Raw genomic sequence first — 57,671 nt, 5'->3', positions numbered from 1 at the left:
AGCGAATTCAGCATTTATGGACCTTACCCGTTTGCTATGACCTTGAGTTTGGAATGGATATCGAAGAGGCGGCCAAAACACTGGGTCTCTCGATAGAAGAATTGATTGGTCAGCATACTTCCCATCAATATGTGGTCTATGGTATCGGGTTTTTGCCCGGATTTATGTATTTGGGCGGGCTTCCGTCATCTTTGGAAATTCCCCGTAGAGCTGAACCGAGATTGAAAGTACAGAAGGGTTCAGTAGGATTGGCAGGCAAACAAACAGGAATTTATCCCCAAGAATCACCTGGAGGATGGAACATTATAGGGAATTGTCCTGTTGACTTGTTCGACCCAACTAAAAAAGACCCTTGTTTTGTGAAAGTGGGAGATAAAATACAGTTTGAGAACATATCTAAAGCAGAATACGAACTCCATAAGATTGAAGGTGAAGTGGGTATTTACGAACCCGAAAAAGTTGTATTAAATGCTTAAAGTGTTAAAAACCGGCCTTTATTTGACCATCCAAGACCTTGGTAGGTATGGGTATCGTGATATTGGCGTACCCATTTCTGGTGCGATGGACGTGGCATCTGTCAAAAAAGCCAATTTGTTATTGGATAATGATGAGAATGAAGCTGTGTTGGAAATCACCATGACGGGCCCTACGCTTCAATTTGAAGAGCCTACCTATATCTGTTTGGCCGGAGCCCATATTGCCGCAACGCTTAATAACGAAACGATTGATAATTACAAAATAGTTAAGGTTGAAAAGGGCGATATTTTAACCTACGGAAGATTGGAAGTAGGTTTTAGGGGGTATTTGGCCATAAAAGATGGTATTCAAACCGAGAAATTGCTCAACAGTCGATCTCAGTTTTATCCTGTCACTAAAAAATCAAGGATTACGGTTGGTGCCCAGATACCATATAATAAGACGCTAGCCTACAAACCAAAAATATCTGAAGTTAAAATTGAGGAGCATTTTGGACAAAATACACTAAAAGTGTACAAGGGGCCGGAGTTTTCGTTGTTGTCCGATGGTCAACTCGCAGAAATATTCACAAAAGCTTTTACGGTATCCAAAGAGAACAATAGAATGGCCTATCAACTTTCGGAATTAATAGCAGGACACTCACATTCCATGCTGACCTCGGGAACTTTACCAGGCACCATTCAGCTTACCCCTGCAGGCCGCCTAATCATTTTAATGAAAGATGGTCAAACAACGGGAGGGTATCCTAGAATTTTACAACTTTCCGAAGAATCCATTTCTGTACTGGCTCAGAAAAAGTATGGGGACGAACTTTTGTTTAAATTAGTTTAGAAACAATTTTTATTTTTGGTTTTAAAGACTCTTTATTTTTTGTACTATTGAAGTATGAAAAGAAATAACATAGTCATAGTAGAAGTCATTATTGTCCCAATATCGGGGTGATACAGACTTGCTTTTGACTTAAAAGGCCTGTATCCCATACGATACAGGCCTTTTCATTTGCAATAAATTTAATTGAATATTGGATTTTTAATTAAGTTAAAAAACTGAATTACAAACATTTATGTTTATTATGTTTCCAGTGGATTTAAATAGCAGGTAACTGTTAAAAATCTAAGGCTTTTTAAACATTTATCTTTGAATTACAGTATAAATTCAGAAGAACTCTGTATTTGAATGAAATTTGACAATGGAATTGAACAAGTTTAGTAAAAAGGTAACACAGGACCCAACACTACCAGCAGCACAAGCCATGTTGCACGCGATTGGGTTAACAGATGAAGATCTACAAAAACCGTTAATAGGAATTGCAAGTACGGGATACGAAGGTAACCCATGCAACATGCATTTGAACAAATTAGCGCTCGATGTAAAAAAAGGAGTAGAGTCTTCTAATTTGGTCGGACTTATATTCAATACAATAGGGGTGAGCGATGGTATTTCGAATGGTACCCCAGGAATGCGATACTCGTTGCCCTCAAGGGATATTATTGCGGATTCCATTGAAACTGTTGTCCACGCCATGAGTTATGATGGATTGGTAACGGTAGTTGGCTGCGATAAAAATATGCCCGGAGCCCTAATGGCACAATTAAGGTTGAACCGACCGTCAATTTTAGTATACGGAGGGACCATTGCACCAGGGTGTCATAACAATAAAAAACTTGATATTATTTCGGCCTTTGAGGCTTACGGACAAAAGGTCGCAGGCGCCATTGGAGAAACCGAATATAAAGAGGTGATACATAAAGCTTGTCCCGGGGCAGGGGCGTGCGGAGGAATGTACACAGCCAATACGATGGCGTCTGCCATTGAAGCCATGGGAATGTCCATGCCTTTTAACTCTTCTATCCCTGCTGTAAATGATAAAAAACAAACGGATTGTGAAGCATCGGGTGCAGCTTTGTACAACTTGTTGAGAGAAGATATTAAACCAAGGGATATTGTTACCAAAAAATCCTTGGAAAATGCCTTTAGGTTGGTTACCGTGCTAGGTGGTTCCACAAATGCAGTATTGCATTTTATGGCAATTGCACATGCCGCTGAGGTAGATTTTACTTTGGAAGATGTTACAAGGATTAGTGAAACAACACCGTTGTTGGCAGATTTAAAACCTAGTGGCAAATATTTGATGGAAGACCTACACAATGTGGGCGGTGTTCCTGCCGTATTAAAATATATGCTCAAGGAAGGAATGCTTCATGGTGATTGTATAACTGTCACAGGAAAAACCTTGGCAGAGAATCTGTTAGGTGCCCCAGACTTGGTCGAGGGTCAGGATATCATCAGAAAAAAAGATCAGCCAATAAAGGAAACCGGGCACATCCGAATTTTATATGGTAACCTGGCCTCTGAAGGTGCGGTTGCTAAAATTACGGGTAAAGAAGGATTGGAGTTTACGGGAACCGCTCGCGTTTTTGATAGTGAAACCGCTGTTAACGAAGGAATCCATACAGGTAAAGTGCAAAAAGGTGATGTGGTGGTTATTCGTTACGAAGGACCCAAAGGCGCCCCTGGAATGCCCGAAATGCTAAAACCTACATCCGCCATCATGGGTGCTGGATTGGGTAAAGATGTTGCTTTGATTACCGATGGTAGGTTTTCCGGCGGTTCACATGGTTTTGTGGTGGGGCATGTTTCTCCCGAAGCTCAAGTAGGAGGAGGAATCGCATTGGTCAAGAATGGTGATGAAATAACAATTGATGCGATTAACAATACCATCAATATCAATATTTCGGACGAAGAATATGAGCAACGGAAAAAAGAATGGAAACAACCTGAATTAAAAATTAAATCGGGAAGTTTATATAAATATGCCAAAACGGTATCATCTGCATCAAAAGGCTGTGTTACCGATTTGTTTTAACAATAATTATAGGGGTATCTCCCTAAATACTGGCTTATGGAGACATTAAAAGCACAAAAAAAAGATAGTAAGAAAGAAAAAGCAATCAGGATATCAGGTGCAGAGGCCATTATTCATTGCTTGCTGGCTGAGGGAGTTGATTTGATATATGGATATCCAGGAGGAGCCATTATGCCCGTTTATGATGAGTTATATAAATTTCAAGATAAACTCACACACATATTAACACGTCATGAGCAAGGCGCTACCCATGCCGCCCAAGGTTATGCCAGGGTAACGGGAAAAGTAGGAGTCGCTATGGCAACTTCTGGGCCTGGAGCTACAAATTTGGTTACGGGAATAGCCGATGCCCAGATAGATTCCACTCCAATGGTATGCATTACAGGGCAAGTGCCAAGACACTTGCTGGGTTCAGATGCCTTTCAGGAAACGGACATTGTTGGTATTTCAACTCCAGTGACCAAATGGAATTATCAGGTAACCAGAGCGGAAGAAATTCCTGAAATAATGGCTAAGGCATTTTATATAGCTCGATCTGGTAGACCAGGGCCTGTTTTGGTGGATATTACCAAAAATGCACAATTCGATGAACTTGATTTTGTATATGAAAAATGCACAGGCGTAAGAAGCTATAATGCTGTTCCAAAAGCCGAGCCCAGTAGTATAGAAAAAGCGGCCGAATTGATCAATAGTGCTAAAAAGCCATTTATTGTATTTGGTCAAGGTGTAATTTTAGGAGAGGCAGAGACGGAGTTCAAAGCCTTTGTGGAAAAAACGGGGATTCCAGCAGCTTGGACTATTTTAGGGCTTTCGGCATTGGACACCGAACATCCATTGAATGTGGGTATGGTAGGTATGCATGGAAATTATGCTCCTAATATGCTTACCAACGAATGTGATCTGCTTATAGCCATAGGAATGCGTTTTGATGATAGGGTAACAGGAAATTTAGATTCATATGCAAAGCAGGCCAAAGTCATTCATTTTGAGATAGACCCTGCAGAAGTCAACAAAAATGTTAAAGCGGATGTTGCTGTGCTGGGCAATGCGAAGGAAACCTTGGAAATGGTATTGCCTTTAGTGGACAAAAAAGAGCATACAGCTTGGAAAGGCGAGTTCGATAAAATGTATCAAAAAGAATACGATACATTGATTGATAAAGATATTCACCCAACCAAAGAAGGGTTGACCATGGGAGAAGTGATTGAGAAAATCAATGTTGCCTCTGGACAAAAGGCGGTAATTGTTTCCGATGTGGGACAGCATCAAATGATTGCTTGTCGCTATGCCAAGTTCAAACAATCCAAGAGTAATATAACATCTGGTGGATTGGGTACTATGGGATTTGGGCTACCTGCGGCCATTGGGGCCAAAATGGGTGCAATGGACCGCGAAGTGGTTGCAATAATCGGTGACGGTGGCTATCAAATGACCATTCAAGAGTTAGGTGTCATATTTCAGCATAATGTACCTGTGAAAATCGTGGTGTTGAACAACGAACACTTGGGAATGGTACGTCAATGGCAAGAATTGTTTTTTGAAAGAAGGTACGCTTCCACGGTAATGACCAATCCGGATTTTGTAAAAATAGCAGAGGGATATCATATTAAATCCAGAAGGGTTTCAGAACGTGAAGATTTGAAAGAAGCAGTTGAAGAAATGATGGCGTCCAAAGATCCTTATTTTTTAGAAGTGAAGGTGGAAAAGGAAGATAACGTATTCCCGATGATTCCATCTGGAGCTTCAGTTTCCGACATCAGATTAAAATAAAACAAATACGCATCAATTTTGAAACAAGGGAAAATATTCCACTCAATCTGAAAAGGTGCAAGAGCAATGAATATTATGGAAAAACAATGGTATACCATATCGGTGTATTCCGAAAATCACGTAGGATTGCTTAACAGAATATCAGGGATATTCTTAAAGCGACATATTAACATAGAAAGCTTAAACGTTTCAAAATCAGAAATAAAAGGCGTATCTAAATTCACAATTGTAGTGTATACAACAGAAGAATGGACGCGTAAAATTGTTGGTCAGATTGAAAAGCAGATAGAGGTTATAAAAGCGTTTTATCATACCGATGATGAGACCATTTACCAAGAATCTGCTTTATTTAAAATTGCATCGCATTTATTGTTTGATGAACGTCAGATTCAAAATATAATCAAAGAAAGCAACGCACAGATCGTAACGGTAAGTCGAGATTTTTTTGCTTTGGCAAAAACAGGTCGCAAGCACGAGATTGATGAAATGCACGCGGCATTGGAGCCTTACGGAATTATGCAGTTTGTGCGGTCGGGTCGTATAGCGGTTTCAAAAGCTACGATGCCCATATCCGAAATGTTACAAGAATTATAAAAACACTAAACAGTTAAAAATCAAATATCAAAAATGGCAAATTACTTTAACACACTATCACTTCGCGAACAACTGACCCAGTTGGGAAAATGTAGATTTATGGATTCCAGCGAGTTTGCTGACGGTGTTACCGCTTTAAAAGGAAAAAAGATTGTAATAGTTGGCTGTGGCGCCCAAGGATTAAACCAAGGGTTGAACATGCGCGATTCCGGCTTGGATGTGTCATACACCTTACGTGAGGCCGCAATCAAAGAACAAAGGCAATCCTATAAAAATGCAACAGAGAACAATTTTACCGTAGGCACCTACGAAGAATTGATTCCTGATGCTGATTTAGTGATCAATCTTACTCCAGACAAGCAGCACACCAAAGTGGTTAGTGCAGTAATGCCTTTGATGAAAAAAGGAGCTACACTTTCGTATTCCCATGGTTTTAACATCGTTGAAGAGGGAATGCAGGTGCGAGAAGACATAACCGTGATCATGGTAGCGCCAAAAAGCCCAGGTTCTGAGGTGCGTGAAGAGTACAAAAGAGGATTCGGTGTGCCAACGTTAATTGCCGTTCACCCAGAAAATGACCCGGAAGGAAAAGGTTTGGAGCAAGCCAAAGCCTACGCAGCCGGAACTGGTGGCGACAAGGCAGGAGTTTTGGAATCATCTTTTGTGGCAGAAGTTAAATCGGATTTGATGGGGGAGCAGACCATTCTTTGTGGTTTGTTGCAAACAGGATCTATCCTTTCTTTCAATAAAATGGTGGAAAAAGGTGTGGATGAAGCATATGCCTCAAAATTGATTCAATTCGGATGGGAAACCATCACAGAGGGATTAAAACAAGGAGGTATCACCAATATGATGGACCGTTTGTCCAATCCGGCAAAAATCAAAGCTTTTGATTTGGCAGAAGAGTTAAAAGTGATCATGCGTCCATTGTTCGAAAAACATATGGACGATATTATGAGCGGACACTTTTCCAAGACCATGATGGAAGATTGGGATAATGGAGATAAAAACCTATTGGATTGGAGAGCCGAAACAGGGGAGACCGCATTTGAGAAAACTCCCGCAGGCAGCATGGAAATCTCTGAACAAGAATATTATGACAATGGAGTGTTAATGGTCGCTTTCGTGAAATCTGGAGTAGAATTGGCGTATGAAACCATGACAGAGTCTGGAATTATAGGTGAATCTGCATATTACGAATCATTGCACGAGACCCCATTGATTGCTAATACAATCGCAAGAAAAAAATTATTTGAGATGAACCGTGTTATTTCCGATACTGCCGAGTATGGATGTTACCTGTTCGATCACGCTTGTAAGCCACTTTTAACCGACTTTATGAAGCAAGTGGATACCGATATCATTGGAAAACACTTTGGTGAGGGAAAAGACACCGGTGTGGATAACGTAAAACTGATCGCAGTAAACCAAGCCATCCGAGAGCACGATGTAGAAGTTGTTGGTGCTAGATTGCGTGCTTCGATGACGGCCATGAAGCCAATCGGATAAAACAAAACCATTGGCCCTATGAGTGAAACTGTGGAAATTTATTTTCCGCAAATAGCGGATATTTATTTAGCAGCAAAGACTATCGCCCAGGTGGCAGAAGAAACTCCTTTGCAGCAAAGTATCCGCTATTCCAAAACTTATGGGGCCAATATTCTACTAAAACGGGAAGATCTTCATAGGGTACGGAGCTATAAAATACGTGGAGCCTATAACAAGATAAGCTCCCTCTCCCAAATACAATTGGATAGTGGAGTTGTCTGCGCAAGTGCAGGAAACCATGCGCAAGGTGTTGCCTTTGCATGTAGTCATTTGAAGGTAAAAGGAACCATTTACATGCCCGTAGTGACCCCGAAACAGAAAATAGACCAGACCAAAATGTTTGGTGGGGAGTGGGTAGATGTGGTTTTGGAAGGCGATACTTTTGATGACTCCAAAAAAGCCGCCCAAATATTCTGTGAAGCTGAAGGCAAAACATTCGTACACCCGTTTGATGATGAAAAAACCATAGAAGGTCAGGCAACTGTAGGATTGGAAATTCTTAAACAATCCACGGAGCCCATTGATTTTGTTTTTGTTGCCGTTGGCGGTGGAGGATTGGCCTCCGGATTATGTGGTGCGTTCCAAGCCTTGTCACCAGACACAAAAATCATTGGTATAGAGCCCGAAGGTGCACCCTCCATGCTCAAATCCATTGAAAAAGGTGAATTGGTGGAACTTGAAAAGATAGATAAGTTTATCGATGGGGCCGCCGTTCAAAAGGTAGGTGCATTAACATATCCCATATGTAGAGATTATCTGCATAAGATGATAACCGTTCCCGAAGGAAAAGTGTGCCAAGCCATCCTTAATCTGTACAATCGGGATGCCATTGTGGTAGAACCAGCAGGAGCTTTGACCATAGCTGCGCTTGACTATTTTAAAGAAGAGATAAAAGGGAAAAATGTAGTTTGTGTCATAAGTGGAAGCAATAACGATATTACCCGTACAGCCGAAATCAAAGAACGGGCATTATTATATGCGAAACTAAAGCACTATTTCATTGTTAAGTTTCCACAACGCCCAGGCGCACTTAAGGAATTTGTAGCGGACATTCTAGGTCCTACGGATGACATTACCCATTTTGAATATTCTAAAAAATCGAGTAGGGAAAATGCACCGGCAATCGTTGGTGTTGAGCTTAAATCACCGGAAGATTTGGAGCCATTGGTTCAGCGTATGAAAGACAATAATTTTTACGGGGATTATTTGAACGACAAACCTCATCTTTTTCAGTATTTGGTGTGATGACACCAACAATTTCGAGTATCATTCTTATAAACTGTGTTCTCCAACGTTTTCGTTACTAATGGATTGAAAACTAAGATGTTTTCATTCATTTTTATGTTAGTTTTGTATAGAATGATCGACCGATTTATTCAACACTAACCACTTAAAACAACAATCAATGGCAACAATTAAAGCATCAATTCCTGAGGCATTTCAAATCACGGAAGAAATACATGAGAAAACCTATTTGGTCAATGGGGAATTGCGCCAATGGGAAGGAGCTACAAGTCCTGTAATTTCTACAATATCATCTACAGAGGAATATGCCCCAACTACTTTGGGCAGCGTTCCAGATATGGGAGAACCTGAAGCACTGGATGCTTTGGATGCCGCTTTAGCTGCATACGATAAAGGTCAGGGGCTTTGGCCTACAATGAAAGTTAAGGACCGTATAGAATGTATGGAAACCTTTGTGAAGAAGATGGAGGGGAAGCGAGAGGAAGTAGTAAAACTTTTGATGTGGGAGATAGGTAAATCCAAACCTGACTCTTACAAGGAATTTGATCGTACCGTTGAGTATATTTATGATACTATTGAGGATTATAAACAACTAGATCGTGATGCTGCCAAGTTTCAGAAGCATGATGGTGTCTACGCCCATATTCGCAGGGGTCCATTGGGAGTGGTTTTATGCCTTGGTCCATACAATTACCCATTAAATGAAACCTTTGCTTTATTGATTCCGGCCATTATTATGGGGAACACAACCATTTTTAAGCCTGCAAAGCATGGAGTTTTGTTGATTACACCACTTTTAGAGGCTTTTCAGAGTAGTTTTCCCAAAGGAGTGGTAAATATCCTGTTTGGTCGGGGAAGAGCCGTAGCAGCGCCTATTATGAAAACAGGAAAGGTTGATGTATTGGCTTTGATTGGAAACAGTAAATCTGCCAATGCCTTACAGGAGCAGCATCCAAAAAGTAATAGATTGCGTTTGGTTTTGGGCTTGGAAGCCAAAAACCCGGCCATCGTATTGCCCGATGCCGAATTGGATTTGACCATAAACGAATGTATTTCGGGTACATTGTCCTTTAATGGGCAACGCTGTACCGCACTAAAAGTGGTATATGTTCACGATGATGTTAAGGATGAATTTTTGAAACGCTTTGCAGAGAAAGTGGACGGATTGAAATTTGGCAACCCATGGGATGAAGGGGTTAATCTTACACCGCTTCCGGAATCGGATAAGCCAGCTTACATTCAAGAATTGTTGGATGATGCACTCGCTAAAGGAGCAAAAATTATCAACAAAAAAGGGGGCAAGCATTTTGATAATTACATATGGCCGGCTGTGCTGTATCCTGTTACCAAGGATATGCGGGTTTATCAAGAAGAACAGTTTGGGCCAATAATCCCGGTACTTTCTTTTAAAGAGATTGAAGAACCTTTGGATGACATGGCCGAATCTAACTACGGGCAGCAAGTAAGTTTGTTCGGAAAAGATGTTTACACGCTGTCACCGCTTATCGATACCTTGGCCAACTTGGTATGCCGGGTAAATCTGAACAGTTCTTGCCAAAGAGGTCCAGATGTGTATCCGTTCACTGGCAGGAAAGACTCGGCACAGTCCACTTTGAGCGTGCACGATGCGCTAAGGTCTTTTTCCATAAGAACCTTTGTGGCTTTTAAAGACAATGATTTGAATACCCAAACGGTAGAACAATTGATGGAGGCTAAAGTGAGCAACTTCTTGAGTACGGATTATATTTTGTAGTGAGAAAGACTTTTGCAATGATCTGATCAGTGTCATCACGATGGAGTACGAACGTGTGAAAAAAATATCTGATGAGAGATCATAAAGAAAAAGCCCGAGTACTTTGTTTGCTCGGGCTTCCTTGTTTTTGAAAAACTCTTTAAAATAGGGTCAACGTCAACCTGAACTTCTTTCAGGTTCCCAAATGATGAGATTCTGAAATAAATTCAGAATGATGCATCTGTGTTTTGGAACGATTTCTCGGTTTGATTAAATATTCTTGGCCAACCAATCACCAACTTCGCTGGTTTTGTATGCTTTCCCTCCTTCGGCAAGGTCTTCGGTAACAATACCTTCGGCTAAAGATTTGTTGACCACATCTCTAATAGCTTGAGCTTCCTCTGTAAGGTTTTTATCTTCAAACAACATTGCGGCCGATAGAATCGTGGCCAATGGGTTGGCGATATCTTTACCTGTTGCTTGCGGATAGGAACCGTGAATGGGTTCGTACAGTGAAACATCACTACCTAATGAAGAAGACGGCATTAGTCCCATAGAACCCGAAATAACGGAGGCTTCATCAGTTAAAATGTCGCCAAAAAGGTTGGCGGTTATGATTACGTCGTAGCCCTTGGGCCATTGAATCAATCTCATGGCAACGGCATCCACAAATTCGTAGGACACTTCTACTTCTGGATAATCCTTTTCCATGGCTTGTACGGTCTCTCTCCATAAACGGGAAGATTCCAAAACATTGGCCTTGTCCACACAACATAATTTTTTACCACGCTTCATGGCCATTTCAAAACCTTTTTTTGCCAAACGTTGTATTTCGAAACGTTGGTAGGTCATGGTGTCAAAAGCAGTGTTACTATCATCTTTCCTGCCTCTTTCACCAAAATACACCCCACCTGTCAATTCTCTAAGAATAATTAGGTCCGTACCTTCGATACGTTCTCTCTTTAATGGGGATTTATCTATTAATGATGGAAAAGTAAAGGTTGGACGCACGTTGGCAAACAAACCTAATTTCTGACGCATTTTCAGTAACCCTTGTTCTGGACGTACTTTAGCTGAGGGGTCATTGTCAAAACGTGGATGGCCAATAGCTCCAAAAAGTACAGCATCTGCGGTTGCACACACTTCGTGGGTCTCATCTGGGTATGGCTCGCCTACGGCATCAATGGCGGCGGCTCCAGTGAGGGCAGGTGTCCAGTTTATTTCATGTCCGTACTTTGCAGCTACGGCATCGGATACTTTTACAGCTTGGTCGATTACTTCTGGGCCAATTCCATCTCCGGCCAAGAGTGCTATGTTTAATTTCATTTCTTCAATTATCAGTTTTCAATATATAATTATCAATAGGTCGTTATACGAGATTCAACATTTTCTCCGTGGCTTTTATGGCGGATACCGTTTGGTCTGAATCCAGACCACGTGTAGTGAAATCTTTTTCCTGCGTTTGCCATGTTATCACAGTTTCGCACAATGCATCGGAGTTACTTCCCGGAGGGATTCTAACAGCATAATCCACCAATTTTGGTAATTCCCGCCCCTCTTTTTTATATACTTTTTTCAATGCTGTGATAAACGCATCAAATTGTCCATCTCCTTGCGCATTTTCTTCATATGTTTTGCCTTCAATTTCAATGGAAAGGGTAGTGGAGGGTTTTAATCCTTTCGAGTGGGTAAGCACATAGGACTTCACAAACACTTTTTGCTGATGTAGGTTGCTGTCCAACACATCGGAAATGATATACGGTAAATCGTCTTTGGTAACGCGTTCTTTTTTATCTCCAAGTTCAATGATTCGCTCTGTAACCTTTTTCAGTTCGTTATCGTTCAAGGTCAAGCCAAGTTCTTGAAGATTCTTTTGAATATTGGCTTTCCCAGATGTTTTACCTAGGGCATATTTACGTTTTCTGCCAAATCGCTCGGGCAGTAAATCGTTAAAGTAAAGATTCTTTTTACTGTCTCCATCTGCATGTATTCCAGCTGTTTGGGTAAATACATTGTCACCTACGATAGGTTTATTGTCAGGTATACTGAATCCCGTGAATGCAGAAACCAATTTACTTACTTTATAAAGAGATGATTCCTTTACTCCGATTTTAATTTCAGGTAAAAAATCATTGATTACGGCAACAGCACTTGCAAGAGGTGCGTTACCTGCGCGTTCGCCCATTCCATTTACGGTGAGGTGCAATCCGTGTGCTCCAGCTTTTAGGGCTTCCATAACATTTGCAACACTTAAATCGTAATCGTTATGACCGTGAAAATCAAAATGCGTATTAGGATATCTTTCAATGATTTCCTTTAGGAACACACTTGATTCTGTATGTGTTAGAATCCCTAATGTATCGGGCAACAAAATCCGCTTTACAGGCTGTTTGGTCAAAAAGTCCAAATACTGTAAAACATAGTCCTTGGAATTTCGCATTCCGTTGCTCCAATCTTCTAAATACACATTGGTTTCTATTCCAAGTTTTTGAGCTTCTGAAATAGTGTTTTCTATTTCTGCAAAATGCTGTTCTGGAGTCTTTTTAAGTTGATGTGTTAAATGGTTCAATGAACCTTTGGTGAGTAAATTTTGAACTTTTGCACCTGCCTCTTGCATCCATTTAAGCGACACACCATTGTCCACAAATGTCAATACCTCCACTTTGGACAAATAACCTTCCGAGGCGGCCCAATCTGTAATGTTTTTAACTGCTTGCAGTTCTCCTTCGGAAACACGGGCAGAGGCAACCTCAATCCTGTCTACTTGAAGTTCTTCAATGAGGAGCTTGGCCAAGGTGAGTTTTTCCGATGCAGAAAAAGATACCCCTGATGTTTGTTCACCATCCCTAAGGGTGGTGTCCATAATTTCTATGGTGCGTGTTTTCATGTTTTCTGCCGTAGTGTTCCGACCAATAGCTTATAAAGGCGTGTTTTCGGCGTATTTTTCAATATCCTCTTGGATGTTCAACAAATAGTCGATATCATCAAAACCATTGAGCATATTGTCCTTTTTGTAATCATTGATGTCGAAGCTTTCGCTTTCACCTGTGGCCAAAATGGTAATCTTTTGTTCTGGTAGACTGATTTCCAATTCGGTTTTTGGGTCGGCTTCAATCGCCTTATAAATTTTGTCCAAAAACTCAGCGCTTACTTGAACGGGAAGTACACCTATGTTTAAACAGTTACCTCTAAATATATCCGCAAAGAAACTAGAAACAACACAACGGAAACCATAATCGTAAACGGCCCAAGCAGCGTGCTCTCTTGAAGAACCTGATCCAAAGTTTTTGCCTCCAACCAATATCTTTCCAGAGTATATGGGGTTGTTCAATACAAATTGCTCTTTGGGTGTTCCATCTGGATTGTATCTCCAATCACGGAACAAGTTGTCGCCAAATCCTTTACGCTCGGTAGCTTTAAGGAATCGTGCAGGGATAATCTGGTCGGTATCCACGTTTTCAATGGGTAATGGTACCGCTGAACTTTTTAATATGTTGAATTTATCGTAAGCCATCTTTTTTCAATTATCAGTTTTCAATTATCAATTAACAATGGATTGTCTATTGTTAACTGTACTCATTGTTTGTTGTTAAGCTAAAACCTCCTCGTTCATTAACTCTCTTGGGTCGGTTACTTTTCCGGTTACGGCTGCTGCTGCGGCTACTAAAGGACTAGCAAGTAAAGTACGAGCTCCAGGACCTTGTCTACCTTCAAAGTTTCTGTTGGAGGTGCTCACGGCATATTTTCCAGCAGGAACCTTGTCGTCGTTCATGGCTAAACAAGCGGAACAACCGGGTTCTCTCAATTCAAAACCAGCTTCCGTAAGAATATCCAAAATACCTTCTTTTTTAATGGCATCTTCAACTTTATGGGAGCCTGGAACCAACCAAGCGGTTACGTTGTCGGCTTTTTTTCTTCCTTTGATGATGGAAGTAAAGGCTCTAAAATCTTCAATCCTACCATTGGTACAGCTTCCAAGGAAAACAAAGTCTATAGGTTTACCCACCATAGGTTCACCTTCATTGTAATCCATGTATTCCAACGACTTTTTGTAAGTGGCTTTGGCTCCATCAATAGTGTCTGCAAAAGGGATGTTGTTACTTATACCCATGCCCATTCCTGGATTGGTGCCAAAAGTGATCATAGGCTCTATTTCACTGGCATCAAAAGTTACTTCTTTATCAAAGACCGCATCTTCGTCAGAATACAGGGTTTTCCAGTATTCCATTGCTTTGTCCCAATCTTTTCCTTTTGGAGTGTATTCTCTTCCTTCAACATAGTCAAAAGTTTTCTCATCTGGAGCAATCATACCACCACGGGCACCCATTTCAATACTTAGGTTACAAACCGTCATACGGCCTTCCATGGACATATTTTTGAAGACATCTCCGGCATATTCTGCAAAATAGCCTGTGGCACCGGAAGTAGATAATTTGGAAATGATGAAAAGGGCTACATCCTTCGGGGTAACGGCTTCACTCAATTCTCCATTTACATTGATGCGCAAACTTTTGGGTTTGGGCTGCATAATACATTGCGTGGACAGCACCATTTCTACCTCACTGGTACCAATACCAAAAGCAATGGCACCGAAGGCTCCGTGCGTAGAGGTGTGTGAATCTCCACAAACAATGGTGGCTCCTGGTACGGTTATCCCGTTCTCTGGGCCTATTACGTGTACGATTCCGTTTTTCTTATGTCCAAGCCCCCAATATGGAATATCATGTGCGGTGGCATTTTCCTCCAAAGCCCTTAATTGATTGGCGGACAATGGGTCTTTTACTGGCAAGTGTTGGTTTAAGGTCGGGGTATTGTGGTCGGCGGTTGCAAAAGTACGTTCCGGGTACAATACTTTAATACCTCTGTTTTTCAATCCTAAAAATGCTACGGGGCTCGTTACTTCATGTACCAAATGTCGGTCGATGAAGAGTACATCTGGACCATTCTCGATATGCTTTACCACGTGGGAATCCCAAACTTTATCAAATAGTGTCTTGCTCATTGTGTCTTCAATAATTTGTAAGCCTACAAAGTTAAAATTTGTATGTAAAAATGATTTTCTGTTCGTGTAAAATTACGATGTTCAACCGCAATTTCAAGCTGTAGTAATTAAAGTTAACAAATCTTAGAGATTGATTTTCAATTTATAACAAAGTAGGGGCGATTGTTAATTTCAACTTTGGATTACAAACCTAATCGGTTTCAACTAATATAATTCCAAATGGTTTTATTGGCCATCATCTTGGAATAGGCGTTGAGAATAGGTGCATTTTCTGCTTTTTCGAGTCTTGGGTCTTGTTTAAGTAATTGAACGGCGTGATAACGAGCGGTTTTTAGGATTTGATTGTCCTTGACGATATCCGCAATCTTAAGATTTAGCATGCCACTTTGTTGGGTGCCCATTAAATCCCCTGGACCGCGAAGCTTAAGGTCAACCTCTGCAATTTTGAAACCATCATTGGTTCCCACCATCGTCTGTAAACGGGTTTTAGCATCTTCGGATAGTTTATGGCTCGTCATTAAAATACAGAAACTTTGTTCAGCACCTCGTCCAACACGACCACGAAGTTGGTGCAATTGGGAAAGCCCAAATCGCTCCGCGCTCTCAATGATCATAACGGATGCATTGGGAACATTCACACCTACTTCGATGACCGTGGTGGCAATCATGATCTGGGTTTCACCTTTCACAAAACGTTCCATTTCGTAGTCTTTGTCGGCAGGCTTCATTTTGCCGTGCACTATCGAAATCTGATAGTCGGGTTGCGGAAAATCACGAACAATGCTTTCGTAGCCATCCATCAAATCTTTGTAATCCAGTGCTTCGGATTCTTGGATCAATGGGTAAACTATATAGATCTGTCTCCCTTTTTTAATTTCATCTTTGATGAATCCAAATACTTTTAATCGGTTACTGTCATAACGGTGCACGGTTTTGATTGGTTTTCTGCCAGGTGGCAATTCATCGATCACCGAAATATCCAAATCGCCATATAGGCTCATGGCTAGAGTTCTTGGAATAGGGGTCGCCGTCATTACCAATATGTGGGGCGGTATCTGATTTTTGTGCCACAGTTTGGAACGCTGTGCAACGCCAAATCGGTGCTGCTCGTCCACAATGGCCAAACCAAGGTTTTGGAACTGTACTTTGTCTTCCAAAACAGCATGGGTGCCAACGAGAATGTTCAAATTGCCATTCTCCAATTGATTGTGGAGCAAGGTGCGTTCGGATTTTTTGGTGGACCCCGTCAGTAAGGCAATCTTAATATCCATGTTGGCCAAAAGTTCCTTAAGTCCATTGTAGTGCTGCGTAGCCAATATTTCAGTGGGAGCCATCAGGCAAGTCTGGAAACCGTTGTCGATGGCCAAGAGCATGCACATCAATGCTACAATCGTCTTACCGGAGCCCACATCGCCTTGTAACAATCGATTCATTTGGGCGTTGCTGCCCAAATCGCCCCGAATTTCTTTGATAACTCTTTTTTGGGCATTGGTGAGTTCAAAAGGCAGGTGGTTTTCAAAGAATTCAGTAAATTTTTCGCCCACATTACCGAACGGCATCCCCTTAATTTTTTGCTTTCTTCGTAAATTTTGAGAAATGAGTCGCAATTGGACGAAAAACAACTCTTCAAACTTTAAACGAAACCGTGCTTTGGCCAATAATTCTTGATTTTTTGGAAAATGAATATTGAATAGTGCGGCACTTTTAGTGATCAACTTTAACTCGTCCAAAATTGAAGGCGATAACGATTCTGGAAATTGTCCCTTGCACTCCAAAAACAACTGTTGGATCATTTTACCAATGACTCTGTTGGTGATACCCTTGTTGCTCAATTTTTCAGTTGAGGGGTAGATGGGCTGCATGGCCAATTTTAATCCCTGTTGATGCTTTTGTAGGGTTTCCATTTCGGGGTGGGGCATGGAGAATGTGCTTCCGTACTTGTTTACTTTACCAAAAACCACGTAGGGTTCGTTCAGTTTTAAATTTTCCTTGATCCATTTATGCCCTCTAAACCACACGAGGTCCATTTGTCCTGTTTCGTCCACAAAGGAGGCTACTAAACGTTTTCCTCTTTTTTGTTCTACTATTTTAATGTGAACCAATTTTCCTATGACTTGAACATCGGCACCACTGGGCTGCAGTTGATTTATTTTGTAATAACTGGTTTTGTCCAAATATCGATTGGGAAAGAGGTGCAATAGGTCTTTAAACGTTTCAATGCCCAATTCGGACTTAAGGGCATCGGCTCTGTTTGGACCAACACCTTTAAGATATGCTACGGGAGTTTGTAGAAAATTGGGATTCATCGAACTAAAATATGTAATTTGGAAGGACTTTTGATAAGATGATGATATGAAGCTGAGTCCCATTGTTGTTTTTTTCCTAATTGTAGAAGTGTTGTTCGGTCAAATTCAGGATAAGGTTGACTTTGTACATGCAGATGTTTTGATTGAACCCGAGCCTTTCGAAAACCGCATAAATGGTAGCGTAACCTATCAAATTGATGTAATTGAAGATGTGGGTTCCATATATCTTGACGCAGTGGATCTTGATTTTTCATCTGTTGTACTCGATGGTAAAAAAGTTGATTATAATTATAACGGTCGAAAAATAACCGTTAATGGGAAACTAAAAAAAGATGGAACGTATTTTCTATCCTTGGATTTTGTAGCCCAACCAAAACAAACGGTATATTTTTTAGGCTGGGATGATGGTGTAAGGAACAACGAACAGGTTTGGACCCAGGGCCAGGGAAAATATACTAGCCATTGGTTGCCCAGCTTTGATGATATGATGGAAAAAGTAGAATTTGACCTTGCGATTAAATTGAAGCAAAACTATACCGTAATTTCTAATGGCCACTTGATTAAAAGAGACACTTTGCCAGATTCTAAAGGGTATTTATGGCAGTTTGATATGCAAGAACCTATGAGTAGCTATCTGGTAGGTTTTGCCATTGGAAATTATAACAAAAAAACTATTGAATCGACTTCGGGCGTACCTGTTGAGTTGTACTACAAACCCACGGATTTTTCAAAAGTGGAACCAACGTATCGATACACGAAGCGTATTTTTGACTTTTTGGAGACCGAAATAGGTGTTGCCTATCCTTGGCAGAACTATAAACAAGTTCCCGTACAAGATTTTTTATATGCGGGAATGGAGAACACCACTTGCACCATTTTTTCCAACCAGTATGTAATAGATTCCACGGCATTTGTGGACAAAAATTATGTAAATGTCAATGCCCACGAACTGGCTCACCAGTGGTTTGGTGATTTGGTTACCGAAACTAGCAGTGAAAACCATTGGTTGCACGAAGGTTTTGCAACATTTTATGCGTACCTGGCGGAAAGGGACATCTTTGGTGACGATTATTACTATTGGCATTTATTGGAAACAGCCAACGCCTTACAGCGTTTTTCTGGAGATGACGGGGGAGAAGCACTTCGTAATCCAAACGCAGGCAGCTTAACGTTTTACGAAAAAGGGGCTTGGGCACTAGTTATGCTACGAGATAGGATAGGAGAAGCCAATTTTAAAAAAGGAATAAAAAACTATCTTGAAGAATTCGCCTTTAAAAATGTGACCATAGCTGATTTTATGAAAGTAATGGAAAAGGTTTCGGGTGTGGATCTATCAAATTTTGAAAAAACATGGTTGGAAAACCCAGATTTTCCATATGACGAAGGGATTTTGTTTTTAAAAAAGCAGAACAAATCCATAAAAAAATATTTTGAAATAAAAGATAAGCTAAGGGAAGAGCCGGAGCGTTCCGAAAAAATAGTAACACGCGTTTGGGGTAACATAAAATCCAATAAACTTAAAGAAAACCTCTTGTTGAATCACGGAGGTAAGTTATCCTCGGAATTTTTGACCAATATTTTAAAATCGGAGGGCTTAAAAGTAAGACAAGCTGTTTTGTTGTCCCAAAGTAGCATACCAACAGCGCTTCAGACAGATATCGAAGTGCTTTTAAAAGATAAGAGCTATACCACTGTGGAAGTCGCTTTATACCGATTATGGACGGATTTCCCTGAAAATAGGAACAAATACCTTGATGAAACCAATGAAATTACTGGTTTTCCCAATAAAAACATTCGACTACTTTGGTTGACTTTAGCTTTGGTGACCCAAGAATATAACCCAGACGACAAGGCGCTATATTTTGATGAATTGAGTGAGTATACAGGAGCCGAACACCATTTTGAGACACGTTTGCTGGCATTCCAATACTTAAAAACTATAGGGGGCTTTACTGATGTTACACTAAAAAATTTGGTTGAATCATGTAGTCATCATGTATGGCATTTTAAAAAATCAGCCCGAAAAATATTGGAAGAATTTTTAAGGGCAGAAGGAAACGTAGCACGTATTAAGGGGCTGTACCCTTTGTTAAGTCAGCAAGAAAAGCAATATTTGAACAAAACTTTAGGTGAATGAGGGCATTGGTCATTTCTGGTGGAGGTAGCAAAGGTGCTTTTGCAGGTGGTGTAGCTCAATTTTTGATTCAAGAAGCCCAGCATGACTACGATTTGTTCGTTGGAACTTCTACGGGCAGTTTGCTAATATCACATTTGGCACTGAATAAACTGGACAAGATTAAAAATATTTATTCTTCGGTTAATCAGGACAGCATCTTTAATAACTGTCCGTTTATCATCAAGAAAAAATATGGAGTCGAGACTATTGCCATCAATCACTGGAACGTTCTCAAAAATTTTATAAAAGGAAAAAAAACCTTTGGGGAGAGTGAAAATCTTCGAAAACTGATACGTAGATCTATTACCGTGGAAGAATTCAATGAGTTAAAGGAGAGTAATATGGACGTGGTGGTCACAGTGTCCAATCTTTCGCTGAATCAGGTGGAATACAAATCCATAAATGATTGTACCTATGATGAGTTTTGTGATTGGATTTGGATTTCTTCGAATTACACACCTTTTATGAGCTTGGTAAAAAAGAATGGTTGCGAATATGCCGATGGTGGATTGGGGACCCTAGTACCTATTGAGGAGGCTTTGAACCGTGGTGCAACAGAGGTTGATGTAGTTGTGTTGCATACTGAAATAAACTATCTAAACCGAATGTCATCTAAAAACCCTTTTGATTTGATCACTACGATTTTTGGGTTTGTTTTGGACAGAATCGAAAACCAGAACATTCGTATTGGGAAATTTGTAGCCAATCAAAAGGATGCCATCATCAATTTCTATTATACACCGACCATTCTCACCACAAATTCATTGATTTTTAATAAAGAACGAATGACGCTGTGGTGGAAACGGGGTTATTTATATGCCAAGAATAAGAACGAAGAAACTAGCCCAATCGAACCTGAAAGGCAAGAATAGTTGCTATTTCCATAGTTCTGTGACTTCCTTTTTTACAAGGGCCAAAGCTGCGTTGGATGGAGACTCTTTCTCCATGGTCTCATTAAGAATATCTTCTCGAAGTTTATGGGGCGAATCAGTTTCACTCATTCCAGCGGAGCGTATAATCTGTATTGTTGCGTTTTTTGCTGTTTTGATTATATTCCAGCAAGAATCTGACATGTAAATTTGTTGGGATAAATTATGTTCAAATTCAGTTTCAATTTGTTTTATTAGCAGATTTTCGTAATCACTTTTACTTTTACCTGTTGGTGCAACACGCACCACAAGATTGTTCAGTGCCATACGTTCTAAAAAGAGCGCCATACGCTCATATGCTTGCAAACGAATTGGTAAAGTCTCCTTTTGAGAGTCTTTGTGCAACAAAAATCTCCTGCGTCCGTCTTCATTTTTGGTATGTAATCTAAAAAAATAGAAAGCAACCATACCGGTTACAACTGCTGGAAGTAAATAAGCAAATAACTGAAGGGTTTGATCTCCACTCATAAGGTAGTTTGGTTTTTATTGATTTTACACTACCAAGAACGTATCAAAAGCACAAAAAGTATTTACGATGAAAGGTTATTGGACCACGTTGGCAGTTTCTTTGGCTTTGGCATAAAAACCCTTGTAATCCGGTTGCAATTTAATATTGATACCTTCTTTAAAATTACCATCCTTGGCAGAAACTGCGATACTTTCAGCAGGAACTTCCAAACTAGCAATCAGTTCTGTAGCAATAGCCGCCACTTGATTGTAGGTGGAACCAAACTCTCCGGTAATGTTCAAACCTTCCACTTCGGCCTTAAAATCAGGGTTGGTTTTGATTACATTGGCTACCCCGGTCAACCACGTTTTTCCTTCTTCGGTCAACTCAGCTGAAGTATCCGAACCAAAAAGTGCATTTAAACTATTGCTGATAACAACAATACCTCCCTCAACACCAACTTTGGCATTTTCACCCAAGGTTTGTTTAATTCGAGTCAAAGAAACAATGGCGGTGGAATCGTTCGCAGAAATCATATCATTGATACCGCTCAATTGTCTTTCCTTCCTTGCCAAGGCATCCATGGCACGGTCTACGTTGTCAGAGTTCTTTTTGGATAGTTCCGAGAAGTTGCTCAAGTTGCCTAAAAGGGTGGCATTCGCATCACGTAAGGTTACATTTTCCGATTTTAAAGCTTCTGCCTCTGCACTGCTAGAAGATATTTCTCGTTTTGCCTTGGCCAATTCCTGTTCAACTTCAGAAACTCGCGTTTTTAATACGTCAATTTCAGCAAAAAGTTCACTTTTCTTTTGAGAAAAAGCACTTGTAGCTACAATTAGCATTAGAATAAGGGGTAATATTTTTTTCATAAGTAGTATATAATTTTGGGTGTAAGTTATAATGTTTTTAATTAAGTTCCTTTTTGCCTCCTAGATGTTCACATTGATACAGATCTTGCATAGAGGTAAATGGTACTTTATCTTTTTGGTATTTGTAAATCTTTCTAATGTCGCTGCTAAGATAATCATCATCCACATTTACCTGTATATCTTCCATATGAAATTGACAAGGATGTTCGTATCCTGCAGCGTGGGTTATTTCTAAAAATTCTTTTTTAAATGTGTTAAAATATTGTGCCAACCTATCGGATTTCAAGGGTACATTTATACCGCTCTGTCGCCATTTACTCTGGGTGGCAACACCGGCAGGGCACCTATTGGTGTGGCATACTTGAGCTTGTATGCACCCAATGCTCATCATGGCCTCTCTCGCCACATTAATACAATCCGCCCCCATGGCAAAGGCCATGGCCGCTTTACCGGGAAATCCTAATTTGCCGCTGCCTATAAATACGATTCTTTCGGTAAGGCCATGGTCCAAAAATATTTTGTACACAGAGGTAAACCCGTAGCTCCAAGGTAGGGAAACGTGGTCCGCAAAACTTGGGGGTGCCGCTCCTGTTCCACCTTCTCCACCATCAATGGTTATAAAATCGGGACCTTTACCAGTTTTTTTCATTAAATCCGCGAGTTCCTGCCATTGGTCCACCTTTCCAACGGCACCTTTAATACCCACTGGAAGCCCTGTTTCCTCTGCAATGGACTCTATGAGGTCCATAAGTTCGGGAATTGTTGAAAAGGCTTTGTGAGTAGGGGGGGATATAACATCTACTCCAACCTCAACACCTCTTATTTCAGCTAGTTCTGGCGTAATTTTTGAACCAGGAAGCACCCCTCCTTTACCTGGTTTCGCTCCTTGCGAGAGTTTTATTTCAATTGCTTTGATACATGGGTTTTCATCTACCAATACTTTTAATTTATCCATGGAGAACCCTCCATCTTTAGATCGAACACCGAAATAGCCCGTTCCAAAATGAAAAATAACATCACCGCCTTGTTTGTGATAGGGTGAAAGTCCACCTTCGCCTGTGTTATGATAGGCCCCACATTTTTCAACGCCTGCGTTCAGAGATTCAATGGCGGCAGCGGACAAAGAACCAAAGCTCATGGCAGAAACATTGATTATGGAAGCTGGACGATACGGTTTCTTACGTTGGTTGTATGCACCCATAACCTTGGCGCAAGGTAAAAAGTAAGGGTGTTTGGTATTGGTATGATCCTTAGGTGATTGAAACCCGATCATCGCATTCTTAATAAAAATATGCTGGTGTTTGTAGATGTCCCTATCTGTTCCAAAACCTTCGTAGTTGTTCTCTTTTTTAGCGGATGCATAGATCCAACTACGCTCTATTCGATTAAAGGGAAGTTCTTCTCGGTTGTTGGCTACAAAATACTGGCGCATTTCGGGCCCTATGCTCTCCAACCAGTAACGTAAGTGGCCTACTACGGGATAGTTATGGCTAATAGTATGAGCTTTTTGAAAAAAGATATCACGTATGGCTACCAAGAGGATAAAAAATAATATCCAAACCCACCAAGGGATGTTGGCCAAAAAATCAAGGAATGCTTCCATTTGCGCAATTTGAAGTAGTAGCTACAAATATCAAGCCCCAACATTCAAATTCCAAATGCTGGAGATAATATTGGGGCTCATAGTTATTTTAGATCTTACTTGCTTCTGTCCAAATAGTCCAGTGCAATTTCTGTCATGGCTTTTACACCTAGGTTTAAACCACTGTCATCAATTTTGAAATCGGGTGTGTGATGAGGGAAATGCTCATCAGGCCCTGCATTTGGGTCTTTTCCACCTAAAATGTAAAAGAAGCCAGGTATTTTTTCTTGATAAAATGAAAAATCTTCGGCTCCGGTTATAGCTTTAATCAAATGTACATTTTCAGCTCCCGCCACTTCTTGAAGACTTGGTAAGGATGTTGCGGTCAAATCTGGATCGTTGTAGGTAATTGGAAGTCCTTTGGCAATTTCCACAGTAGCTTCCGCACGGTATGCTTTTGCAATGGTTTCTGCCATTTCTTTCATCCTGGCATTTACTTGCTTTTGCATGTCGTAGTCCAGGGTTCTAATGGTACCTATGAGTTCAGCACTTTCCGGAATGATATTGTTCCGCACCCCTCCACTGATTTTTCCAACAGTGATCACTGCTGCTTCTTTGGTCAGTTCCAATTCACGGCTGATGATGGATTGGTAACCATCCACAATTTTGGAAGCTACAAAGATAGGATCAACCCCTCCCCATGGCTGCGAACCATGTGATTGTTTTCCTTTAATCTTGACCACAAATCGCTGGGCGGCAGCCAACGCGCCACCTGGCTTGTAAGCAATATGTCCTACAGGCAGGTAAGAACCGATATGCAGTCCATAAATTGCATCTACTTTAGGGTTTTCAAGAACGCCTTCCTTTACCATAAGTTCCGCACCACCTTCTTCTCCGGGAGGTGCTCCTTCTTCGGCAGGTTGGAATATAAATTTGATGGTTCCATGGATTTTATCCTTATTCTTAGCCAAAACCTCTGCGGTCCCCATCATTATGGCTATATGGGTGTCGTGCCCACAAGCGTGCATTACACCAACTTCTTGTCCTAAATATTCGGATGTAACCTCCGATTTAAATGGAAGGTCGTTCCTTTCGGTAACAGGCAATGCATCAATATCGGCTCTAAGGGCAACAACTTTTCCGGGATGGTTTCCCTTTAAAAGGCCAACCACACCTGTATGTGCAACACCGGTTTGCACCTCAATCCCAAGAGACTTTAAATGGGTCGCTATTTTTTCGGCAGTCTTAAACTCCCTGTTGCTGAGTTCAGGGTTTTGGTGCATATCACGACGCCATTCAATCACCTTTGATTCGACTGCTGCAATGTCCTTTTCCAGCCCACGGTCTTGGGCATGCATGGATAAACTTACCACGCAGAGTGCAAGTGCTAAAATGTTTTTCATAAGCAATTTGATTTATAATTTCATTAGACGATACCCTTGGCCTTGCAATTGAATACTTGCCGTCATCGCGGATAGGGCAATTTTAACACCGGGAACCAAATCTTCTTTGGGCAAATCCCTGGATTTAGATGATTGCCCACACAGTATAACCTCTACTCCGGCACTTATCAATTTCTCTACAAGTTCACGATTGGGATTTTTCACCTGATATCTGCTTTGATAGACCTGATCAGTAAGCAGGTTTCTGGAAGATGAACCATGGACAATCAGTGCTACTTTTATTTGGGACAAAGGTATCCCACTTTGCGCATGCATATTTAAAAAGCGGGCAACGGTATCAAAATTTATATTGATTTCGGTATCGGACTCAGGCCCGTCCTTTACATCAAAGGCTACTTTAAACTCTTGTGAAGTGTTGGTTTTGAAATCAGGGTTTTCTATGGCCCAAACTTGACCGTACCCTTCTATTACCGGACCGGACTTTTTATCTTGTGCAAACCCAGCAAAACCAATAATAATTAATACGAACAAAGAAAAGTGTTTAAGATTCATCATTTTTTTTAGTTAAGGGTTTAAATATATTTAAAATTCAAGCCAAATCCGAGAACAGTGTTTATAAATATTTAAAGCTTCATTTTAGCAAAAGTTCTATATTGGCTAATTTCACACTTACTTTTAAAAGCTACTGGCCCTTGAGTAATTTTATAGATGATTTGAATGATGCGCAGCGCGCTCCCGTACTGCACAAGGATGGACCTCTGATGGTAATTGCTGGGGCAGGTTCGGGTAAAACTCGGGTGCTAACGTATAGAATAGCCCACTTGATGGAACAGGGAGTGGATTCCTTCAATATTTTGGCATTGACTTTCACCAATAAGGCAGCACGTGAGATGAAGAAACGTATTGCCACAATCGTAGGTAGTTCCGAGACCAAGAACCTTTGGATGGGAACGTTCCACTCCGTTTTTGCCAAATTGTTGCGTTTTGATGGTGATAAACTGGGATTCCCGAGCAATTTCACCATTTATGATACGCAAGACTCTCAACGTTTGATCGCTGCAATCATCAAGGAGATGGGATTGGACAAGGATATCTACAAATACAAACAGGTACAGAACCGGATTTCATCTTATAAAAATAGTTTGATCACCGTTAAGGCATATTTTCAGAATCCAGAGTTGATGGAGGCCGATGCCATGGCAAAGCGTCCAAGACTGGGGGAGATTTATCAAAATTACGTGGATAGATGTTTTAAGGCTGGTGCCATGGATTTTGATGACCTTTTGTTGCGGACCAATGAGCTATTGACCCGTTTCCCTGAAGTGTTGATGAAATATCAAGACCGTTTTCGTTATATATTGGTTGATGAGTACCAAGATACGAACCATTCACAGTACCTTATTGTAAAAGCACTTTCTGATAGATATCAGAATATTTGTGTGGTAGGGGATGATGCACAGAGTATTTATTCCTTCCGAGGTGCTAACATCAGTAATATCTTGAATTTTCAAAAGGATTATGACAATGTGGGCATGTATCGGTTGGAGCAAAACTACCGTTCCACCAAAAATATTGTCAACGCTGCCAATTCCATTATAGCAAACAATAAAAATCAGTTAGAGAAAAATGTTTGGACTTCCAATGATGATGGTGGGCTCATAAAAATCCATCGCAGTGTTACAGATGCGGAAGAGGGTAGGTATGTTGCAGGTTCCATATTTGAGAATAAAATGCAGAACCAAATGCAAAACGGGGATTTTGCCGTATTGTACAGGACCAATTCACAGTCAAGGGCCATTGAAGATGCGCTGCGTAAACGCGATATTCCCTATCGTATTTATGGAGGTTTGTCTTTCTACCAAAGAAAAGAAATCAAAGATGTTCTAGCGTATTTACGGCTAATCATCAATCCGAAGGATGAGGAGGCTCTTAAACGTGTCATCAATTTTCCGACCAGGGGCATTGGTCAAACCACCATAGATAAGCTTGTAGTGGCAGCAAATCATTATAATCGTTCGATTTATGAGGTAGTAGAACATTTGGATAAGCTCAATTTGAACATTAACGCAGGAACGAAGCGTAAGTTGACCGATTTTGTGACTATGATCAAGAGCTTTCAGATAATGAATGAAGGTTCGGATGCTTTTATCTTGGCAGAACATGTAGCCAAGAAAACAGGCCTGCTTTTGGAGTTTAAAAAGGACGGTACTCCAGAAGGAATAGCCAAGATGGAGAATATCGAAGAGCTATTGAACGGTATCAAAGATTTTGTGGAAGGGCAAAAAGAAATTGCCGATGCTACGGGAAGCCTCACCGAGTTTTTGGAAGATGTGGCCCTGGCCACCGATATGGACAAAGATATCGATGATGATGACAGGGTAGCCCTTATGACTATTCACTTGGCCAAAGGGTTAGAGTTTCCTTATGTATATATTGTTGGAATGGAAGAGGATTTGTTTCCATCTGCCATGAGCATGAATACCCGAAGCGAACTGGAGGAAGAACGAAGATTGTTCTATGTGGCCTTGACACGAGCAGAAAAACAAGCCTTTCTCACCTATACCCAAAACAGATACCGATGGGGCAAGCTCATCGATGCCGAACCTAGTCGGTTTTTGGAGGAAATAGAGGAACAATACGTGGAGAACTTAACACCCCTAAATGATGGGTATCGGTATAAATCCACAATCAACAAGGACATTTTTGGGGAGGTTGATAAAAGTAAATTGAGGCAAATAAAACCCAAAAATGGCACCCCTCCAAGTGTTAAAAAGCCTAATGAAAACCAGTTGCGGAAATTAAGAAAATTGAAACCGGAAATTTCTTCACCAACTAAAACTATGGACATTGACCCTGCACTGGTCACTGGGGCACGTGTGAACCACACTCGATTTGGAAGAGGAAAAATACTCAACATTGAAGGCGTTGGAAATGATAGAAAAGCAGAAATTCACTTTGATCAAGGGGGGATTAAAAAATTACTTCTTCGTTTTGCCAAACTTGAGGTTTTAGACAATGGTTAAAACATTTATAGGCTTTTTTTTAATATAGGTGCCACTGGTTTAGCGATTTCCTATTTAATTTTAAGAAATAGGTTCGAGTGGTTAAAATTGTTTAAATTCAAGGCTGTTAGCCATAATATTTAGACCAAACCAACTAACCTCGCCTTATGAAAAAATTATTTCTCAAACCTGTATTTCTTGCTGTTGCTATCCTTATAATAGTGCTTTTTGGAGTAGCTGGTTATCACTATGCCTTAGGGTACCCTGCATGGGTAACTATGCTTACAGGTATAGGTTTAGGTATTGTATTGCTTGTAATATTAAAAGTATTGCTTACTTGGATGGGACCACTGGCACAAAAAGTGCCCTTGTCACTAATCACAACAGTTTTAAGTGGTTTTTTGGTATTGTACATCATGCGCATGTTCGCCTTTCGTTGGCCATCGGTTCTGTTTTATGGTCTTGCTTTGTTTGGCTTTGCCTGTTTGGTATTATTCACCTTGGGTGTTTGGCAAATCATCAAAACGAAAAATGTAAAAGTAGGAGGCACGCTCGTAGTTTTGAGCTTAGTGCTTGTGGCCGTAGGGTTTTATGGATTCAATTCCTTGGATGGAGACCCTTATATAGATACAGCAACAAACAGTAAAGCGGTAGATATTATCTCTTTGAGTGAAATGGGTGTTGAGGATCCATCAATAAAAGGAAATTTTGATGTGGAAGTTTTTACCTATGGAAGCGGTACAGATCAAAAAAGATCAGAATTTGCAGAGGGGATTAAAATAAAAACACCAACAGTAGATGCCACTTTATTACTTCCCGAATGGAAAGGGAAAAAGAAGAAGTGGCGCGAAAAATTTTGGGGATTTGGAGTGGATAGTTTTCCATTGAACGCAAGGGTTTATATGCCTATAGGTGAGGGGCCATTTCCTATGGTGATGATGGTGCACGGAAACCACAGCATGATTGATTATTCGGATGGCGGTTATGCTTACCTTGGTGAACTCTTGGCCAGTAGAGGAGTAATAGGGGTGTCTGTGGATGAAAACTTTATCAATGGACATTGGTCCGGTGATTTTCGTGGGAAGGAAATGCCAACTAGGGGATGGATGTTACTTAAACATTTGGAACTGTGGGAGAAGTGGAACCATGGAGAGCGTGCCGAGCTTAAGGGTAAGGTGGATATGGACAATATTGTTCTTGTTGGACATTCCAGAGGAGGGGAGGCCGTATCCATTGCAGCAGCTTTTAATACATTGGATAGATTTCCTGACAACGGCAACCAAAAGTTTGATTTCAATTATGGAATAAAAGGAGTTATTACGATTGCTCCCACCGACTATCGCTACAATAGAGAGATCAGTTTAAAGAACATTAATTATTTGACTATTCAAGGCGCATATGATTCCGATGAGACTAGTTTCTGGGGAATGCGTCCTTATCATAGACTTAATTTTTCTGATGATTTTAATGGATTTAAGGCGGGGCTCTATATGAACCATGCAAACCATGGCCAGTTCAATTCTTCTTGGGGAAGGTCAGACTTTGGAGCTCCAATGAAATGGTTGCTCAATCTTGAGCCTTTGGTCAGTGGTGAAGAACAGCGCCAAGTGGCCAAAGTCTATGTTAGTGGTTTTGCAGAGGCAGTGCTTAAAGGGAATAAGAATTACCTGCCGATGTTTAAAAATGTGGATTTGGTTAATGATTGGTTGCCCAAAGAAGATTATTTGAGTCAGTATGCGGATACGTACAAAAATATATTGGTGAATTTTGAAGATGATATGGATGTAACCAGTGCATCCGGAGGTATCAATCTGATGGCCGAAAACTTAAAAGTCTGGCGCGAGATGGAATTGGAATCTAGAGATGGAGATAGCCAACAGAACAATGCTTTAGTACTTGGTTGGAACCATAAAACAAACGTCGATAACGATTCCATTCCAGTTTATAGCATTGTACTACCAACTATTTCGGATTTTAGTTCAGTGGATTCCCTGGCATTTTCCATAGCAATGGGAGATATTTCCGAGTTAAAAAACAGGAATCAAGAAGATGAAAAAGCTGAAACACAAAAAACAGGGTTTAATTTTAGTATAGTTCTTAAAGATAGTTTGGATAATATGGCTTCAGTTGAGTTGTCTGAAGAAAATAGGCTTCCGGGTAAAATAAAAACCAAGTTCACTAAGTTTGATTTTTTGGATAAGGATATGATTGGTAAAGAAACCGAGACCCAACTCAAGAGTTGTTATGTTCCGATATCTTCTTTTGTAAAGAAAAATAATAGTCTGAAACTGGATAAACTAAAAAGTATTCATTTGGTATTTGATAAGGACTCTCTTGGAGTTATTGTATTGGATGATATTGGGTTTTATGAAAAAGCCGATAGATTAGGAAAATAGTCATTTCTTGAATCTATTTACTGTAGTGAGATTCTTGACTCTACCAAATCGCCATTGGTTATTGTGTATGTTTTTAGTATAGAATCCGATGCTTTTATAGATGAACTTCCTTTTAGCAGATATATGGTTTTGTGCTTGTTAAGATTCATACTAGTTATCTTATAGTAAGCCATTGGCTCTCCGTACAACGATGAAGCGACAATTCGTCCGTCAGTCTTATAAAGTGCTATATTTTTAATATGAATTCCCAGACAATCCATTTTGGAATGCCAAGAGAAAACACCAAAGTTTCCATCGTTGGAAACAGAGAAGTTCATTTTATGATTGTTCTGGTCGAAACTGTTTACTAGATCATCAAACGCTGTAACCGACCTTACGTTTTCAATCATTCTTCTCATTTTCTCGTTTATTGTAACGATTTCATCCAAGTCTTCACAATCCGGAGCATTCATTTGATGTAATTGAACCATCAACTGGTCCAATTTTGCGAGAGTTTCCTTCATATCAATTTTTTTCATCTTGGAATTACGATTACTAATTTGACAGCGTACTACAAGCATTAGCACTGCGATGTATATAAAAAGAATGTTTATTGATACTTTCATAGCACACTTTTTCTTAAAAATGAATGATTTATTTCAATAATTATGGTCAAAATCAACCAAACACCCATATGGATTGATGAATGGGGTATTTGCCTTAACGGGCTTTGAAACATGGGAGCGCTTTAACCTATTTGGTGGATGGCTGTATCTATCTGATTAGAGGCAATAAGTAGTATCTTTGTTGTAGGTCTTTAATGTATTTGACTTAATTTTTTATTGATGGCGGAGCTGATAAAACTTTATGAAGAAAATCCAAATCCTAAACAAGTTGAGAAAGTTGTCAACGTGCTTAGGAAAGGAGGGCTTGTAATCTACCCTACAGATACAGTGTATGGTCTTGGTTGTGATATTACCAATTCAAAGGCATTGCAACGTATTGCAAGAATAAAGGGAGTAAAATTGGAAAAAGCGAACTGGTCCTTTATATGTGCGGATTTAAGCAACTTATCCGATTATGTTCGACAGATTGACAGTTCTACCTTTAAGATTTTAAAACGAACCCTTCCGGGGCCTTATACATTTATCCTTCCGGGTAACAATAATCTTCCAAAAGATTTTAAGAGAAAGAAAACAGTGGGTATTCGTGTGCCGGACAATGCCATTGCTAGGGCACTGGTGTCCGAGTTGGGACATCCTATTGTTTCTACTTCGATTAGGGACGACGATGATGTTTTGGAATACACTACCGACCCAGAGCTTATTTTTGAGAAATGGCAAAACCTTGTAGATGTTGTAATCGATGGTGGTTATGGAGATAATGTAGCTTCTACGGTTATAGATCTTTCTGGTGATGAACCCGAAGTCATTCGAGAGGGGAAAGGAAGTTTGGAAATTTATTAAATAAAAAAAGCGGCCAATTGGCCGCTTTTTCATTTATTGGTAAAAATTTTCTTAGTTACCAGTTCCACCGATAGCAGGATCTTTCATTCCTTCTTCTATCATATTATAGAATTGGTCAATTTTTGGAAGTACAACGATACGTGTTCTTCTATTTTTAGCTCTGTTTGCAGATGTATTGTTGTCTACAAGTGGAATATAGTGACTACGTCCAGCAGCTGTCATTCTAGCTGGGCTTACACCAAAGTCATTTTGTAGAATCCTAACCACAGAAGTTGCTCTTTTCACACTCAAGTCCCAGTTGTCTGCAAGTTCTGAAGTTTTAATTGGCACATTATCAGTGTGTCCTTCTACCATAAACTCAAAGTCAGGCTTGTTGTTCACCACTTTGGCCACTTTACCAAGTACTTCTTTAGCAGCATTGGTTACGTTGTAGCTTCCGCTTCTAAATAACAATTTGTCGGAAATGGATACAAATACCACACCTTTCTCAACACTTATTTCGATGTCTTCATCATCCAAGTTGCCCAATACACCTTTTAAGCTCTGTACCAATGCAAGGTTTACAGAATCTCTACGTGTAACGGCGTTTTGAAGCTTTCTGATAGTAAGATCTTTTTCTTGAAGGCTCTCAAGGGATTTCTCAAGGTTTTCAGCACCTTTGGTGGTAAGCGTTGTTAAATTGCCCATATTGTTGATGAGCTCTTGGTTGTTCGCTTTTAAAAATGCGTTTTGATCTTCAAGTGTTTTTAACCTAGAATCCGCTGTTGCTTTTTCTTCCAAGCAGCCGTTTAGTTTAACGGTTGCAGAATTCAAGAGGTCTTGGGTTTCTTTGTGTTGGGCTTCCAGTTCAGAATATTTCTTTTGCGACACGCAGGAAGATAAAAGGATCGTCATCGCTAGTGTTCCTAGAAAAACTTTTTTCATAGTTCAGAGTATAATTTAAGGATTGTTAGATTATCAAATATTAAATAACTACACCAAAATTAGCTAAAAAGCAAGGCTTCCATATTTCGGCTTCGTTAATCTTTTACTAAAATGTTAAAATTCTTTATTTGATGTACGAAATAAGACCACACTATGGATGTTGTAATGTAGTATTTTAATAAAAAATTTGCTTTTTCCCGTTTTCTGTACATTTTTATAAAGTTAACATAAAAACTGAAATGAGCTCTAAATATAGAGAAACAGTGATCGAATTTTAATTGGAATACAAATCGTATTGCAGCAATGGCATCCAGAATCAATCGAACGAAAATGATGGGGAAAGCTTTTTTTCCCGGTAAATTCTTGGTGATGGAGTAAAGTGAGTTCCTAAAATTGAGAAAAGTTTTCTTGGGATTCATATTGGACAATGTACTTCCTCCTAAATGATAAACCTTACTTTGACCAACATAATAAACTTTGTACCCAGCATTTTTTGCTCTCCAGCATAAATCAATTTCTTCTTGGTGGGCAAAGTAGTCCTCATCAAAGCCTTCAAGAGATCTAAAAACATCACTTTTTATAAACATACAGGCACCAGTGGCCCAAAAAACTTCTTTGACATCATCATATTGGCCTTCGTCCTTTTCAATGGTCTGGAAAATCCTCCCTCTACAAAAAGGGTACCCAAACATGTCAAGGTATCCCCCGGCAGCACCGGCATATTCAAAATGGTCCTTTTGGTTTAGGTCAAGTATTTTGGGTTGGATGATTGAAACATGGGGAAGGGTTTCAAAAGTTTCTTTTATGGGTTCTAACCAATTGGGAGCAACTTCTACATCAGAATTCAAGAGGCAGAATACGTCGGCATCAATATGTTTCAGACCATCGTTATAGCCTTTGGCAAAACCTCCGTTTAAACTATTTTGTACAATGCCAATGTTGGGATAATTTTGTTTTACAAATGATACCGAACCATCTGTACTCGCGTTGTCGACAACAAATACTTCAGCTCCTTTGGAATACTTGGTAACTGAGGGTAGAAACCTTTCCAGTAAGGTTTCTCCATTCCAATTGAGTATGACTACGGCGATTTTCAAAACGGTGGCAAATTAACGGCTAAAATCAGGAATATCCTCCAAAAACCTGTATTTTTCATTTTTAAAGTCCATCTCACAATGGTAATGTTCCAAGCCATTGGTCACCATTAGGTACTCTGCTTTTAGTTGATAGTTGTACCGTGCTATCTGGTCAAAAACGGATTGTGTTATTCCAACTTCCGGTGCTTTACATTCTATTAATAGGTAAATTGTGCCATCCGGATTGAACACAACCACATCATATCGCTTCTTTAGTTTATTTACCGTAAGTTGTTTTTCTACATTGATGAGGCTTTTTGGGTAGTTTTTTGTAGATACCAAATAGCGTAGTACATGTTGGCGTACCCACTCTTCTGGTTGCAGTACTACAAATTTTTTCCGTATTCCATCAAAAATGTACTGTCTATTTTGGCTATTTTTGATTCGAAATGAATATGGTGGAAAGTTCAAATCTTGCATTGGACAAAACTGGTGAAATATTTTGAATGGACAAAGTAAAAGCGATTGTCGCGGAAATAAACAAAGGTAATCCGAAACCGATCTATTTTTTGATGGGGGAGGAGCCTTATTATATTGATCGTATTTCTCAATACATCGCGGACAATGTGCTTAGCGAAGATGAAAAGGGTTTTAATCAAATGGTGCTTTATGGAAAAGAGACCAGTGTTGATGAAGTGGTTGCGAATGCCAAGCGGTTTCCCATGATAGCCGAACATCAGGTCGTTATTGTAAAAGAGGCGCAGCATCTATCCAGAACCATAGAAAATCTAGCTTCCTATGCGGAGAATCCACAACCGACCACTATTTTGGTACTTTGTTACAAGTATAAAAAGTTGGACAAACGTAAAAAACTCTATAAGACCATTAAAAAAAATGGAGAGCTTTTTGAAAGTAAAAAACTTTACGAAAATCAGGTGGCCGATTGGATCAGACGAACATTGGCGAATAAAAAATATAAGATGTCGCCCAAGTCTTGTGTGATGCTTGTAGAGTATTTAGGAACGGATTTGAGTAAAATCAATAACGAACTTGATAAGTTGACCTTAGTTGTACCGCCGGCCACGGAGATTACTCCTGACCTAATAGAGGAGCATATTGGTATTAGCAAAGACTTCAATAATTTTGAATTGAAAAAGGCAATTGGAGAGCGCAATGTAAAAAAGGCCTCACGGATCATTGATTATTTTGCACAAAACCCAAAAGACAATCCTTTTGTAGTAACCGTTACCCTATTAAACACGTTTTTTACACAACTATTGCAATATCATGGACTCAACGACCACTCACCCAGTAATGTAGCGAAAGTCTTGGGTGTAAATCCTTACTTTGTAAACGAGTACGTGGTTGCGGCAAAAAATTACCCCATGAAACGAGTTAGCGGTATTATTTCCAGTCTTAGAACCTTGGATTTAAAAGGCAAAGGAGTCGGTGCCAGCAATATGGCTCAAGCTGATTTGCTAAAAGAGCTTCTCTACAAAATTATTTGATTGATTGTTTATCTTTTGTCAATACTGTATTTACCAGGGCCCAACAGTATTATTGTAATGAAAATCACTAAAAACAGCAAAGCCTTTTCTTTTACACTAAAAGGGTCGGCAGAGTGAATCATAAACGCAGCTACGAACATGGTTATGGCCGTTGGTATGGCCGCCCATCTTGTTTTAAACCCAATAATAATAAGAAGGGGACAGATAAATTCGCCTACAACCGCCAAGAAAAGTGACGGTGCCTGTCCAATACCAAATGGGTTGGCAAATTCTGTGTTTCCGCTGATAAGTTTCATGAGTTTTGGGTAACCATGGGTAAGCATAAATACCGAGGGCGCAATTCTTAATAATGCAAGCCCTACGTGTACCAAAGTGTTGTTTTTCATGTGGGGAAATTTAGTCCTCGTGAAAATATAAATTATGTTTTAAAAACGAAACAATAATTAACGAAAAATATTTCATGAATAAAAACATCTATATTCATTACCTAAGCATTGGATAGGATTTAGGATCGGTTTCGTGCATAATTTGATAGACTTTCTCGAATATATCTTCCGCATTAGGCTTGGAGAAGTAATCGCCGTCTGATGCATATGCTGGACGATGTGCCTTAGCGCATAAAGTCTGAGGAGCGCTATCCAAGTATCGATAACCTCCTTGTTTTTCAACAACTTCCTGCATCAAATACGCCGAGCAGCCACCTGGAACATCTTCATCGATTACCAAGAACCTATTGGTTTTTTTCAAACTTTTTACCACGTCGTGTTCCAAATCAAAAGGAAGCAGGGATTGGGCATCGATTACTTCGACATCTATACCCACCTCTAAAAGGTCTTGGGCTACTTTCTCTACAATTCTAAGAGTGGAACCGTACGATAACAAAGTGATATCCGTTCCTTCCTTGAGTGTTTCTACCTTTCCAATGGGTGTACAGAATTCACCCAAATTAGAAGGTTTTTGTTCTTTTAACCGATATCCGTTAAGGCTTTCAATGATTAAGGCCGGTTCATCACTTTTCATAAGTGTATTATAAAAACCGGCAGCTTGGGTCATATTTCTGGGAGCTAGGATGTACATTCCCCTGAGCAAATGAATCAGTCCACCCATGGGTGAGCCTGAGTGCCAGATTCCTTCCAGTCTGTGGCCTCGAGTACGTACAATGAGCGGTGCTTTTTGCTTACCTACGGTGCGGTACATTAAAGTGGCCAAATCGTCGCTCAAGGTCTGTATGGCGTAAAAGATGTAGTCTAAATATTGTATTTCGGCAATGGGGCGCAAACCACGCAGAGCCATTCCAATGCCTTGACCAATTATAGTGGTTTCCCTTATTCCTGTGTCTGCTACACGAAGTTTGCCAAATTTCTTCTGAAGTCCTTCGAGCCCTTGGTTGACATCTCCAATATTTCCAGTATCCTCACCGAAAACCAAAGCCTCTGGGTACTTACTGAACAGTTTGTCAAAATTATCCCTTAAAATGACCCTACCATCTACTTTATCGGCATTATCCGAATAGGAGGGAGGTACAGGGGCAATTTTTGTGGCTTTGTTACCTACTTCGTTGTACAAATGGGAACCATACAAGTATTCATTTGTTGTGATGAAATTGTCCACCCACTGTTGAAGTTGTTTTTTCTCGGGAGTGGATTCTCCCAATAAATAGCGTAATGCTTTCCTAGCCTTAGAAGCTAAATCCTTTTTTACGGGCTCCTCAATGGCAATCAAATCATTTTTTAGCTTGATTATGAAAGCTCTGTTAGGGCTTTGTCTCGCAGCTTTGTCAAGCAATTGCACCAACTCCTTTTTAGTTTTCAATTGAGGTTCTATAAACTCTGACCATGCTTGTTTTTTAGCTGCACGGACCTTGTGCTTTATTTCCCGTTCAACTTTTTTAAGTTCTTCTTCTGTGCTAATGCCATTTTCAAGTATCCATTCCCTAAATCGTTTATTGCAGTCATTTTCGCGCTCCCACTCCAAGCGTTCCGACGACTTATATCTTTCATGGGATCCTGATGTGGAATGGCCTTGTGGCTGTGTAAGTTCAACTACATGGATAAGTACAGGCACATGGTCTTCACGCGCAATGTCCGAAGCATTTTCAAAGGCATGGATAAGGGCGGTATAGTCCCATCCGTTTACTTTTAGAATCTCAAAGCCTTTCTTGTCCTCATCGCGTTGGAGCCCACTTAGCGCTTCTGAAATATCACCTTTGGTGGTGTGGTATTCCGAGGGTACGGAAATTCCATATTCATCGTCCCAAATACAAATTACCATAGGAACTTGCATTACCCCCGCAGCATTCAATGTTTCAAAAAAATGCCCTTCACTGGTGCTGGCGTTGCCTATTGTTCCCCATGCTACTTCGTTTCCATTTTTGGAAAAGTTGGTTTGGTCGATGCCCTCTACATTACGGTAAATTTTGGATGCTTGCGCAAGACCAAGTAATCGAGGCATTTGTCCTGCAGTACAAGAGATATCGGCACTACTGTTTTTTTGTTCTGTAAGGTTCTTCCATGTACCGTCCTCATTTAAACTATGTGTCATAAAATGACCGCCCATTTGCCTTCCGGCGCTCATTGGCTCCTTTTCTATGTCGGTAGTGGCGTAGAGTCCGTGAAAAAACGCTTTTGGACTTAAGTATCCAAGCGCCATCATAAAAGTTTGGTCACGGTAATATCCACTTCTAAAATCACCATCTTGAAAGGCTCTTGCCATAGCTAACTGTGGAAGTTCCTTACCGTCCCCAAAAATTCCAAATTTCGCTTTGCCGGAGAGTACCTCCCGTCTTCCCATCAAACTACATTCCCTACTAGTGACGGCGGTTTCATAATCCTGTAAAATCTGTGATTTAAAATCGTCAAAAGAAATATCGTTACTTGTGCTTGGGTCGGGTTTCATGTATTATTGAAGATTTGTGCGAAATTACAAAAAATCCATCAGAATTGCAACTTGAAAATACGTCGATTAAATGAATAACCCTTAAAAAAATAATGCTATAAATGATTATTCTATAATACAAATGGGTAAATTGAGCTTATTATTATCGATATGGCAATTAAAACCACTTGCGAGTAAATAGTCCGATGAGGGTTTTAGGGCTTATGGTAACTATAAACCGAATCTTTTGCCCATAGTTGTTTTGAGCAATTTCCCATCCTCTGTTGGAATATACTGGAAAGTAAAGTTCAAAATAATCTGTCACTAAATTTAATCGGATACCGGAGTCATAAACAAAATGAGTATTATCACCTTTGTTCTTTATAAAGCCAAGATCACCATAAGCCTCTATCCATCTCCAAATATTTGTGCTGGCATTGGTGGTCGCTATCCAATCATTGGCAAATGGATTTTCTAACTTGGATTTAAACCCTCCTTCTGCAATTATTACTTGTTGGCTATAGATCCCAGAACTTTCCGATCTACCTAGATAGGCAAGGTCGAACATGTAATCCGTTGGTCTATCCAGGGCAAAACTAAAAAAGTTGGATTTTGTTTTGTTACGTAAAAACTTACCAGCATAAAATCGTAGGTTCAGCTGTCGGTTACTATGGAACAATTTTCTGTATTCCCACTCGAAGGCAATCTTGGTAAATTCACTGGAATGCTGGGCATCCAAGAACCAAGATGAATAATTGAGGATACTATTGTCCACATCGGTAAATCGTGCATTGATAACACCATAATCGGGATCGGTATCCAACTCGCCCTCCAAATTTTGATCAATGTTTCTAAAAACGCTTCTATACCGTAGCAACAGGTATTGTCTACGGTTGGAAAGCAGGTCGTTGGGACGCCAACCAAAACTTACCGCAGGTGTTAGGGTGGTAAAACGAGAATTTTCTTGAAAATGAGAGGTAGATGCTGAAAATGAATAATTGGACACAAACAAACCTGTCTTTTTGTGATACTTACGGTATCTGAAGCTGGCTTTACCCACCATGGTATGCTCTAAAAACGAGTAGGTCGGTGATATATCGTACTGAAAAGGTCTCTCCAAAAAAGTTTTATTGTAAAGCCGTAATCCGGGTGTTACACCATCATATAAATTGAAGTTTACAATCGGAACATAAAATACTTGGTTATAATATGGGTCTTCCGTATCCTTAAAGAATTGAAATTTCAATTTTTTATTGCTTGAGAAAAAACCATTTAAAGTTTTCCAGTTGTCCCTTTGATTAAATTCGGGAATTTTTTGATCGTAGTTCAAAACTAATCGGTCTTCACTTTTACGTGGAATAGTAATGCTCCTGGTACTATCTATACCTGAAAACCAATAATTGGAGACTACCGAATCATTTTCGAGCCCGAAAACCGATATGGGAACATTGGTGCCCCGTTTGTTTTTTAGCACGAAAGTTATGGAATCCTCCGTTTTTTGAATTTTTTTGATTTTAAAATCTATTTTTTTATCCGTTGCCACATAGGTGTCAAAAAACCAATCAACCTCTTTGTTTGAATATTTTTCTATGGTCTTTTTAAAATCAGCGGCACTTACAAATTTCTTTTGTTTGTTATTTTGATAAAAGTCCAGGATAGTACTATCTATCTTTTTTTCACCTAAATAGGCAGATAGATATGACATTCCAAGACCGGCTTTATACGCATTGGCGATTTTTTGGTTGAACTTAATCAAGGAATCATTGGAAGTTGTTAAGGCTTGGTCTATGTTTTTTCGTGCTGAAAGCATACTAAAGAGCGAATACTGTTCATTGAATTCCATTTGGGCAAAATGGAAGTTTTTAAGCCCCCAAATTTTGGAGAGCTTTCCAGCCAATTTTTGATTAGGGTAATTTTCATCCACAAATTTTATCATTAGATAAAATCCAATGGCGTCGTTTACCCATTGTTCTTTACGTGGATTTAGATATAAAGATTCTTTCAGGTAACTGCGAATAGTCGTTTTCAAGAACTTCATTTCAAACTGAAACTGCTCTTCATACGGTCTTATAAATGATGGAAGTTGACTAATACCATACAAGGGAGACTTACTGTAATCAAATTCACTTACCAAAAGATTGCCATGCGGATACGCCCCTAGATTTTCGTGAAGAAACTGTGTTATTTTATTTATTGAGATTCCTTGGGGTATTTCTTCGTATTTATTGGATTCTATATCCGTGGTAACCATTATGTTGTCTGTAATGTGTTTGGTGAACCTATCATCGGTAGTTAGGATGATCTCGCAATTTTTTCTTTTGTTGGCAATAAGCTGTACGTTTTGTCCTCCAGGAAAGCTGGAAACACTAGAAGTGCGATAGTTTGAGGCCAAATACAAATCTTCAGGAAAAGTAAAGTTGATCCGAGTGTCTGTAACCTCGGTAAAAATGTCGTCAAGATTAATGTTATTGTACAGGTTCCAATTTCCATCAAAAACAGCGGGTGTAAAATACCAATCTTTTAAATTGTAACCTCCGTTATCCGTGTATCCATACCCAGTAAATTTAGCTGTAGGCAATTTAATGGTATAGGTAAAAAAAAGCTGTAGGGACTCCCCGGGTTTCAGAATTTCGTTGAGGGTTACAGCTATAATGTCTTTATTATTGTCCCGCTTCCAATCCAACCCGGTATAGTTATCATCCACAATGCTTCTAATGGTTGTTTTTGCACGCTCTCTATCTTTCGCCAAATGAAGACTCCTGTTGAATTCTTCCGCAAATCGTTTGGCGAGGGCTGTATTTTTATTGGAATAAGCGTGGTTCCAATCATTGAAGTATAGCGTGGAAAGCCCTTTATCCGATGGGTTGGTGTAAGTAAAGTGTTGGCGAATCCGGATTTGGTTGGTTGGTCCATCGAGTGTGGCCACTATTTCATTTTTATGTTGCCCCCATAAATTGGGGCACAACATACTAATAAGTAGCAAAATGCTTAGAAATTCACGATGGATAATCAATACGTAAAGATTAAAAGTTTGGACTAAGGGTTCTACCTTTGTAGAAAGCATCTATAATTTCGACTACTTCTTCCTCTGTGTCCACTAATTTTATGAGGTCCAAATCTTTTGGACTAATGTTTCCTTCTTCGACCAAGGTATTCTTGATCCAATCCAACAATCCTTTCCAAAATTCAGTTCCGACAAGAATTATTGGAAATTTATGAATTTTGTGTGTTTGAATCAAGGTCAGTGCCTCAAAGAACTCATCCAAGGTCCCAAACCCTCCGGGCATTACCACAAAACCTTGCGAATATTTAACAAACATTACTTTGCGAACAAAAAAGTAATCAAAATCGAGGCTCTTGTCTTCATCTATAAAAGGGTTGTCGTGTTGCTCAAAAGGAAGGTCGATGTTTAGTCCTACGGATGTGCCTCCAGCCAATTTTGCACCTTTGTTACCTGCCTCCATGATTCCTGGTCCGCCACCGGTGATTATACCGTAACCAGCTTCAGAAATCTTTTCCGCAACCTTTACCGCCAGATCGTAATAAGGGTGTCCTTCTCGAACCCTGGCCGACCCAAAAATAGAAACACAAGGCCCTATAGCACTTAATTTCTCATATCCATTGACAAACTCGCCCATAATCTTAAATATGGCCCAAGAATCATTTGTCTTGATCTCATTCCACCCTTTGGAATGTTGTTCGTCTCGCATTTGCATAGTTGTATATTCTTTTAAACTGCTCTTGCAATTTTTTGTTTAGTATTGTCCAATTCTTTCTTTAAAAACTTTGCGGTATAGCTTTTTTTGTCATTCGCCACCTGTTCGGGAGTACCTTTTGCAACAACCTTTCCGCCGCCTCTACCACCTTCGTAACCAATATCGATAATATGGTCCACCATTTTGATCACATCCATATTATGTTCGATCACCAATATTGTGTTGCCTTTGTCCACCAAACGGTCAAGTACCTCCATAAGTACTCGAATATCTTCAAAATGTAGGCCTGTGGTTGGTTCGTCGAGGATGTAAAAAGTGTTTCCAGTATCTCGCTTGGAAAGCTCTGTGGCCAACTTTACTCTTTGGGCTTCGCCCCCTGAAAGGGTAGTGGATTGTTGTCCCAATGATATATAACCCAACCCTACATCTTTTATTGTTTCAAGTTTACGATGAATTTTTGGAATATTCTCAAAGAATCCCACAGCCTCGTTAATGGTCATTTCCAATACGTCCGCAATGGATTTCCCTTTGTATCTGATTTCTAAAGTTTCTCTATTGAATCTTTTTCCATTACAAGTTTCGCATTCCACATATACATCGGGCAAAAAATTCATTTCAATGACCTTGAGTCCACCTCCTTGACAAGTTTCACATCTTCCTCCGGCCACATTAAAACTAAACCTTCCGGGTTTATAACCTCGTATGGTAGCTTCGGTGGTTTTAGAGAACAAGGATCGTATTTCGCTAAAAACCCCGGTGTACGTAGCTGGATTGGAACGAGGTGTTCGTCCAATTGGAGATTGGTTGATATCGATAACTTTATCAATATGTTCAAGCCCTTTAATTTTTTTGTAAGGCATAGGTTTTTTCACCCCGTTAAAGTAGTGAGCGTTCATAATGGGGTAGAGGGTTTCGTTGATCAGGGTGGACTTGCCACTACCAGAAACTCCCGTAACTCCGATAAGTTTGCCCAAAGGAAAATCCACGGTCACATTTTTAAGGTTGTTGCCCGTACAACCCGTAAGTGTGATTTTTTTGCCCGTACCTTTTCGTCTTTGCTCTGGAACAGGGATTTCCACTTCCCCTGTTATGTATTGGGCGGTCATCGTGTGATGCTCTATCAATTCTTTGGGGCTTCCTTCAGAAATAATTTCACCACCATGTTTACCTGCTTTGGGACCAATATCAATAACATGGTCCGCACTTTCAATCATATCCCTGTCGTGTTCCACTACAATGACCGAATTTCCAATATCGCGAAGCGCTTCCAAGGATTTGATCAACCGTTCATTATCCCGTTGGTGCAAACCGATGCTTGGCTCGTCCAAAATGTAGAGTACACCCACCAATTGCGAACCTATCTGTGTGGCAAGCCTTATACGTTGTGCTTCGCCACCCGAAAGTGATTTTGAGCTTCGGTTCAATGAAAGATAATCTAGCCCAACATCCAACAAGAAACCAACGCGTGTTTTGATCTCTTTTATGATTTCCTCGGCAATCTTTTTTTGGTTGCCTTGCAGTGTATCCTCTAAATGTTGGAAAAAACCAGCTAGTTCGGCAATATCCAAATGCGCCAGTTCGGCAATGTTCTTACCTGCTATTTTAAAATAAAGAGATTCTTTTCGGAGGCGAGAACCTTTACAATTCGGACACTTTACTTGGTCCATGTAGTCTTTGGCCCATCGTTTTATCGAAGTGGAATTGGCTTCTTCATATTGGGTTTTGATGAAGTTGGAAATACCTTCGTAATCAATTTTATATTGTCGTTTTACGCCCAAACTTTTGGAATCCACCTCAAAACTTTCCTTGCCACCGTTCAAGATAACGTCCATGGCTTCTTCTGGAATCTTTTCAATGGCATCAGTGAGGTCAAACGAATAGCGTTGGGCAATGGTTTCCAATTGCTTGAAGGCCCAGGAATTTTTGTATTCGCCCAACGGGGCAAGTCCACCCGATTTTATGGAAACCTTTTTGTTGGGGATGATTTTATCCTCGTTTACCTGAAATACATGTCCAAGTCCGCTGCATTCTGGGCACATTCCTTTGGGTGAGTTAAAAGAAAATGTATTGGGTTCAGGTGTAGGGTAGGAGATTCCTGAGGATGGGCACATAAGGTCCCGACTAAAATAACGCGGTTCCATTTCGCCTTCCTCCAAAACCATAAGCACATTATCGCCACTGTACATGGCCGTGTTGATGGTTTCGCTCAATCGTTTATGAAAATCTTCACTATCGCCAACCTTTAAACGATCTATTACAATCTCGATATCGTGGGTTTTGTAGCGATCTACCTTCATACCTTTGGTAATATCGGTAATTTCACCATCGACCCTCACCTTTACAAAACCTTGCTTCGCAATCTGCTCAAAAAGTTCGCGGTAATGTCCTTTTCTGGATTTGATGACAGGGGCAAGTACATTGATTTTTTTCTCCCGGTACGATTCAATAATCAAGTCTTTGATTTGTTCATCGCTGTAGCTTACCATTTTTTCGCCGGTATTATAACTGTAAGCATCTCCAGCGCGTGCAAAGAGCAAGCGTAAGAAGTCGTAAACTTCGGTAATTGTTCCCACAGTGGAGCGGGGCGATTTGGAGGTGGTTTTCTGTTCAATGGCGATTACCGGTGAAAGCCCGTCGATTTTATCCACATCGGGGCGTTCCAGTCCGCCTAAAAACTGTCTGGCGTAGGCAGAAAAAGTTTCGATGTACCTACGCTGGCCCTCAGCATAGATGGTATCAAATGCCAAAGAGGATTTTCCACTCCCCGAAAGCCCTGTGATTACAACAAGTTTTTCGCGTGGAATGGTAACATCTATATTTTTTAGGTTATGGACCCTTGCGCCCTTAACCTCAATATGTTCTTCGTAGTTGATCATAAATCATAGCAAACATCAAAAGTAGCGATTTGGGATGTAAAAAGGAAGTGGCCTTTTGGTTTCGTTTTTGTTCATCGATGGTTTATTTTTGAGTTTGGAAATGATATTAACGATATAGAAATGAAATTACTAGGTATAGGGTCAAGAATTGATCATCCAGAGTATGGAAAAGGGGTGGTAACGAATGTGTCGTCCAAACATTATTGGGTTACTTTTTTGGAAAATGGATTGGAAACCATTGATTTGGACGCCGAATTTGAAGTGATAGAAGGTGTGGAAGATGAAGTGGACAGTGTCAGTTTTTTTGATGTGGAGCGTTCTTTAGTGAAGATATTGGAAAAATGGAGCGATACCCATGAAAAAGTGGCTATTGCAGATAAATGGAAAGGTGGTAAATTAATTTTGGAGCTGCCAACAAAGAAATACCAATTGAGACCTTTTTCCATAAAATTGTGATGGTGCGCGACCGCATCCGCGTGATGGAACAAAAAATAAACAGTAGCAAAAACTTGGACGACCAAGAAAAGGTGGACCTTCAACAATACATTACCCGTATTTATGGTAGTTTAACCAGTTTTAATGTTCTGTTTAAAGCTAAAAGTGACCATTTTGTAGGAGAGAGGGGTAAATAGTTAAGCAATTAACCTATGATCGGGCATTTCATCATATGTACGACCGTTCAGTAGACGTCCACTTTTTTTCTTGTTTGTGCCTCCCCATTGTTTGAAAAAGAAGGCAACGCCCGCTTTTTTACATTGGTTCTGAATGTCCTCTACCCATTGAGGTTCTATAGGTCGTGGCTTTCTTCCACTTTCTCCTCCTACAATTACCCAACCAATCTCATTAAGGTTTAAATTAGGAAGTGGGCCAATTAGAGGTTCTAATGACAAAAATTTAATTTTAGCATTGGTTTTTCGAAGATAATTTATGCGGTGTTTAACTTCATAATTTTCTACTGAAACTCCCATCCAAATATTGGGTGTCCAGTTCAATTTTTCATGTAATTCCAACAACCTTTCATGTCTTTTTGTCAAAATTTGAAAAATATGTTGCGGATTATCATTCATTACTTGAAACACCTTTTGTACGAATGATAATGGAACTTCTGGATGAAACAAATCACTCATCGAGTTTACAAATACCATTTTAGGCTTTTTCCATGTGTAAGGTGTTTTTAATTCGGACTCATGTATTCTAACCTTGAAATTATCTTTGTACTTGTCAACTCCCATTGCTTGAAGTCGTTTGGACATTACCTCAGCATAGCAGAATTTACAACCCTGGCTTACTTTAGTGCAACCTGTGGTTGGATTCCAAGTCATTTCCGTCCATTCGATACTAGATTGAGCCATAATTATAAAATTTCGATTTTTTGAGGTTCTCTATTATACTTCCAAACAGTTGAACATTTGAACGATGGATACTTAATTTTTATTTTTTTAGAACTCTTTAAATCATTGATGACTTCAGTAACATGTTTTCCAATAAAGCCATTATTTATCATATGAATGAAAATTTCTAAATCTGAAGTAAGTTCTCCGCTTAATATTTTTTCTTTCAACTCTCTTTGAAAAGTTGGTATTTTTCTCTGATCATTTAGTTCTGGAAATAGGGAAGGAGCATAGATTAATTTTTTATCGCCTTGAATATCAAAATTTGCTTCGCCAGTTTCCTCATCCTGTTTCCAACAAATGCCTAAAAATTTCTCCATACCCAAGGGGTGCCCACTTCCAAATATTAAGCCATAAATATTTGTGCCTTTTTTTATTGAAAAAGGAGCAAGTAGGTACGATGCTTTTTCAGGTACTAGCTCAGAATATTTTTCATGAACCAACCTGTGAATTTCATAAAAAGGCTTTTTCTGTATTTCTTCTGAAGATAATCCAATCACATCTGTAACATTGCCATCGTTGTGAAAACGGTTGAACGTGGAAGAAGATATGAAGAAAATTATATCTGTTACGGGTAATCCCACAAGAACTTTAAATCTTTCTTCATTAACATATTTTACACCAAACTGATCTAGAAAAATAAGATTTGCGGCATTAACCATTTTTGGAAGTAGTTCTGGAAATAATTCGATAAAATCTTTGTTGTAAAAGTGAATATTGATTTTACCCATTGGAATGCCAAATTCTTCAATATTTTTCTTCAAAGTTTTAATATAGTCATTTTCAGAGTCATTGAAATAAAGGTTAATTTGAACTGAAGTATTTTGAACATGTTCTTGGTATTCCTTTAAAATTTCAAGAGTAATAAGCGGACTCCCAAACTTGCCTTCTGAATCTTTTCCAGGACCACAGAAGAAATCAAACAAATTAACTATTTTCTTGAATGGTCTATGGGCAGCAATAAAGACAGGAAACCATTCTTTTAGATACTCTTTATAAAGCGATAACTTAACATTAGTATCTTCAGTGAACGGTTTTTGAAAAAAATCTTCGGACATAACAATTATTAAATTTTATTGTAAATGCTTTTTTGTATGGGGAAGATTTCTTACTATATTAAATAATTTATTTAAACAGCCTCCTTTTTTTCGCTTAAATACTTCCAATACCTTTTGGGAACGTGCTGCTTATGCAATTTTGGGTTAATGCGCGATGCAATATTTGTGCTTTTGAAATAATCGTTCCAAAGAGTTTGATATTCGTATTCTTCGCTGGTAAAAGCATCATTTTTTGTCATTTTGTTGTGGTGGATATCCTTTAAGTTCAAAGAGACCATTTCTACATGATTTAAATCGTAATAAATGCCGTATTTACGTTTAACGTCATAAATCAACCATTTTTGGTCCGCATAGCGGTCCCGAAAATGTTTGGAGATAAGGGGCAACATATCAAAATCGGGTTCAATATTCGCGAAGTAGATGCCATCTTTAGTTAACTGAAACCTAACAAAGGCTTCCATCCGGTGTTTTTCCCGCCCTACTTTTTTAGATAATTGGGCAATATGGAGTACTGTAGGGTCTGCATAGTCCAAATATTTGCCGTTATTGGTTCGCATCAATTTCTGGATGTAGGAGTAGAGTATCATTTCCACACCCTCAGACTCACTCAAAAAAGCGAAGTATACATTGGATATGGCGTTATGACTCTTGTTTCGGATGCCGTTCCATACACGCTTGGCTTTTTCCACATGGGTAAAAACGGTTTCGGTATCGGAAAACAACCCACTTTGTGTTTGGTTGTTCTTCTGAATGTCGGCCACATTGATCTTTTCATCAAAGGCCATAAAAACGGCGGTCAAAAATCCGTTAAAACTGCCGTCGTAAACTAAGGTTGTTGATGTGTTCATAGCGTTTATGTTATATTATTTTGATGTCATTTCGAACGAATGTTTGAAATCTAGATTTCTTGGTCGTGAACTTCTTCGAAATGATAAGATTGTCGATTTCATATTATTAATTGAACAATGACAATTGCGTACTGTACTGACCCCGAAACTTTCCTGAAGAATTCTGCAGGATCATGCCTTTTATTTTATCCGCATCCAAATCGCGGCGTTCCCAGTAACTGGAATCGCACACCATAAAAAATTGGGCACGGTTGAGGGCCACTCCGATTTTCTTTAAGTGGTCCCAGTTCAAATTCCGATACTTGCGGGCCATCATAATCTTGTGCACCGAACGCATCCCTACACCTGGAATTCTTGCCAATAGATGTTTTTCGGCAGTATTCACATTCACAGGAAAATACTGTAGGTTCCGAAGGGCCCATGAGAGTTTTGGATCCACATCCATATCCAAGTTGGGATGTTGGCTGTTCAATAACTCACCCACAGAGAATCCGTAAAATCGCATTAACCAATCGGTTTGGTATAACCGGTTTTCCCTAAGCATGGGCACAGCTGAACCTATGGCTGGTAAGCGGGAATCGTGGGTGACAGGTACGTAACCAGAATAATATACCCGTTTCATATTATAGGTTTTGTAATAGTGGGTTGCCGAATACATAATATCCTTATCCGACTCTCCAGAGGCGCCCACGATCATTTGGGTGCTTTGTCCTGCTGGAGCATATTTTGGAGTGTTTTTAATTGTTTTTCGTTCCGATTGATACCGCACGATTTCGTTTTTCACCTTTTCCATAGGTTTGATAAAATCTTCATGCTTCTTGTCAGGAGCCAATAGCTTCAGCCCAGAAATTGTTGGAACTTCAATATTAACTGAAAGCCGGTCGGCATACAGGCCTGCTTCGTACATGAGTTCATCGCTCGCTCCGGGTATCGATTTTAAATGGATGTAACCGTTGAAGTTTTCTTCTTCACGCAGTTTTTTGGCCACTGCAACCAAACGTTCCATGGTATGGTTCGGACTTTTGAATATTCCAGAACTCAAGAATAATCCTTCAATATAGTTTCTTCGGTAAAAATTGATGGTAAGATCTACCACTTCTTGTACTTTGAAAGCTGCTCGGGGAACATCATTGCTTTTTCGGGTAACACAGTAGGCACAATCAAAAATACAATGGTTGGTGAGCAGTATTTTTAGTAGGGAAACACAGCGGCCATCTGCTGTGTAGGTGTGGCAGATACCCATCTTGGAAGCATTTCCCAAGCCTTTGGCTTTGTTTGTCCTATTACTCCCACTGCTGGCACAGGAAACATCATATTTAGCGGCATCGGCCAAGATGTTTAGTTTTTCGCGTATCCTATCAAAATTCATAACTTGGAAATATTCCTATCAAAGATATGGAAATAATCCAAATAAGGAAATAATCCATAAAATGTTTTGGAAATAATCCAAATGATGTATATTTGAAATGTGGAAAATGAATTGACCATAAAGCGTTTTATAGATATCCGGAGGGAACTCGGACATACCCAAACTGAGTTTGCAAAGTTGTTGGGGGTTAAGAACACAACTGCCGATATTGAGCGGGGTAGGACCAAACTTTCTGGAAAGGTAGTTTCTGAACTTTTGCGACAGTTTAAAATAAATCCGCTGTGGTTATTTGGAGAAAGTGACCAGAAACATTTGGATACTTCCAAAACCAGCGTTATCCCCAAAGTGGTTACCGTAGATAATTCGGACAATGACAACATGGTGATGGTGAATGCCAAAGCTGCGGCCGGATATCCCCAAAATATTTCAGATACGAGTTGGTATCGGCAATTACCTGCTTTTGATATGCCTATTCCAGAATTTAGAAATGCCACATATCGTGGTTTTCAAGTGGAAGGGGATAGTATGTTACCGAATTTGAGGCCCAACGATTGGGTTTTGGCCCGCGCTATCGAGCATATTGATTATGTGAGTTCAAATAAGATGTATGTTGTAGTACTTCAAGATTCGGTAATGGTTAAAAAAATAGAGCGAAAGCCAAACTCAAATAATATTACGCTGATTTCTTTAAATGAAACGTATCCTCCATACGAGATCAAGCCTTTTCAAATCCAAGAAGTTTGGGAAGTGAGCAGTAAACTTACCTTTAATGTGGATGCCACTACCGAAACTGGTTTGTTGAAACAGTTGCAACAATCGATGGAAGAATTGAAAAAGCAAATTGCCAAATAACCCTTAAGCAAAGAATTTATTTTTGATGGCAAATGCAAGTTTGTCTGCCGCTTTATGGTTGAGCCGAAACCAAAGCTCGGGTTCAAAAATTTCCAGTTCGGCCAAGGCCCAATTACCTTCGTTGTCCCTAAAAATATCCACTCTGGCATAAATGGGAAGCTCAGGCGCAGCTTTAACTACGCCCTGGGCAAACGCTATTTGTTCTTGATTGGGTGTATAATTGTGAACGGTGCCTCCAAAATCATCCTGAACCCTAAAATCTCCCGGTTTGGCGATTTTTAAAACTGCATGGGTAAATTCGCCATTAAATACCATCATGGATATTTCTCCTTCCGATACAATGTTTTTTTGAAACTCTTGGAGCATCATGGCCTCTTCGGCCACCAATTTTTGGAAAATACTCTCATAATTTTCAATCGCATCTTTATGAATCTTATAGGTATGACGTGCTGCTCCAGAAACACAGGGTTTTAAAATATAAGCATCAGTATTGAACCCATTGTTCACTTCGGAATTTGAAATTGCATTTGCCAGTGTGATAGTTGTACCTTTTTCAATAAAAACCGTCTTGGGAATAGTCACTCCATTATTTGATAAATCTTGCAAATAATGCTTATCAATGTTCCAATAAATGAGTTTTTGGGAATTGATGAAGCGTGTTCTTTTTGAAGTAGATTCCAACCATTTGGAAAATTCAGAAAATCTGTCAAAATAGTCCCAAGTGGTTCGAAACAGGGCGAATTTTGTGGTCGACCAATCAAAATTGGAATCGTCCCATGATTTTCGAACTACATTAAAACCTTGATTTTCTAATGCCTCCAGAACCAGTTGGTCTTCGAGCAATACATTTTTAATATAAGGGCTACTTTTTTTTGGGGCCACATACCTATGGTCCGTCAAAACAACAACATCAAATTCCATTCACTTAAAATTAAAATCCGACCGCGGTATCATCCCCTCGTTTGTCAGCTCCACCTTCTAACTTTCCATTGGGGAGAACACGAATAGCATCTACTTTACCAATAATTGGTGTACGTTCTTCATTGATTATATATCCTTTGGATTTTAATTCAGTTTTGAGTTCTTCCGAAAACCCTTCAGGTTCAAATATCACTAAATCCGGTAACCACTGATGGTGGAACCTTGGAGCATTTACTGCTTCCTGCATGCTCAGGTTAAACTCATATACGTTTAAAATAGTTTGCGCTACGGCTGTAATAATGGTTGATCCTCCTGGTGTTCCCACAACCATATACAATTCACCATCTTTTTCTACAATGGTCGGCGTCATACTGCTCAACATGCGTTTTTCAGGGGCAATACTATTGGCTTCGGCACCAATGAGCCCAAACATGTTGGGTACACCGGGCTTTGCACTAAAATCATCCATTTCGTTGTTCAAGAAGAAACCCAGCTCTTCAGAATACAGTTTAGACCCATAACCTCCGTTTAGGGTAGATGTAACGGAAACTGCATTGCCATCACTATCCACAATGGAAAAATGTGTGGTTTGTGCACTTTCAATGATTTCCACCTCGCCATGGCTTACTTTAGATGACAGCGTGGCTTTGTCAAAGGAGAAATTTGCCATTCTCTCTTGGAGATATTCATCATCCAGAATCATGTTGTAAGGAATATCCACAAAATCAGGGTCTCCCAAAAAGTAATTCCTATCTGCATATGCACGTCGAGATGCTTCAGTGAACAGTTGAATGGTCTTTGCCGAATTATGCCCAAATTTTGAAATATCATAGGGTTCCATCATTTTAAACATTTGGTTGATAGTGACCCCTCCGCTACTGGGCGGACTCATTGAAATAATTTTAATATCCTTATAATCAAAAACTATCGGGTCTCTCCAGACGGCTTCGTATTTGGCCAAATCTTCTTCAGTGATCAAACCTCCATTTTCCTGTACAAATGCGGCCAGTTTTTGAGCCACTTCACCTTTGTAAAAACCGTCTCGTCCTTCTTCAACAATTTTTTGAAGGGTTTTGGCGTAAGCTGGGTATTTTATGGTGTCGCCAGCCCTAAAAGGCCCCGCAAACTTGGTGCCGTCCCCATTGGCCTCAATAAATTGGTCCCGATACCCTTCTAAACGTTTTGCTTGCTTCTCCGTGACCACAACGCCTCTATTTGCGAAGTCAATTATAGGGTTAATAATGTCCGTCAATGGAAGTTTTCCAAACTTTCTGTGAACTTCAAGGACCCCCGCCACTGTGCCAGGTACGCCCACAGCAGTTCCACCAGAGGTGCTCATGCCCGGAATTACGTTCCCCAAAGAGTCCAGATACATATCTTTATGGGCGGCTAGGGGAGCTTTTTCTCTATAATCGATACCTCCAACTTCGCCATTGTTTTTGCGGTAAACCATAAAGCCACCGCCGCCAACACTTCCGGCAAAAGGATATGCAACTACCAAGGATAACTCTGTGGCAACCATGGCATCAAAAGCATTCCCACCTTTTTGCATAATATCGGAGGCCAATTGAGATGCTTCATCCCGTGCCGAAACCACCATGGCTTTTTCGGTAATAAGTCCGGTTTGCGTAGCGGGTTGTTGTTTGCAATTAATGAATAGGATAAAGGGCAGTAGGAGGATTAGTCTTCGCATAGGGAAATATATTTTTGTTTGGAAAAGGTAATCAATTCTTTAAAAAAGGAAGTGAACTCATTCTCAAAATCAAGATAATGTTCTTCAAGATCTAAAATGGCAAAATTCATTCTGGATTTGTTTTTGGTTCGTCGGTTCATTCCATGGAGAACCCGGTCAATCCCGGCCAAGTTTGCATAATTCAATAGCCAATTGTCCGCAATCATGTAGGGCATCATCCGTTTAGTGGCCATGGGAAGTAAATCATAATTATCTTCCAGCAAATCGTAGAAGGATTCCACAAATTCATCCAAGGGTGTGTCGGAATATTCATGCCAGTTTTTTGCCAGGAAATGATCGTAATAAATATCAACAATGACCCGACTATAATGACTATAATTTTGGTGAAGGCGTTTACTGCTTTGCCTCACAATGGGGTGTGAATCTGTAAAGGTATCTATTTCCCGATGTAAAAGGATGCCTTTTTGAATGTTATCGGGGAAATGTTTGTACTTGTTGCCACGGATATGGTCTGCAATAAAATTGCCCAAGGTAATTTCTTTATTATCAAATGAAAGATAGATGTGTGCCAAGAAGTTCATCGGAGCAAATTCCTTTTAGGTCGAAATTTACAAATTCAAATCGTGGAATAGAATATGCCCAACTATATTTGCACAAACTTTTTAAACAATTATGACACTAATCAAATCAATTTCGGGAATACGAGGAACCATCGGGGGAAATACAAACGACAACCTAACACCATTGGATGCGGTTAAATTTGCCGCTGCTTATGGGACTTGGTTAAAAGCGTATTCCAATAAAGAGGATTTGAAAGTGGTAATTGGACGGGATGCCAGATTGTCCGGTGAGATGATCCAGAATTTGGTGGTTTCTACATTGGTAGGTCTGGGCATTGATGTGATTGATTTGGACCTCTCCACCACACCTACGGTAGAAATTGCAGTTCCATTGGAAAAGGCAGATGGAGGTATCATATTGACTGCCAGCCATAATCCGAAACAATGGAATGCGTTGAAACTATTGAACGAACGTGGTGAGTTTTTGGATGCAGAGCAAGGGGCCAAAATTTTGGCGTTGGCAGAAAAAGAAGATTTTGAATTTGCAGAGGTCGATGATTTGGGCAAGATCATTAAAAATGATTCGTATATCGATATCCATATAGATGAAGTTTTGGAATTGCCTTTGGTGGATGCAGAAACCATTAAAAAAGCAGGTTTTAAAGTGGTGGTCGATGGTGTAAATTCCACTGGGGGTATCGCGATTCCCAAATTATTGGAAGAACTGGGCGTGGAAGTGGTGAAACTTTATTGTGATCCTACGGGCCATTTTCCCCACAACCCAGAGCCTTTGAAAGAGCATTTAGGGGATGTCTGCAAAAAAGTAGTGGAAGAAAAAGCCGATTTTGGAATTGTGGTGGATCCTGATGTGGATCGTTTGGCATTTATAAGTAATGATGGTGAAATGTTCGGTGAGGAATATACTTTGGTGGCTTGCGCTGATTATGTGTTGGGCAAAACCAAAGGAAACACCGTTTCCAACCTTTCATCTTCCAGGGCGCTACGCGATGTTACCGAAAAACATGGCGGCACATATAAGGCTGCTGCAGTAGGAGAGGTGAATGTGGTTACCAAAATGAAAGACAGTAATGCCATCATCGGAGGTGAAGGTAATGGCGGGATTATTTATCCTGAAAGTCATTATGGACGCGACGCTTTGGTAGGGACAGCTTTGTTCTTGATGTTGATGGCGGAAAAAGGTGGTACCGTGGCCGAACTTCGTGCAAGTTACCCCAGTTATTTTATGAGCAAAAAGAAAATACAATTGACTCCAAATTTAAACGTGGATGCTCTTTTGGAAGCTATGCACGATAAATATAAGAACGAACAGGTTTCAACGATTGACGGTGTAAAAATCGATTTTCCTGAAAACTGGGTGCATCTAAGAAAATCCAATACGGAACCAATTATCCGAATTTACACAGAAGCCAAGTCGCAACAAGAAGCCGATAATTTGGCAGATCGTATTATTGGTGAAATCAAAGAGGTGGCAGGGATTTAGGAATTGACCGGTTTTTTTAATCTTTTGGTTGAAACTCTTTTGGGGCTTTATCTTTATGTTTCCAACGTTTGTGCGTCCAGAAGTAATACTCTGGAGCTTCGCGAATAGATTTTTCCGTTTCTTTTATAAATGCTTCGGAGATTTTATAATCTTCCACTTCTTCGGGTTTTTCTGCCAAAGTTTTAAAAGTAGCCTGGTAATACCCACGCCCAACCTTTTTTACCTTAAGGTATACCGGGATAATTCCATTTTTTTTGCATATTTCTTCGGCACCTACATGTATTGGTACAAAAACCCCCATAAAGTTGGCCCAATGACGAGCCCTGTTCAACATAGGCGATTGATCACTGATTATTCCAACAGTTATTAATTCATTTGTCTGTGTTGCCTTTGCAATAATTTCCCGGGTTTCAAAGGTTTTTATAAGTGTTGTCCCATACTTGCTTCGTATGTCCCGTACCAATTTGTCAAAATATTTATTTTGTATGGGTTGATAAACAGCGTATGCCTTTGATTTCACCATTGAGTTTAAAGAGAACACCCATTCCCAACTTGCATAATGGGGCATCATTATCATAATATGTTTCCCCTCATTCTCCAGCTTTTGAAAAACTTCAACATTTGTAAAAACATATCTATTCTTCATTTGTTCGTTGGTGATCCCCAATGTTTTTATCATCTCTAAGAACATATCGCATAAGTGCCTGTAGAATTTTTTCTCTATTCTTAAGCGTTCTTCTTCAGATTTTTCAGGAAAGACAAGTTCAAGGTTGTTCCGAACAACTTTTTTTCTATAGCCAATAAGATTGTATAGCAATAGATATACTCCATCGGACAGTAAGTACAATACTTTAAACGGAAGCCTGGATATTATCCAAAGCAACGGATAAACAAGGATAAAAACTACGAGCTGCATAGACTATTCTTGTGTGCAAATATAGCTATATTTGAACCCAAACCTTTATTTATATGCTCAATTTACATATTGCAACCATAGCCATTATGGCCGCTAATGTCTTGGTATCACTGCGGGGATTCAACAACATGGCTTTTTTTGATAGATATAAGTTCAGTATCAATGCCATACAGGCAGGGCAGCGTGAGCGGATGGTGACATCGGGTTTTTTGCATGTAGACATTTCCCATTTATTTCTTAACATGTTTACGCTCTATTTTTTTTCTGATGTGGTCATAAGCTGGTTTGGACCTGCTAAATTTTTGATTATTTATTTTGTGAGCTTAATAGCAGGTAGCCTACTTGCGCTCTTTTTTCATAAGGATGAACCTTTTTATAGCGCTGTTGGGGCTAGTGGAGCCGTTATGGGAGTTTTGTATGCAGCAATATTATTGAACCCGGATATGCGGTTGGGTATTATGTTTATCCCCATTCCCTTACCCGCCTATGTTTTGGGGATTGCTTATCTGTTGTATTCCATTTATGGGATGAAGAGTAGATTGGGCAATATTGGTCATACGGCACACTTTGGAGGAGCTATAGGTGGCTATGCTGCCACCTTGTTGTTTAAACCAGAGCTTTTTGTGACCGATACTTTGATTGTTATACTCTTGGCTGTCCCTATTGTTATATTATTTGTTTTGGACAAAATGGGTAAAATATGAGTAATAAAAAAAGCCCGAATTATACGGGCTTTCTATTGTTTTGTTGAATGCTTCGCTAGTTGAGCAGTTCAGCAACTTTTTGTTCCAAAGCAGGACCTCTTAAGTCTCTCGCAACGATAACACCGTTTTGATCCATTAAGAATGCGGCAGGAATTGCATTGATATTGTACAAACGAGCAATTGGGTCTTGAAAACGCTGTAAATTGGAAATATGGTTCCAAGCCAAACCATCTGACTCTATTGCATTTTTCCAATGCTCTTCTTGGTTGTCCAAAGAAACGCCTAAAACATCAAAACCTTTTTCGTGGTATTTGTTGTAAACTGAAACAATATTGGGATTTTCTATGCGACAAGGTCTGCACCAAGCGGCCCAAAAGTCCACTAGGGTTAGTTTTGCATTGGAGGTGACATCACTAAGGGCAAGCACATCGCCAGTTGGCGTAGGAGCAGAGAAATCTGGCGCAACCGCACCGATTTCGGTAGATTTTAAATTATCAAGTTGTTCTGCTATTTGCTTTGCCGGTTCTATCGCTTTCATGTTTGAAGAAAGCCCTTCGAACATTGTTTTGATTTCGTCAACCGGAAGTGCCTTTGTGGCCAATAGATTTCCAATAATCAGTACGGAAATGTATGCATTGGGATGCTCCTTGACGTAAGTGGTGTTAAAATTCTTCGCATCTTCCTGAAACTCAATAAACTCTTCGCGCAATGCGGTAACGGTAGCTGTATCTCTTTGCTGTGCTGCTACGCGCATATCATCTTGCATGGATCTCGCACGTTGTGATAATTGACGGGACTCTGTCAAAAAGCCCATAAACAAGTCATTTTGTTCGGTGCCTTTGATCTTTGCTAGGTCCATACTATCTTTTTGGAACTCCACTGCAATAGTTCCATTTTCAAGAATTACAGGAACATTGCCATTAACTTGATCCACAAATAAATAGTGCATTTTAGGTTCGATTTGGTTTCCGTTAAAGCTGAACAAACCATTTTCAACTGCAGCGGTGTCAATATCGATTAGCTGGTTTAGGGAATCTGTAGTCTTTAAAAATATTTTGGTGCCATTTTCAGGTTCCCCCGATATCGTACCATTC

Annotated in this window: 45 protein-coding genes and 1 pseudogene (2 of these 46 running past the window's edge); 18 read left to right on the top strand and 28 right to left on the bottom strand. The window is 39.9% G+C overall.

Annotated elements, in window-relative coordinates:
* The 8 genes from pxpB to MWU56_RS03450 all read left to right on the top strand — a co-directional run.
* Window positions 1–476: the 3' portion of a 5-oxoprolinase subunit PxpB gene (pxpB, locus tag MWU56_RS03485; protein ID WP_247042298.1), read on the top strand. It extends 259 nt beyond the left edge of the window; only the last 476 of its 735 coding nucleotides appear in the window; its start codon lies beyond the left edge, outside the window; it ends in the stop codon at window positions 474–476.
* On the top strand, window positions 469–1,308 hold the full coding sequence (locus tag MWU56_RS03480) for a biotin-dependent carboxyltransferase family protein (protein ID WP_247042297.1): 840 nt from the start codon (window positions 469–471) through the stop codon (window positions 1,306–1,308). Before pxpB ends, MWU56_RS03480 begins: the two co-directional genes overlap by 8 nt.
* A gap of 358 nt (window positions 1,309–1,666) precedes the next feature.
* The gene (gene ilvD, locus MWU56_RS03475) at window positions 1,667–3,343 is read left to right on the top strand and encodes a dihydroxy-acid dehydratase (RefSeq protein WP_247042296.1); all 1,677 of its coding nucleotides are present in this window, start codon (window positions 1,667–1,669) and stop codon (window positions 3,341–3,343) included.
* A 36-nt stretch (window positions 3,344–3,379) separates the two neighbouring features.
* Window positions 3,380–5,113, top strand: coding sequence for a biosynthetic-type acetolactate synthase large subunit (gene ilvB / locus MWU56_RS03470; protein ID WP_247042288.1), 1,734 nt, complete (start codon window positions 3,380–3,382; stop codon window positions 5,111–5,113).
* A 75-nt stretch (window positions 5,114–5,188) separates the two neighbouring features.
* Window positions 5,189–5,707, top strand: a complete 519-nt coding sequence (gene ilvN / locus MWU56_RS03465; protein WP_247042286.1) for an acetolactate synthase small subunit — start codon at window positions 5,189–5,191, stop codon at window positions 5,705–5,707.
* A gap of 33 nt (window positions 5,708–5,740) precedes the next feature.
* Window positions 5,741–7,216 carry a ketol-acid reductoisomerase gene (gene ilvC, locus MWU56_RS03460; protein ID WP_247042282.1) on the top strand — a complete coding sequence of 492 codons (1,476 nt, stop codon included), beginning with the start codon at window positions 5,741–5,743 and terminating at the stop codon, window positions 7,214–7,216.
* Window positions 7,217–7,234: 18 nt separating this feature from the next.
* Window positions 7,235–8,500 carry a threonine ammonia-lyase gene (ilvA, locus tag MWU56_RS03455; RefSeq protein ID WP_247042280.1) on the top strand — a complete coding sequence of 422 codons (1,266 nt, stop codon included), beginning with the start codon at window positions 7,235–7,237 and terminating at the stop codon, window positions 8,498–8,500.
* Between the two features lie 160 nt (window positions 8,501–8,660).
* Complete coding sequence (locus MWU56_RS03450; RefSeq protein ID WP_247042278.1) at window positions 8,661–10,253, top strand: NADP-dependent glyceraldehyde-3-phosphate dehydrogenase; 1,593 nt, start codon at window positions 8,661–8,663, stop codon at window positions 10,251–10,253.
* A gap of 249 nt (window positions 10,254–10,502) precedes the next feature.
* On the opposite strand, the gene leuB is transcribed toward MWU56_RS03450, so the two are convergent.
* The 5 genes from leuB to recG form a co-directional block, all read right to left on the bottom strand.
* The gene (gene leuB, locus MWU56_RS03445; RefSeq protein WP_247042276.1) at window positions 10,503–11,558 is read right to left on the bottom strand and encodes a 3-isopropylmalate dehydrogenase; all 1,056 of its coding nucleotides are present in this window, start codon (window positions 11,556–11,558) and stop codon (window positions 10,503–10,505) included.
* Window positions 11,559–11,601: 43 nt separating this feature from the next.
* Entirely contained in the window at window positions 11,602–13,119 is a 1,518-nt protein-coding gene (locus MWU56_RS03440; protein WP_247042274.1) for an alpha-isopropylmalate synthase regulatory domain-containing protein, read from the bottom strand.
* Between the two features lie 30 nt (window positions 13,120–13,149).
* Entirely contained in the window at window positions 13,150–13,746 is a 597-nt protein-coding gene (gene leuD, locus MWU56_RS03435; RefSeq protein ID WP_247042272.1) for a 3-isopropylmalate dehydratase small subunit, read from the bottom strand.
* Window positions 13,747–13,821: 75 nt separating this feature from the next.
* Window positions 13,822–15,234, bottom strand: coding sequence for a 3-isopropylmalate dehydratase large subunit (gene leuC / locus MWU56_RS03430; protein WP_247042270.1), 1,413 nt, complete (start codon window positions 15,232–15,234; stop codon window positions 13,822–13,824).
* Window positions 15,235–15,434: 200 nt separating this feature from the next.
* A complete protein-coding gene (gene recG, locus MWU56_RS03425; protein WP_247043693.1) occupies window positions 15,435–17,540 on the bottom strand; it encodes an ATP-dependent DNA helicase RecG in 2,106 nt (701 codons plus the stop codon).
* 46 nt (window positions 17,541–17,586) lie between these two features.
* Between recG and MWU56_RS03420 the strand changes: the two genes are divergently transcribed.
* On the top strand, window positions 17,587–19,677 hold the full coding sequence (locus MWU56_RS03420) for a M1 family metallopeptidase (protein WP_247042268.1): 2,091 nt from the start codon (window positions 17,587–17,589) through the stop codon (window positions 19,675–19,677).
* Complete coding sequence (locus MWU56_RS03415) at window positions 19,674–20,588, top strand: patatin family protein (RefSeq protein ID WP_247042266.1); 915 nt, start codon at window positions 19,674–19,676, stop codon at window positions 20,586–20,588. The genes MWU56_RS03420 and MWU56_RS03415 overlap by 4 nt, the downstream gene beginning before the upstream one ends.
* Window positions 20,589–20,591: 3 nt before the next feature.
* On the opposite strand, the gene MWU56_RS03410 is transcribed toward MWU56_RS03415, so the two are convergent.
* The 5 genes from MWU56_RS03410 to MWU56_RS03390 all read right to left on the bottom strand — a co-directional run bounded on the left by MWU56_RS03410 (window position 20,592) and on the right by MWU56_RS03390 (window position 25,502).
* The gene (locus tag MWU56_RS03410) at window positions 20,592–21,113 is read right to left on the bottom strand and encodes a hypothetical protein (protein ID WP_247042264.1); all 522 of its coding nucleotides are present in this window, start codon (window positions 21,111–21,113) and stop codon (window positions 20,592–20,594) included.
* Between the two features lie 75 nt (window positions 21,114–21,188).
* The gene (locus MWU56_RS03405; RefSeq protein WP_247042261.1) at window positions 21,189–21,962 is read right to left on the bottom strand and encodes a hypothetical protein; all 774 of its coding nucleotides are present in this window, start codon (window positions 21,960–21,962) and stop codon (window positions 21,189–21,191) included.
* Window positions 21,963–21,999: 37 nt separating this feature from the next.
* Window positions 22,000–23,565, bottom strand: coding sequence for an FMN-binding glutamate synthase family protein (locus tag MWU56_RS03400; protein ID WP_247042259.1), 1,566 nt, complete (start codon window positions 23,563–23,565; stop codon window positions 22,000–22,002).
* Window positions 23,566–23,660: 95 nt separating this feature from the next.
* Window positions 23,661–24,947: an amidohydrolase gene (locus MWU56_RS03395; protein ID WP_247042258.1), complete on the bottom strand. Its 1,287-nt coding sequence runs from the start codon at window positions 24,945–24,947 to the stop codon at window positions 23,661–23,663.
* Window positions 24,948–24,959: 12 nt separating this feature from the next.
* Complete coding sequence (locus tag MWU56_RS03390) at window positions 24,960–25,502, bottom strand: DsrE family protein (RefSeq protein ID WP_247042256.1); 543 nt, start codon at window positions 25,500–25,502, stop codon at window positions 24,960–24,962.
* A gap of 137 nt (window positions 25,503–25,639) precedes the next feature.
* On the opposite strand from MWU56_RS03390, the gene MWU56_RS03385 reads away from it, so the two are divergent.
* Together MWU56_RS03385 and MWU56_RS03380 are read left to right on the top strand one after the other, a co-directional pair.
* Window positions 25,640–27,970: an ATP-dependent helicase gene (locus tag MWU56_RS03385; protein WP_247042254.1), complete on the top strand. Its 2,331-nt coding sequence runs from the start codon at window positions 25,640–25,642 to the stop codon at window positions 27,968–27,970.
* A gap of 146 nt (window positions 27,971–28,116) precedes the next feature.
* The gene (locus MWU56_RS03380) at window positions 28,117–30,345 is read left to right on the top strand and encodes a hypothetical protein (protein ID WP_247042252.1); all 2,229 of its coding nucleotides are present in this window, start codon (window positions 28,117–28,119) and stop codon (window positions 30,343–30,345) included.
* Window positions 30,346–30,362: 17 nt separating this feature from the next.
* Here the strand turns inward: MWU56_RS03380 and MWU56_RS03375 are convergent, their stop codons facing one another.
* On the bottom strand, window positions 30,363–30,848 hold the full coding sequence (locus MWU56_RS03375) for a hypothetical protein (protein ID WP_247042250.1): 486 nt from the start codon (window positions 30,846–30,848) through the stop codon (window positions 30,363–30,365).
* 321 nt (window positions 30,849–31,169) lie between these two features.
* Here MWU56_RS03375 and MWU56_RS03370 point away from each other — a divergent pair, with 321 nt between their 5' ends.
* Window positions 31,170–31,790, top strand: a complete 621-nt coding sequence (locus MWU56_RS03370; protein ID WP_247042248.1) for an L-threonylcarbamoyladenylate synthase — start codon at window positions 31,170–31,172, stop codon at window positions 31,788–31,790.
* Between the two features lie 51 nt (window positions 31,791–31,841).
* On the opposite strand, the gene MWU56_RS03365 is transcribed toward MWU56_RS03370, so the two are convergent.
* From MWU56_RS03365 to MWU56_RS03355, 3 genes are all read right to left on the bottom strand, one after another.
* Complete coding sequence (locus MWU56_RS03365; protein ID WP_247042247.1) at window positions 31,842–32,714, bottom strand: OmpA family protein; 873 nt, start codon at window positions 32,712–32,714, stop codon at window positions 31,842–31,844.
* Window positions 32,715–32,809: 95 nt separating this feature from the next.
* A complete protein-coding gene (locus MWU56_RS03360; protein ID WP_247042246.1) occupies window positions 32,810–33,811 on the bottom strand; it encodes a glycosyltransferase family 2 protein in 1,002 nt (333 codons plus the stop codon).
* Between the two features lie 12 nt (window positions 33,812–33,823).
* Window positions 33,824–34,270 carry a type I restriction enzyme HsdR N-terminal domain-containing protein gene (locus MWU56_RS03355; RefSeq protein WP_247042245.1) on the bottom strand — a complete coding sequence of 149 codons (447 nt, stop codon included), beginning with the start codon at window positions 34,268–34,270 and terminating at the stop codon, window positions 33,824–33,826.
* Window positions 34,271–34,296: 26 nt separating this feature from the next.
* On the opposite strand from MWU56_RS03355, the gene holA reads away from it, so the two are divergent.
* The gene (gene holA / locus MWU56_RS03350) at window positions 34,297–35,298 is read left to right on the top strand and encodes a DNA polymerase III subunit delta (protein ID WP_247042244.1); all 1,002 of its coding nucleotides are present in this window, start codon (window positions 34,297–34,299) and stop codon (window positions 35,296–35,298) included.
* Between the two features lie 8 nt (window positions 35,299–35,306).
* Here holA and MWU56_RS03345 read toward each other — a convergent pair whose 3' ends face one another.
* The 5 genes from MWU56_RS03345 to uvrA form a co-directional block, all read right to left on the bottom strand.
* Window positions 35,307–35,684 (bottom strand): DoxX family protein, encoded by a 378-nt coding sequence (locus MWU56_RS03345; protein WP_247042242.1) that lies wholly within the window; start codon window positions 35,682–35,684, stop codon window positions 35,307–35,309.
* A gap of 97 nt (window positions 35,685–35,781) precedes the next feature.
* Window positions 35,782–38,193, bottom strand: coding sequence for a thiamine pyrophosphate-dependent enzyme (locus tag MWU56_RS03340; RefSeq protein WP_247042240.1), 2,412 nt, complete (start codon window positions 38,191–38,193; stop codon window positions 35,782–35,784).
* Window positions 38,194–38,350: 157 nt separating this feature from the next.
* A complete protein-coding gene (locus MWU56_RS03335; protein ID WP_410548928.1) occupies window positions 38,351–41,140 on the bottom strand; it encodes a metalloprotease in 2,790 nt (929 codons plus the stop codon).
* Between the two features lie 55 nt (window positions 41,141–41,195).
* Window positions 41,196–41,882, bottom strand: a complete 687-nt coding sequence (locus MWU56_RS03330; protein WP_247043691.1) for a TIGR00730 family Rossman fold protein — start codon at window positions 41,880–41,882, stop codon at window positions 41,196–41,198.
* 20 nt (window positions 41,883–41,902) lie between these two features.
* The gene (uvrA, locus tag MWU56_RS03325; RefSeq protein ID WP_247042230.1) at window positions 41,903–44,764 is read right to left on the bottom strand and encodes an excinuclease ABC subunit UvrA; all 2,862 of its coding nucleotides are present in this window, start codon (window positions 44,762–44,764) and stop codon (window positions 41,903–41,905) included.
* 120 nt (window positions 44,765–44,884) lie between these two features.
* On the opposite strand from uvrA, the pseudogene MWU56_RS03320 reads away from it, so the two are divergent.
* Window positions 44,885–45,396: pseudogene (locus MWU56_RS03320) on the top strand (hypothetical protein).
* Here MWU56_RS03320 and MWU56_RS03315 read toward each other — a convergent pair.
* The 4 genes from MWU56_RS03315 to MWU56_RS03300 all read right to left on the bottom strand — a co-directional run bounded on the left by MWU56_RS03315 (window position 45,397) and on the right by MWU56_RS03300 (window position 49,430).
* A complete protein-coding gene (locus MWU56_RS03315) occupies window positions 45,397–46,116 on the bottom strand; it encodes a DUF5131 family protein (RefSeq protein WP_247042228.1) in 720 nt (239 codons plus the stop codon). It lies immediately after the preceding pseudogene.
* A 2-nt stretch (window positions 46,117–46,118) separates the two neighbouring features.
* Window positions 46,119–47,213: a three-Cys-motif partner protein TcmP gene (locus tag MWU56_RS03310; protein WP_247042226.1), complete on the bottom strand. Its 1,095-nt coding sequence runs from the start codon at window positions 47,211–47,213 to the stop codon at window positions 46,119–46,121.
* A 71-nt stretch (window positions 47,214–47,284) separates the two neighbouring features.
* Entirely contained in the window at window positions 47,285–48,061 is a 777-nt protein-coding gene (locus MWU56_RS03305; protein WP_247042224.1) for a TIGR03915 family putative DNA repair protein, read from the bottom strand.
* Between the two features lie 106 nt (window positions 48,062–48,167).
* Window positions 48,168–49,430, bottom strand: coding sequence for a putative DNA modification/repair radical SAM protein (locus MWU56_RS03300; protein WP_247042222.1), 1,263 nt, complete (start codon window positions 49,428–49,430; stop codon window positions 48,168–48,170).
* Between the two features lie 99 nt (window positions 49,431–49,529).
* Between MWU56_RS03300 and MWU56_RS03295 the strand changes: the two genes are divergently transcribed.
* Window positions 49,530–50,282 carry an XRE family transcriptional regulator gene (locus MWU56_RS03295; RefSeq protein WP_247042220.1) on the top strand — a complete coding sequence of 251 codons (753 nt, stop codon included), beginning with the start codon at window positions 49,530–49,532 and terminating at the stop codon, window positions 50,280–50,282.
* A gap of 3 nt (window positions 50,283–50,285) precedes the next feature.
* Here MWU56_RS03295 and MWU56_RS03290 read toward each other — a convergent pair whose 3' ends face one another.
* From MWU56_RS03290 to MWU56_RS03280, 3 genes are read right to left on the bottom strand one after another with little or no spacing between them, the layout of a single operon-like run.
* Window positions 50,286–51,203, bottom strand: a complete 918-nt coding sequence (locus MWU56_RS03290) for a RimK family alpha-L-glutamate ligase (RefSeq protein WP_247042218.1) — start codon at window positions 51,201–51,203, stop codon at window positions 50,286–50,288.
* 10 nt (window positions 51,204–51,213) lie between these two features.
* Complete coding sequence (ggt, locus tag MWU56_RS03285) at window positions 51,214–52,896, bottom strand: gamma-glutamyltransferase (protein ID WP_247042216.1); 1,683 nt, start codon at window positions 52,894–52,896, stop codon at window positions 51,214–51,216.
* Window positions 52,884–53,477: an ACP phosphodiesterase gene (locus MWU56_RS03280; RefSeq protein ID WP_247042214.1), complete on the bottom strand. Its 594-nt coding sequence runs from the start codon at window positions 53,475–53,477 to the stop codon at window positions 52,884–52,886. Before MWU56_RS03280 ends, ggt begins: the two co-directional genes overlap by 13 nt.
* Before the next feature lie 91 nt (window positions 53,478–53,568).
* Here MWU56_RS03280 and glmM point away from each other — a divergent pair, with 91 nt between their 5' ends.
* Window positions 53,569–54,957, top strand: coding sequence for a phosphoglucosamine mutase (glmM, locus tag MWU56_RS03275; protein WP_247042213.1), 1,389 nt, complete (start codon window positions 53,569–53,571; stop codon window positions 54,955–54,957).
* A 16-nt stretch (window positions 54,958–54,973) separates the two neighbouring features.
* On the opposite strand, the gene MWU56_RS03270 is transcribed toward glmM, so the two are convergent.
* A complete protein-coding gene (locus tag MWU56_RS03270; protein WP_247042212.1) occupies window positions 54,974–55,873 on the bottom strand; it encodes a lysophospholipid acyltransferase family protein in 900 nt (299 codons plus the stop codon).
* Window positions 55,874–55,926: 53 nt separating this feature from the next.
* Between MWU56_RS03270 and MWU56_RS03265 the strand changes: the two genes are divergently transcribed.
* Window positions 55,927–56,577 (top strand): rhomboid family intramembrane serine protease, encoded by a 651-nt coding sequence (locus MWU56_RS03265; RefSeq protein ID WP_247042211.1) that lies wholly within the window; start codon window positions 55,927–55,929, stop codon window positions 56,575–56,577.
* Between the two features lie 55 nt (window positions 56,578–56,632).
* Here the strand turns inward: MWU56_RS03265 and MWU56_RS03260 are convergent, their stop codons facing one another.
* Window positions 56,633–57,671 carry the 3' portion of a TlpA disulfide reductase family protein gene (locus MWU56_RS03260; protein WP_247042210.1) on the bottom strand. 77 nt of this gene lie beyond the right edge of the window, so the window shows 1,039 of its 1,116 coding nt (coding positions 78–1,116); its start codon lies off the right edge, out of view — the gene reads right to left on this strand; its stop codon occupies window positions 56,633–56,635.

This window comes from Allomuricauda sp. F6463D (assembly GCF_023015965.1).
Taxonomy (GTDB): domain Bacteria; phylum Bacteroidota; class Bacteroidia; order Flavobacteriales; family Flavobacteriaceae; genus Flagellimonas.
The sequence above is the reverse complement of the archived record's forward strand: the minus strand, read 5'-3'. Positions and strand labels throughout refer to the sequence as shown.

Coding starts and splice junctions, on each gene's coding strand:
- MWU56_RS03370 (WP_247042248.1), top strand. CDS start 31,170: ATGGCGGAGCTGATAAAACTTTATGAAGAAAATCCAAATCCTAAACAA.
- MWU56_RS03440 (WP_247042274.1), bottom strand. CDS start 13,119: ATGAAAACACGCACCATAGAAATTATGGACACCACCCTTAGGGATGGT.
- MWU56_RS03280 (WP_247042214.1), bottom strand. CDS start 53,477: ATGAACTTCTTGGCACACATCTATCTTTCATTTGATAATAAAGAAATT.
- MWU56_RS03365 (WP_247042247.1), bottom strand. CDS start 32,714: ATGAAAAAAGTTTTTCTAGGAACACTAGCGATGACGATCCTTTTATCT.
- uvrA (WP_247042230.1), bottom strand. CDS start 44,764: ATGATCAACTACGAAGAACATATTGAGGTTAAGGGCGCAAGGGTCCAT.
- MWU56_RS03290 (WP_247042218.1), bottom strand. CDS start 51,203: ATGGAATTTGATGTTGTTGTTTTGACGGACCATAGGTATGTGGCCCCA.
- MWU56_RS03405 (WP_247042261.1), bottom strand. CDS start 21,962: ATGAAAAAAATATTACCCCTTATTCTAATGCTAATTGTAGCTACAAGT.
- MWU56_RS03355 (WP_247042245.1), bottom strand. CDS start 34,270: ATGCAAGATTTGAACTTTCCACCATATTCATTTCGAATCAAAAATAGC.
- MWU56_RS03345 (WP_247042242.1), bottom strand. CDS start 35,684: ATGAAAAACAACACTTTGGTACACGTAGGGCTTGCATTATTAAGAATT.
- ilvD (WP_247042296.1), top strand. CDS start 1,667: ATGGAATTGAACAAGTTTAGTAAAAAGGTAACACAGGACCCAACACTA.
- MWU56_RS03270 (WP_247042212.1), bottom strand. CDS start 55,873: ATGCAGCTCGTAGTTTTTATCCTTGTTTATCCGTTGCTTTGGATAATA.
- ilvA (WP_247042280.1), top strand. CDS start 7,235: ATGAGTGAAACTGTGGAAATTTATTTTCCGCAAATAGCGGATATTTAT.
- leuD (WP_247042272.1), bottom strand. CDS start 13,746: ATGGCTTACGATAAATTCAACATATTAAAAAGTTCAGCGGTACCATTA.
- recG (WP_247043693.1), bottom strand. CDS start 17,540: ATGAATCCCAATTTTCTACAAACTCCCGTAGCATATCTTAAAGGTGTT.
- MWU56_RS03480 (WP_247042297.1), top strand. CDS start 469: ATGCTTAAAGTGTTAAAAACCGGCCTTTATTTGACCATCCAAGACCTT.
- MWU56_RS03335 (WP_410548928.1), bottom strand. CDS start 41,140: ATGTTGTGCCCCAATTTATGGGGGCAACATAAAAATGAAATAGTGGCC.
- MWU56_RS03300 (WP_247042222.1), bottom strand. CDS start 49,430: ATGAATTTTGATAGGATACGCGAAAAACTAAACATCTTGGCCGATGCC.
- MWU56_RS03265 (WP_247042211.1), top strand. CDS start 55,927: ATGCTCAATTTACATATTGCAACCATAGCCATTATGGCCGCTAATGTC.
- MWU56_RS03305 (WP_247042224.1), bottom strand. CDS start 48,061: ATGAACACATCAACAACCTTAGTTTACGACGGCAGTTTTAACGGATTT.
- MWU56_RS03375 (WP_247042250.1), bottom strand. CDS start 30,848: ATGAAGGAAACTCTCGCAAAATTGGACCAGTTGATGGTTCAATTACAT.
- MWU56_RS03380 (WP_247042252.1), top strand. CDS start 28,117: ATGAAAAAATTATTTCTCAAACCTGTATTTCTTGCTGTTGCTATCCTT.
- MWU56_RS03420 (WP_247042268.1), top strand. CDS start 17,587: ATGAAGCTGAGTCCCATTGTTGTTTTTTTCCTAATTGTAGAAGTGTTG.
- ilvC (WP_247042282.1), top strand. CDS start 5,741: ATGGCAAATTACTTTAACACACTATCACTTCGCGAACAACTGACCCAG.
- MWU56_RS03410 (WP_247042264.1), bottom strand. CDS start 21,113: ATGAGTGGAGATCAAACCCTTCAGTTATTTGCTTATTTACTTCCAGCA.
- MWU56_RS03310 (WP_247042226.1), bottom strand. CDS start 47,213: ATGTCCGAAGATTTTTTTCAAAAACCGTTCACTGAAGATACTAATGTT.
- leuB (WP_247042276.1), bottom strand. CDS start 11,558: ATGAAATTAAACATAGCACTCTTGGCCGGAGATGGAATTGGCCCAGAA.
- MWU56_RS03400 (WP_247042259.1), bottom strand. CDS start 23,565: ATGGAAGCATTCCTTGATTTTTTGGCCAACATCCCTTGGTGGGTTTGG.
- ilvN (WP_247042286.1), top strand. CDS start 5,189: ATGGAAAAACAATGGTATACCATATCGGTGTATTCCGAAAATCACGTA.
- MWU56_RS03395 (WP_247042258.1), bottom strand. CDS start 24,947: ATGAAAAACATTTTAGCACTTGCACTCTGCGTGGTAAGTTTATCCATG.
- leuC (WP_247042270.1), bottom strand. CDS start 15,234: ATGAGCAAGACACTATTTGATAAAGTTTGGGATTCCCACGTGGTAAAG.
- ilvB (WP_247042288.1), top strand. CDS start 3,380: ATGGAGACATTAAAAGCACAAAAAAAAGATAGTAAGAAAGAAAAAGCA.
- ggt (WP_247042216.1), bottom strand. CDS start 52,896: ATGCGAAGACTAATCCTCCTACTGCCCTTTATCCTATTCATTAATTGC.
- MWU56_RS03390 (WP_247042256.1), bottom strand. CDS start 25,502: ATGATGAATCTTAAACACTTTTCTTTGTTCGTATTAATTATTATTGGT.
- MWU56_RS03340 (WP_247042240.1), bottom strand. CDS start 38,193: ATGAAACCCGACCCAAGCACAAGTAACGATATTTCTTTTGACGATTTT.
- glmM (WP_247042213.1), top strand. CDS start 53,569: ATGACACTAATCAAATCAATTTCGGGAATACGAGGAACCATCGGGGGA.
- MWU56_RS03450 (WP_247042278.1), top strand. CDS start 8,661: ATGGCAACAATTAAAGCATCAATTCCTGAGGCATTTCAAATCACGGAA.
- holA (WP_247042244.1), top strand. CDS start 34,297: ATGGACAAAGTAAAAGCGATTGTCGCGGAAATAAACAAAGGTAATCCG.
- MWU56_RS03415 (WP_247042266.1), top strand. CDS start 19,674: ATGAGGGCATTGGTCATTTCTGGTGGAGGTAGCAAAGGTGCTTTTGCA.
- MWU56_RS03315 (WP_247042228.1), bottom strand. CDS start 46,116: ATGGCTCAATCTAGTATCGAATGGACGGAAATGACTTGGAATCCAACC.
- MWU56_RS03330 (WP_247043691.1), bottom strand. CDS start 41,882: ATGCGAGACGAACAACATTCCAAAGGGTGGAATGAGATCAAGACAAAT.